Below are 57,671 nucleotides of genomic sequence, written 5' to 3'. Positions count from 1 at the left end.
TCTGTTCAGTATCGACGGCTCGGATCAACAAGCGGTAATCGCACTTAATAAGCAGAACGGCAAAGTGGCCTGGCAAACGCCGCGCGAGGTGCCTGACTTGCCCAAGTACTTTTCTTTTAGTACGCCGCTGCTGATCGAAGTGAACGGCAAGACGCAGCTCATCTCAGCCGGCAGCGGTGTGGTTATGGCACTAAAACCGAGCGATGGTTCTGAGATTTGGCGAGTCGACTATGGTCGCGGGTATTCGGTCGTCCCGCGTCCGGTCTACGCAAATGGAATGGTCTATGTATGCACTGGCTACGATCGATCGACGCTGCTGGCGATTCGCCCAGATGGGCGTGGAAATGTGACCGATTCAAAAGTCGCGTTTTCGGCAGATCGAAACGTTCCTTACAATCCGTCACTGTTGGCGGTCGATAACGTTGTTTACATGGTATCCGACAACGGAATTCTTACTTGCCTCGACGGCGCGAATGGCGATGTCATTTGGAGAAATCGAGTCGGCGGAAACTTTTCGGCCTCGCCGCTCTTTGCGAATGGTCACATTTATCTGCTCGATGAATCAGGAAAAGCGACCGTCGTCAAACATGCTGAATCGTACGAGCTGGTTGCTGAAAACGACCTGAAAGAACGCACGCTCGCCAGCTTGGGCGTGGATCAGAACGCTCTGATTCTTCGTACCGAGCAAGCGATCTATCGAATCGAGTCGGGGAAGTAGTCGTCGGTTCAAACCCGAACGGGCCCAGCACCACTAGATGTGTTTTATGGTCCCGGTGCTGTCGGCGAATGAATCGGCTTGAACGCCGAGACGCTGCAGCATCGTGACAAACAAGTTCGAAAGGGGAATATCTTCTCCTTTGGCTTTGTCTTGCCAAGGCTCGCGTTTTCCAAGCCATGGACCTCCTTGAAAATCCATGCCGGCATGATTGATGTATTGGCCATGTTGGAAGCCCATCTGCTTGCCACCTGCCAGAATCAACGGATAGTTCCTCGATAGGTGAAACGCACTAGACGCAGAGCCAAGCAGAAGCAACGTGTTGTCGAGCATGGTTCCTGTGCCGCCCGGTTCAGGCGTCGCTTTCAGCTTGCCGACGAATCGTCCGAATTCTTCGTTGAGAAATTGACAATAGATGCCAAAATTCTTCCAGCCGTCCGGATTCTTGGTCTCATGTGATAGCTGATGGGCCAGGTTGAAGCCGACGGCGCGGGCCAGATGATCGCTTCTTCCGACGCCGTTTTCTCGGCCGATCTGATAGGTGGCAACACGCGTCGAATCAGTTTTGAATGCCAGGTAGATCAACTCGAACATCGTTTGCAAATATTCACGCGGTTCGTCCGTGGTCAGTTCAAGATTGAGCTGATCGCCATCTACCGTCGGCAACGGAACGTTTAGCCACTGCTTCGCTTTATCGACTTTAATTTCAGCTTGACGCACCGAGTCCAAATATTCGTCGAGGCTGCGCTGGTCGTGGGAAGATAGGTTCTTGCGCAACGACTTTGCATCGGCCAGCATTTCGTCTAAGGCACTTTTGCTCAAAGCCAAGCGTCTGGCAGAGTCGCCGTTTCGCTTCACGAACAACATGTCGAAGATTTGCTTGGGACGGTGCTCCGCTGGGATTGCACGACCATTTTGGTCAAAGGAGATCGTGTGGGTGCCTCGTGCGGTGCCAGTTCCGCCATCGGTGGACATGACCAGCGAGGCGATCCGTGTTTGGTCTCCCACATGTTTGACATATTCCTGATCTAACGAAATGGTATTGGAATATTCCGTGTCCCCACCGCCTGTCGCTGCGGCAGTCAGAAACTGATCGGCATTGTTGTGCCCATGGACGTTTCGAGAACGAGGATGCGAGAAGCCAGAGAGAATCGTTAGCTCCGACTTCAACGACTCAAGCGGCTGCATGCATTTCGTAAAAGTAAATTCGTTGCCTGATCCGTGGGGAAACCAGGCCCACTCTTGAAACGAAGGATCTTCAGGAAGGGGCATCGGTACCCCGTCGGGAAAGTAGAAGCAGCCGAGACGTTTTGGGTTATTCGCTGGCGATTCGCCCGTCGCTTGCGACGGAAAAAGTGAACCAAACAAAGGCAATGCCAAAGCAGCTCCACTTCCTCGCAGGAATCGTCTTCGATCGAGTTGGTTCATACGGAAATACATGGGTATCTACTTTCGGTAGTTTGTTGGCGTTCCGCGGTGTCAGGCTTTTCGCTTGGCGATTATTCGGACTGAAACAAATCACTTTGGACGATGGAGTGAATCAGCGTTCGCAAGCCGTCTCCTTCTTGGCGAACATTGGCCGTTATCATTTCGATGTCGGCCCGATCCTCGAATCCGAGGGGGCGTCCCAACGCATAGGTAGTCAGTTTGTGAACCATGGCATGGACGAATTGGTCTTGTCGATTTTCAAGCAGGAAGCGTTTGAGGCCGTCAATGCCGTCGAGCGTTTCACCGTTGAATAGCTCGCTGGATGCATCGACATCTTTACCGCGAATCTTTTCCCGCCACTTTCCCAAGGCATCGAAATTCTCGAAGGCGATACCCCACGGATCGATTTTCACATGGCACGACTTACACGCGGCATGATTTCTATGATCTTCGATACGTTCCTTGAGAGTCATCTTGGCGATTTCTGGATCGGCTAAATCAATTTGTGGAACCGCCGGAGGTGGAGGTGGTGGCGGGTCGGCAAGCAAACATTCAAGCAGCCAAATGGCTCGTTTCAAAGGATGAGAGTCTGGCCAGTCGGAATTCATGGCCATCACGCCCGGCTGGGTTAACAGCCCTCCACGCGGCAACGCAGGGTCAAACTGCACCCGACGAAAATGGTTTCCCGTGACCCCGCCGATACCGTAATGCTTGGCGAGTCGTTCGTTGACCATGGTGTAGTCCGAATGCAGGAAATCTAAAACACTCGCATTTTGCTGCAATACCTCGCCAAACAATGCGACCGGTTCGTGCTGCATTGCCTCTTTCAAGAGAGGATCGAAACTGGGAACGTTCCTTGCAAAGTTCACAAACTCGAGAAGTTCCAGATTTAGCCACTGATGCACGAAGTTCTGCGAAAGCCGTTTGCTGCGAGGATCGTTAAGCATGCGTTCGACTTGCTCGGCCAGGACGTCTGCGTTGGATAGCTCGCCGCTCTCGGCCAAACGAAGCAATGGTTCGTCAGGAACGCTGCTCCAGAGAAATAACGAAAGTCGAGTCGCCAGGCGATAAGCGTCTGTCTTGTTGGTAGCCAACGCTTCCTCTTTCGCTTCTGTCTTGCCGGAAGGATTGGGGTTGGGGAAATTGGCGACGTATAAAAACTGAGGCGAGGAAAGTACCGTAGCGAGAACTTCCAGAATCGCCTCTTCAAACGTCTCGCACTCAGGTCGCATATGGGTATAGAGCGTTAGCTTTCGGTCGATTTCCTCGTCGGTGGGAGGCCGCCGCCAGGCACGCGTCATGAATCGCGTCAGAAGCTCTTTCGCATAGGCCGATTCATCGTGCGACGATTCGTGGTCGAAGAAGATGCTCTTGTGAGATTTCGGAGGCCATTGATCGTACACGGGCGCTTCGACTTGAACGAAGTCGATCTGGACATCGTTGGTCGAAGCCGCGCTGTTGGCGATACGGATGTATTCGGAAGGGCTCGGGATCGCGCCCATTGAAGACGTCTTGCGAACCGAATTCCGCGGATAGATCTCGCTGAGTGGAACGTCCCACTGGACGATCTGCGGATTGTCTGGGCCAGCGGTGATTGGGACATCTTCGTCGCTGACGCGAAGAAGAGCTCGTCCTTCATTGCTTGCTTGCCAACCGAACAGCAGCTGAAGGCTTGGATAGGTGGGACTGTCGGTGTTGACGCGAGATGCCCTGACGGTGACACGCATTGTCCCTTCGTCTGGCAAGCGGTTGCCTAGTTCGACGATCAGATTTTGACGACGCGCGACCGGTAAAACGGCAACGGTCTCTTGTTGGGAAGGGAATTCCGGTTTGGCCTGACTGGGGGCAAAGGCGTAGCGTGCGCCTGGATAGGCCCATTCCGCTCTGGCCGTGCGGCCGGTGCCCAGGTTCTTGTAGTAAGCGGTTCCATGGGGCTGATGGAACGTATCATGCAATTTGGCCAGTTCCTTTTCCAGTTCTTCTGGCGAATCGGAAAGCTCTTTCTTTGCTTTGGCGATTTGTTGATCTTGCTTGGCCCACTCTCTTTGAGCCGCCGCTTCCATCGAGATTCCCCAGTACAACGTCTCGGGGCGCTTTCCAGAGACAGTCGCCCGATCCAATGCCTCTCGGGCCAGGCGGTGATATGTTTCAAACTGCGAGACCGAAAGATGGAGTAGCTCAGAGCTATTTTGAAATCCTTCTTCCGACTGCGGTTCTGGGGGCAAGTCTTTGGCAAAGTCCCAAGGCAGCCCCAGCAGATCTTGCAGGGCGTAGTTGTATTCGTAACGCGTCAACCGACGAAACGCTGAGTGTGAGCCTGATTGCCGGCGTAAGATCGAAGCCGCCTCCAACTCATGGGAAAGCCAATTGACGACCGTCTGTCGATCTTCGTCCCCCATCTCTACTTGATCAGGCGGAGGCATTTCGCCTTTGGTTACGACAGAAAAGACTTCTTCCCACCAATCAGTATCTTCGCCCCGCAATAGATCGGGATCCAAACGCGAAAGCTGGAAATTGCCTTCCTCGGAATCAGGGCCATGACAGTCCACGCAATACTGTTCCAGCAGCGGTTTCACTTTCTCCTGGAAGTCGGCCAGATTGGCTTCTGGTGGTTTATCCCCTTGGGCATGCGGCTGAATCTTCTGACCGACGTCTTTGAACCGTGAACGTTCCAGCCCGGTGCGTTTGAGTTCCAAGAGGCTCGGCGGATGGTCTTCCGACGAAAGCGAACCCTGCTGAGCGGGGCCAGACGAAGCGGCATTCGTTTCGGCCGAAACTTGGCGGAGTGGCAATGGCAATGTGACCATCAAGCACAGTACAAGTATCCAGAGCCGTAAACGACACGATAAACAGGACATAGAACAACAGGCCATTGGAATCAGCGAGACCCTGGCACATCTCTAAAGAGGGCCGAGGGCGAAAGGTAGGCATGGAGTCAGGTGGGGCGGGGATGGACCATCCAGGATAACATATTTAGTTCCTTGACAATCGATTTCCTGCTAAATTCCCAAAACGATCGCCGTGACCGGTCCCCTAAACCAGCCCTGTTTGGGTAAGTGTGGCGGAGTTGGGTACTTAGAGGGAATCGAAAAAAGAATCTCCCATTCGTGCCAGGGCGGTTTTTAACTGCCCTTAGCGAGTGCATTTTTCGCCATCTTAGGTGAGCAACATCCTTTTGCTGGACAAGTGCTCTACGAGACTGAAACATTGCGATTCCCGAGAAAATCGTCAGGGAAAACGATATGGACTGCTTTATCACCGCCACAGGATCGTTTCTGCCAGGCGACCCGATTCCTAACGAACGAATCAACGACTTCTTGGGGCATCTTGACGGAGAAGCAGACGTCGCCACAAGCGTCCTGCGAATGAATGGGATCGTGTCGCGCCATTACGCGTTGAATGAGCAGCAGCAAGCGACCCACGACGTTTATGATTTGGCGACACAATCGGTCACCCGATGTCTAGCGACCCGATCTGCGCGGGTTCCCCCTTCATTTCTTTCCGTCGGGACGACCTATGCACCGTTTTCCGGGCCCGGTGCCGCGTCCATCGTTCATAGTCGCCTGCAGCAACATGGACTGATAAATCATCCTCTGGAAATCAGCTCTCACGGTGGTATCTGCACATCGGCGGCCGCCGCACTTGTTGCCGCCGTGCGTGCCGTTAAGCAAGGAGAGCATCAAGCCGCCATCGCCGTTGGGGCCGAGCATGCTTCCGAGATCTTGAAATCGTCGGCGATCTGCCCAATCGATGATCGCAAGGATCACGCCGATATCCGAAACAGCCAGTGGTTCATGTCGGTGTTTCTCAGATACATGCTTTCTGACGGGGCCGGAACGTTTCTACTGGAAGATCAGCCACGCGAGGAAGGGTTGTCGTTCCGAGTCGATTGGACGCACTCATTATCGTTTGCCCATGAAGCTCCCCTTTGCATGAAACTCGACAATTCGAATCGGTTGTTAAGCCAGGATGTCAATATTTTGACGCGGCATCTGTACAAGTTCGCCGAACGGTTTGTCGAGTCCGCGTTACAACGGAACAACGAGACGTTGGATTCCTACCGCATGGCGCTTCCGCATATGTCTTCCTATTTCTTTCGGAGGAAGATGGAGAAGATCATGCAGAAGTGTTCCTCGGATCCAAACAAGGCGCTCCCCTATTGGACGAATCTGGCAACGGCCGGAAATACCGGAGCGGCAAGCATCTACGTGATGCTGGATGAATTTATTCGTGAGCACGCCATTCAATCAGGAGACCGGTTGCTTCTGTTCATCCCCGAGTCAGGGCAGTTCAACTTTGTCTTGGTCAGCTTAACGGCCGTGAAACGATAATGGACGCAGCAGCGACGAAGCAATCCGGCGCAAAACGATTGGCGATCATTGGTTGCGGCAGCAGTGGATTGATCATGCTGAAGTATGCTCTCGACGAGCTTACCGGCAGGGAGATCGTCTGCTTCGAAAAGTCGGATCGAATCACTGGGGTGTGGGGGAATCCGTACGATGGTTTTGTATCGACGTCGACCAAGTTCACGACGCAGTTTTGTTGTTTCCCAGAACGAGATGCTTGCGTCGACGAAGATGGTGGAGAAAGCCGAGTCGAGTTCTTCCGCAATGGAGAATACGGAGAGTACCTAAACCGCTTCGCGGATGCATTTGGCCTGCGTGACCATATCAAGATGGGACATCTGGTGACCAAAATGCAGCGTGACGAACACAATAGCGGTTGGCAAATATCCTTCCGACGCACGGCAGCCACCACCGAAAACGAAACTGAGGTCGAGCACTTTGACGCCGTCGTAATTTGTACCGGACTTACAGCGAAATCGAAGGAACTCAACGCCCCGGTCCCGATACTATCTCCCCAAGAGCTGAATGGCTGCGATGGAGTATCGACCATTCGTAACGAACGCATCGTGGTCTTTGGTGGCGGCGAATCGGCGGTCGACTACGCAGCCCGGCTCTCTCGCGATGAGCTACAGAACGAGGTATTCCTTTCGCTGCGAACTGGGATTCGGGTCAGTCCTCGATACCATCCGATCCGCGGGGTGCCCTCCGACTTTCTGCGAAATCGACTGATGTTGTCGGTGCATCCTGTCTTGCGAAACTGGATTGGGCAGCGATTTGTGGAAGCACGCATGCTGCATCAGGAACGATTCGAGCGTTGGTTTCCGGCGAAGCATTCGCAAGCGTCGAATATCGAGGATTCGATTCAATCGTTGCGTAAACAATGGGCTCATCGTCTTACGAAGGGGGCCAAAGACGAGCTGTTCAATATGTTCCACAACAAAAGCGACGACTTCTTGGAAGGAGTTGCCCGGGGGCGTATTCGCATTGTCGGCGAGCCCACAGACAACACGATGACTCGCTTTTACGAGTTTGACTCAGCGAAAGACGTGGACGTCTCTCCTACCAAAGTGATTCCGGCCGTCGGTTATCATTCGACGCTTTCCGAAGTCACCGGCGGGCAATGCTCGCTTAAAGATTTCTACTTGGGTTTTATTCATACGCAGTACCCCGATCTTTTCCTGGTTGGATTTGCTCGACCGGTGATTGGCAATATTCCCTCGATCAGCGAGATTCAGGCCATTTTCATTGCACGACTTCTCAGTGGACGTGTTGCGAGACCGAACGACATTGAGAATCGGCATTCGGCTGTCCAAAAGGAAAATGCCCAGCGGTTTGCCAAAGTAGATTTGGAAACGATTTACCCGGTCGAGATGTTTCCGTATTGCGACTACCTGGCGAAGGAAATGGAAATTTACCCGTCAATTAAACGAGTCGGATCGCTGCGGGACTGGTGGAAGATGCAATTGATGCCGGCAACGACAGGCCACTATCTGTTGGATGAATCCCATTCCGATCAACGTGAAGTCTTTTGCAAAGCACCAGTCTATATGCCAACGCTATTGATCGTTTTGTTGGTGCTTCTCAAGCCGGTCGACTGGACGTTTCGGGGAATGCGTCGGTTATGGCGTCCCGGTCGCTCGCATTTACCTTCGTAGGTATCGCCGATGAATCCGAGTTCACCCGAAAATCCAGCTTCCTCTTTCACCGGCAAGTTAGCACGCCCGCGATACATGTATCGGCAATGGCGGCTCGCTGGAAATCGAGCGATGTTCTTCGATCGATTAGTGAACGAATTTGGCGACTTTGTCCATTATCGGGGATTGTTTAGTTTTTATCTCGTAAACCATCCAGCGTTAGTCAAACAGGTTCTGCAAGAGACGAATAAGTCGTTCGACAAGAACAGTGTGATTTACGATCGTTTCCGTAACGCGTTTGGCAATGGTTTAGTCGTTGCAGAGGGAGAGCGATGGCAGCGGCAACGAAAACGGATGCAACCGCTGTTCGGACATCAGGCCGTTCAGCGGTATTTCGACTTGATGGTTGACTCTGCTGAGCAGATGGAGCAGCGTTGGAATTCGTTTTGCGATCGGAAGGAAGTGTTTGATGTGGCCGAGCAGATGAATCATGTCACGCTTCAGATTGCCGGTCGGGCCTTGTTTCATGATTCGTTTGATCAAGTCGCCGATAAAATCAGTCACTGGACCCACGTCATCAATACGTACAGCGCGAAACCTCCATTGCCGATCGTGCGTAGTTTTTGGTTTCCGTCACGAATCAATCGTGAGCTCAAAGCCTGCCTGGGCGAGTTCCACACGTTCCTAAGAGAAATGATCGAGCAGCGTCGAACGCAAAATGGCGACTCCGATTTAATTGGACGACTACTTGCCGCTCGGGATGAAGAAACTGGCCAGTCGATGTCAGACCAAGAGATCGCGGAAGAGGCCCTTGGAATGATCATTGGTGGGCATGAAACGTCATCGGCGGCGCTGACGTGGGCCTGGTACGAGCTCGATCGGCACCCCGATGTTCGTGCGAAACTGCATGCCGAGTTAGACGCTGTCCTTGGGTCTGGCCCGTTAAAGCTGGAGCATCTGCCGAAATTGGTGTACACGCGGATGATTATCGAGGAAACGATTCGCTTGCACCCTCCGTTTTGGTTCGAGAATCGAAACGCGGTCGAAGATGTTGAACTGGGTGGCGAGAAGATTCCGCAAGGTTCGGTTGTTGTATTCAGCCGATATTCGCTGCATCGCCACGCGCAGTTTTGGAAGAATGCCCAGCAGTTTGATCCGCAGCGTTTTCTTCCAGATCACGAGGAGAACAAACGTTCGTCGTATGCCTACGTTCCCTTTGGTGGCGGACCGAGAGTTTGTATCGGAGTTCATCTAGCAATGATGGAGTTGGTAGTCGTGTTGGCCCTGCTCGCTAGACGATTTAACGGTATCTTGGACAAATCCAACCGACATGAAATGGCCGCGAATTTAACGATGACGCCCAAACATGGGGTCTTGGTTCGACTGGAAAGACGATAAGGCACGCACCATGAATCAGTTTCCCTACATCACAGACTATGTGAACGGTGTCTTCGCGCGGGAAAGGAATCGCTGGGATTTCCATCTATTGCGACCGGTGATCGTGTTTAGCTATTTTTTTCAGCGAACGATAAGCTTTCCGTTGAAGTTTGTCTTTCATCGATTCCCCCTTGGCTTCGAGGCCTATTTGATCGATTGGGTTATGACATGGGGACTCAAATATGTAGCGACGTACGACGCGGCCGAGCTGTTGATGCGGCACGTACAGATCGAACCGCTTTTGTATCGCCACATTCTTGGTTCGCAGGCAGCGGCCGCGGAGAACTCTCATCAGCGGCTAAATGGCATTGACGGTGACTATCGCCTGGAAAATACCGACGTTGCGCTGAAGAATCGGATGACGATGGGACATGACTTATTGTCGTACGAGATTGTCGATCGTTTTGATCGCAAGCAGTTTCTAAAGCACTTGAATCAGATTCGTGCCTCGAAACCGGAAGATCACGAGCAGTTAAGCAAAGCAGTACTGGAAGAAAACAAAAAGCATTCTTTTCAGCTCTTGGGGCCTACGAACATTGTGTTGCTGATCGTGACGACGATCACCTTATTCGGTGACTTGAAAACGACCATTACGGCGCTCAATTCCTTCGGATCGGACTCGCTTTTGCTGTGGTGTATGAAGCAGCTCTATGCGGAAGACCCTCAAGCCCAGATTGACCTCGACTTTTTTATGCAAGAGGTAAGTAATCGAGGACACTACAACAATAGTGCGTTTTTTTCGAACCCGAGCCAGTATCTTTATTATCACATTGTCTTCGATGAGGTCTGCTACGACATGCTGATGAATCGCCCGCCGATTCCAACACCAGAACCCGAGGCAGATCTCGCGTAGACGAAAAGCAAAAGCCGGATGAATTCAGCCCATGGTTGCCGATTCCGGCGTCATTCGTCCATTGTCGAAGCTGCTTCAGCCTGGTCTTCCTCTTGTACGTAGTTCCAGGGCAACAGCAACATGCCTGGCAGGCGATCGACACGGTTTTCGTCCCGCTCTTCCGGTACGCCGATCGTCATTTGAAGGTGCCCTTTCTGCGGTTGATCTCGATAGGTTCCCAGCAGAAAATCCCACCATGGCAAGTTGAAGCCGAAGTTGCTGTTGGTTTCACGGCGAATCACCGAATGGTGAACGCGATGCATGTCGGGTGTGACGATAAACCATCGCAAGACTTGATCGATCGGCTTGGCAATGGCGACATTGCTGTGATTGAACATGGACGATGCGTTCAGCAGGACTTCAAACAAAACGACCGCAATTGCCGGAGCCCCGAGCAGGACGACAACACCACACTTGATGATCGCGGAAAGTGCGATTTCTAGCGTATGGAAACGGAGTCCAGTCGTGACGTCGAAGTCGAGATCGGCGTGATGGACTTTATGCAATCGCCACAATGCCGGCACTGCGTGAAACATGACATGCTGCAAGTAGATCGCGAAGTCGAAGGCCAGGATTGCCAAAATTACTTCCATCCATACGGGCCAATCCAAGAGATAAAGGATTCCCCATTGCCGCGATTCGGCAAACATGGCGGTCGCAACGGCAGTGATCGGTACCAGCAGTCGAACCGCAATCGTGTTAACGACAATCAATCCCAAGTTACTTAGCCAACGTGGAGACTTTCGGACCGAAAGCGTCCGCCGCGGAGAAAGTACTTCCCAGAGGGTCATCGCCAGCAAGACTCCCAGGAAGAACGAGAGTCGCACGATCATTTCGACGTTGGGTGACATTCAGGAATTCATTCCCGCAAACAATGACGGTCAGTTGGTCGCCGGTTGGCGACGATACCACGCAGCAAGTCGTTCCGGAGATACCCCAAGCCGCCACGCCAGGATGATCAGTTGATTCAAGCAGGTCGTCTGGACAATTCCCCGTCGCTGCCACCTTCGCGCGGAAACGGTCATCGGCAATCTAGACAGATCGATCTTTCCCTTTTTGCGAAGCCGCTGCACCAATTCAAAGTCTTCCATCAGCGGCCAATTGCGAAATCCTCCAAGCTCGTAGAATGTCTTAGCTTTAAGAAACAACCCTTGGTCTCCATAAGGACGCTGGAAAACACGGGATCGCAGGTTGGCCATATGAGATATCATTTTCAAACCCCAGCCATCGCCGTCAATTTTTAGACGAAACGCTCCGGCAATACGCGTATCGTCAATCGACTGACGAATGACTTCATCAAATCGGCTAGGCAACTGTGCGTCGGCGTGAAGAAACAAAAGCGTGTCGCCGCTGGCGTTGACGGCTCCGGTATTCATCTGAACACCCCGTCCTGCCCTGGAATTGACAACGAGGGCGAACTCTTGCCGAGCTTTCTCACAGGTATCATCGTTACTTCCACCATCGGAAACGATGATTTCCACGTTGTGCGGATCGACGCACCTATCTCGAATGGTACGAATCGTCGACGCGATTCGCTCTGATTCGTTCAGTGCCGGAATGATCACCGACAACCGACCTGGGACGATTTCTGGTAGAACGTTTGCAACCAATTCTGGCCAGGCCCGACATTGAATCAGGTCTTCCGGATAGTCGACATCGGGTAACGCGGGAAGCTGCTGGGTGGTTAGTTGCAGCTGTTTGGCAGCTTGGAGTGTGGCTGACAAAACGTCCGCACCACCCCAGGGAATTGCCTGGAAAAGTTCAGGCCGCGGGGCCTTCAAACCAAGCAGATAATATCCCCCATCCTCAGCAGGACCGATCACCATGTCTGCTTTTTCCAGCAGGGCATCCGCTTTAGCTAATGTCGCCGAATCGAGTCTTGGACAATCGGAACCAATCACGATCACGCGATCTGCGCCGGCTTGAAAGGCCGCCTCGAACGCAGATGTCAGCCGTTCGCCTAGACTCCCGCCAGTTTGCGGCAAATAAGTAATGCCATCCCCGAACATACGACGCATGAGGTCCTTGTCGCCGTCAGAAAAATGGACTTCCGGTATTGCTTGTGTATCGTGAGCAAACTTGCGAACGGCTTCGAGCGTATGCGACGTGAGGTTTTGCTGTAGCTTCGCGGCTTTCTCGGGACCAATAGCTGGAATGAGTCTTGTCTTTGTCGTTCCTGCAACCGGGTAACGGGTGAAGACCATGACGTGTGTCTTCATGATACGACCGCTCCCTGGCAGCTCGATCCATTACCGGCCGTGCACCCGAAACAGTGCCGACCGGTGGCGATGGTCCGTTCCGCGACATCTTTCCACGTTAGGTCTTCAATACGACGTGATTTTGACTGAACGGGTAGCTCCAGCATTTGATTGAAATCGCAATCAAATAGATTGCCTTGCCAATCAACGGAAAGCATCGTGCGGCACATCACATAGGAAACGGTTTGCGGATTGAAGCTCTCGACAAGCTTTTGCATGTACGATTCGTACTGTTCTGATTGGAGCAGGTCATCCAGGAATCGACTAATTGGCAGGTTCGTAATCGTGTGCAACTGATTGAAGACCACTCCATATCGAGCCGCAAGTTCTTTGCGATAGGCTGCTTCTAAATCGGCTTGCTTCGGTGGTAGCGATGGACCGACTGGGTTATAAACCAACGTCAAACTTAATCCGCTATCGAGGTGCCCATACCCAAGATCGTTTAGTCGTCGCAGGGCATCAATGGAACGCTGGAAGACACCATCCCCACGCTGGCTGTCACAGTTCTCTTCCAGATAGCATGGCAGCGACGCGACGACTTCGACGCGATGTTGAGCAAGGAATTCCGGCAGGTCCTGAAAACCGTTGGCCATTAAGATCGTCAGATTGCAACGATCGATCACGCGGCAATTCAGGGCATGGGCCTGTTGGACGAGCCAACGAAACTGCGGATTCATTTCCGGGGCCCCACCGGTGATGTCGAGCGTAGGTATGCGGAACGTTTTCACCGCGTCAATAACCGCCTCCGCCGTCTCTCGCGACATCGCCTCGCGCCGGTCAGGGCCAGCATCAACATGACAGTGGGTGCATGTCTGATTGCAAAGCTTGCCGACGTTAACCTGAAGCACTTCAATTCCTGATGCTTGCAGTTGGGGTAGCTGGCTGTCGGAAAGGTGTTCATCGAACTGAGGCAAGTTAGGAATCTGATTCCCCTGCAACACGTTACGCTGTGCTTCTGCTTTGGCTAATGTGCTTTGGCGTCGGAGCAAGGAGAGTTGCATGGCGATGTGTCTCGTGGAAATTTGAAATTCAATTTGGCCGAAATATTGATGATGGTTGCGATTTAACAGCAATCGTCGGCGCAGTCCGCGCGTGCTTCGGTCGTCGCGTCGTAGTCCATCCCTTTCGACTCGCGAGGATGGCGGCGAGCACTCGTTTTACAGGCAAACGGCTTCGCTTCTTCAACTGGGATCTCATTGATTGGTTCGATCGTATCGAATCGTCCCGCGTATGGTTCCGATTGCAGTAGGTGGAACGTTTTATCGCAAACCGCCATCCGCTCGCCGCGGAAATAGGTGTGGCCGTCATCATCGGTTACCTTCGAGAAAGGACCGCGGTAGACAACTGCCTGATTCCGCTCTAAGCAAGGGCCATCTTTTCCCTTGTAGGCCATGACCGTAATGGAACGAAACTCGATTCCCTCGACCGTTTGCCACGGTGTGGCTTCTCGCTTGACGATTTCAATGCCATGAAAGCCAGCCTGAAGGAAGGCTTTCAGAAACGTGTCTTCACGAAAAGCTCCACTGATGCAACCTGACCACAATGCTGGATCGCGTTGCAGCTCGTCCGGAACCGATTCGTCACTAACGATGTCGCTGATCGCTAGTCGTCCGCCAGGGCGAAGGACGCGGTACATCTCCGAAAACAGGGCGCGACGATCTGGCTGACGCACCAGGTTCAGCACGCAGTTGGAAAGAATGCAGTCGACCGAATTATCTTTGACGAGAGGATGTTCTTCGCGAATTTGTTCCGAGGCATTCCGCAGGGCATGGTAGGTATTTAGATCGGCGACAGGTTGATCGGCCAGAACTTTCTCTAGGCGATCTAAGTCGAGTCGCAGGTCCTGGATCATGCCATTACGAAACTCGATGTTACGATAACCAATCCGCTGGGAAACGGTCGGCGCATGCTTCCGAGCCAATGCCAGCATCTCGGGATTGCAATCTACCCCGATTACTTTGCCACTGGCACCTACCATCTGTGCCGCAATAAAACAAAGCTTGCCGCCGCCACTGCCAAGGTCAAGCACCGTGTCGCCGGGGCGAACGAACGGCGTTGGATCGCCACAACCATAGTCCCGTTCGATGACCTCCTCGGGAATGACCTCCAGCAACTTAGTGTCGTACTGCACTGGACAGCAAAGGGCGGCCTCTCTTTGCTGTGCCGCTCCGGCATATCGTTCCGAAACGGCTTGGTCACTGGGAATCGTATGGCTTGTCGACATGGCGGAATTTCAAAAATGTGCGAAATGTAAATGGCTAGTCGGGTGGCGAACGGATAGCAGTCAGCGAATCCACTTCAGCCAGCGATCAAACATGGACTTCACGAATGGCGTCAAGCGAGTGCGATTATACTGATCGCCTGCTTTGCGGATCGCTTCGGCTTGGGTCGGATAAGGGTGAATCGAACTGGCGATCTTGCCGAGACCAATTTTATGCGTCATTGCCAGCGTTATCTCGGAGATCATGTCGCCGGCGTTGGGGGCAACGATGGTCGCACCGAGAATCTTGTCGCTCCCCTTTTTCAGGTGGACTTTAACAAAGCCCTCGGTTTCGCTTTCCAAAATGGCCCGATCATTTTCTTCCATCGACTGTGTGATCGTATGAAGCGAGATGCCCTGCTGGTCGGCCTCCGCTTCCGTGATTCCCACGTGGGCGATTTCAGGTGAAGTATACGTGCACCAAGGAATGACGAGATCGGTCCATTTCTTCCTGCCGAAGAATAGCGTGTTCTGAATGACCGTTCGAGCCATGAAGTCAGCCGCATGGGTAAATTTCAGTGGCGAGCAAATATCTCCAGCCGCGAAAATTCTTCGATTGGTGGTTTGCAGTCGCTCGTTGACTTCGATTCCTCGATCGTTAAACACGACACCCACGGCATCTAAATTCAGCCCTTCCACGTTGGGCTGACGACCGGCGGCGATTAGAAGGTGATCGACCGATGTCTGATGGTCCTCTCCACCTTCATGCCATTGAATGGCTGTGCCATCCTGAGATGTGATTCGTAGTTGGGACGCATTGCTACGGATATCGACGCCATCGCGTCGCATGGCCTGTGCCACGACGTTGCTTGCGTCTACATCTTCGCGCGAAAGAATATGAGCCGAGCGATCGAAAAGGGTTACGTGCGATCCTAGATTCGCGAACGCTTGAGCCATCTCGCAGCCGATAGGGCCTGCACCGATAACACCTAGGCGGGCCGGCAAGTCGGTCAACGAAAATAGCGTCTCGTTGGTGAGATACGGAGCATCTTCCAAGCCAGGGATGGAAGGAGCAGCCGCACGAGCCCCTGTCGCAATCACGGCCCGCTTAAATTTGAGACGTTGCTCTCCAACTTCAATTGTATCGGAATCGAGGAACCGTGCGTCTCCAAGAAAGACGTCGACCCCAAGACTCCGAAAGCGACTTGCGGAATCGTTGACGCTGATCGACGCCCTTAGCTTACGCATTCGTTGCATAATCGCGGCGAAGTCGACGGCAATTTCTGCGTTGGATTTCACGCCGAAGTTTTCACTTCGCCGAATCGCAGCGGCGGATCGCGCGGCACTGATGATTGCCTTGGATGGGACGCAGCCGACGTTTAAGCAATCGCCTCCCATCAGGTCCCGTTCGATTAATGCAACTTTCGCCCCCAGGCCTGCTGCGCCCGCCGCGGTGACCAATCCAGCCGTTCCGGCACCGATGACCACCAAGTTGTAACGTCCCGAAGGAGTTGGATTCTTCCAATCGGTCGGATGCACATTATCGACAAGCTTCTGATTAGCTTCGTCCGCAGGACTGGTCTGAGGAAGCCGCTCGATTACCGGGTTTGGAAAGAAACTGGATGTCTCAGGTCCGACCATGAAGGTCTCCAACGGCACTATGCCTACGGAAGATAAGGGGCTAACCAAGTATCGAAATGATGCGAATTGATGGCAAGAACGACAAGGATTCCCGCCACCACGACCAATGCAAGGGTACGAACGACCTGGCTTGAAAAGGAAGCTTCCTGGGGTTCATCTTCCGGCGGGTCCTGTTCGACCTCATCTGACGCGGAAGATGTGGAAACCTCTTGCGTGATTTTGCTGCGGGCAAGTCGGGCAATGTAGACACTTACGACTAATGTCGCGATCAAACCAACCGCAAGCAAGATCCATTCGCCCACGGAACGTCCACGGTCCGATGTCAGTGCGGCTTGCGTGACATGACCTAGATAGACATACAGAAACGTGCCCGGTAACATCGCAAGCCAGCTGGCAATTGCAAAGGGCCAAAAGCGAATCCGTGTCAAACCGTACAGGTAATTCTGGACATTAAACGGGATCGCAGGAGAAAGTCGCAGCAGGGCAACCACTTTCCAGCCTCCTTCGCCGATCGCTCGGTCGATGGCATCAAAGCGTGGATAGCGTTTCGCCCAATTGGCGATCCTTTCACGAACGGCGTACCTGCCGATCAAAAAGCAAAGTGAAGCACCGACGGTCGCACCAATCGAAACAACGACCGTCCCAACGGTTAAACCATACAAGGCGCCTGCAACGAGGGTAAGTATCGTGCCTGGCACCATGAGAACTGTGGCTACGATGTAAGTAAGTGTCAGAACAACTGGGCCCCAGACACCCAACGAGACAATCCAGTCTTGAAGGCCAGAAAGCAACTCCTTCGTTGGCAATGCCCGAAAAATAACGACAATGCAGACGACTCCTACCGCGACAGCCACCCATTGAGCATAACGAAGCCACGTCACGGTGGTGCGATTGGAATTCCTCCGTTCAGCACTCGCGGCAGGCTCGCCATCGTCAGTCTGGGATTCGGGCATCGTGTTCATCGAGTTTTGAGAAGTCGATCCATCAAGTTGTAAGCAATCGCATCTTCAGACCACCGAGGGAGTACCGCAAACTAGGGCCTTATTCAACGGATCGTAAAGCTTAACGAACCGCATACCCCTTTGACGGTGAAATCTGTCACACAGTCATCCTGCGCTATCTTATAAAAATACCACCGAATGAGGGCAAAAAAGATGGCGGTCGCTTTCATTTCAAACGGAACGTTACCCCACCAACGCATTGCTTGAGGTGGAGACTTCTGATACTCTTTTTGAACGTTCGCGCGGCCAAATGTTGGTACCCTCTGCTAACGAATAGTTACCTGCGAATGGTCCATTCAGTTTCGGATTGCCTGGTGCATTGTGTCGCTGAATGCTAGTGAAAGCCTTCCCCACTACCAGGCTTTCGCTAAAGCCCCCATGACTCCTTCCAATTGCCCCTTCTCTCTCCAACCGTTTGCGGTTGCGCACATTCTGCTATGTTCGCGATAATCCTGGGAATGTTGATCGTCCTGTGCGGCGTCCTTTTTTTAAGGCTGCACGCGTTTCTCGCTCTGTTCTTCGGAGCGTTGGCGGTCGCGGCTGCAACGTCGTCGATTTCAATTTCTCAAAGCGTCTTGCATGATGCCACAGCAATAATCAGCGAATCGCGAGATGGTCAGCTTGCCCTGACCCAAATTGGCGAGGAGTTCCCTGCAAAGGCCGGAGACTTTGTCATCAAGCGTGCGAAAGGCGAAACCTCCGAGGTTCGGATCGATCGCTTTGAAACGAACGATGCGTCTACCACGGCCTATTTGCCCCCAGATGTTTCCAGTGAAACGTCATGGACAGATGGTGAACTGATCCCGCAAGCTGCCTATCAATCGGCGGAAAAGCTGGCCGACAGCAGCGCCATCAATCGAGTCACTAATGCGTTGGGGGGAACATTCACCAAAATTGGTATCTTGATTGCGATGGCCTCGATTATCGGTCAAGGTTTGATGACCAGTGGTGCTGCCGAGCGGATTGTTTGCTCGATTCGGTCGGCATTGGGCGAACGCTGGACGGCGCTGGCGTTCGTGATTAGCAGTTTCGTGCTCGCGATTCCGGTGTTCTTCGATACCGTTTTCTTTCTCATGTTGCCGTTAGCCCAGGCGATGGCCAAACGGACAGGCCGCGACTATTTGAAATACGTTCTTTCGATTGTCGTCGGCGGGACGTTGGCTCATTCGCTTGTTCCGCCCACCCCTGGCCCGCTGTTCGTCGCTGCGGAATTGAATGTCAACATCGGAGCGATGATTGTCGGTGGGGTCGGCGTTGGTATTTGGGGCGTGATCGCTGGCTATCTGTACATGATTTGGGCCAATCGAACCTGGCAGATCCCACTTCGTTTTGAGGCTATCGAGGCGTCGGAACAACCCACCGAAATTGACGAAAAACAATTGCCGGGCTTCTTTGTTTCGATCTTGCCGATCGTTGTACCCATTTTTTTACTAGCCATGAAAACAGTGAGCCAGTCGGTCGACGTCGCGTCGCTGAGTGGCCCAGCCGACTGGGCGATTGGTTTCCTGGGCGACAAAAACATCGCGATCTCGATCGGCGCGATCTTGGCACTTGCAACGGTGATTGGAAGGCCTGACATTTCGTGGAATGGATTGGGCAAAACGGTTCAGAAAGCCCTCAGCGAAGGGGGCGTGGTGGTCTTGATCACTTGTGCCGGCGGCGCCTTCGGAGAAATGATTCGCCAGACGAACATCGGTACCGTTATCGCTCAGTCGTTACCGGAGTCGGTCGGCGGCATCGGTTTGTTGGTGACCGCATTTCTCATCACGGCATCCATCCGCGTGATTCAAGGGTCCGCGACGGTGGCTATGATCACTGCGATTGGAATTGTGGTTCCTGTCGCAACGCAGATTGGATTGCCATTCCATCCGGTCTACCTGGCTCTGGCCATTGGCTGTGGATCGAAGCCGTTGCCCTGGATGAATGACAGCGGATTCTGGGTCATCAGCCGAATGAGCGGGTTTACGGAAAAAGAGACGCTGAAAACGTTTACCGTTCTGTTGACGATCATGGGGGTGGTGTCGTTCCTGGCAACCCTGGTTTTTGCTATGTTCTTTCCATTCGCTTAACACCGCACTGGTCGATTCAATCGGTCGATTCCGCTTCCTTTCACTCAGTTTGCCATGTCGTCTCCATCCAACGAAGATCCGAAATATCACAGTGGTCGCTGGTTCGATCCCGACACGTTGCGCGGCTTTGGCCATCGTTCTCGTCTGAAGGGAATGGGTTATGACGACGCCGATTTTCGAGGGAAACCGGTCGTTGCCATTCTCAATACGTGGAGCGATCTGAACACGTGCCATTCGCACTTCCCTGAACGGGTTAAAGAAGTAAAACGTGGCATCTGGCAAATGGGCGGTTTTCCGGTCGAAGTCCCGGTAATGTCGCTCGGCGAAATGATGATGAAGCCGACGACGATGCTTTATCGCAATATGCTGGCAATGGAGACCGAAGAAGTCCTGCGATGCCATCCGATCGATGCCGCTGTGTTGATGGGGGGCTGCGATAAGACCGTGCCTGCGATGATCATGGGGGCGATCTCGGCGGACCGGCCGGTTATCTTTCTGCCCGCTGGTCCTATGCTGAAAGCGCGTTGGAAAGACCAGACGCTCGGCAGCGGTAGCGACGCATGGAAATACTGGGACGAACGTCGCGCTGGTAATCTTTGCGACGAAGCATGGGGAGAAATCGAAAACTGTATCGCGCGTTCGGCAGGAACATGCATGACCATGGGGACCGCTTCGACCATGGCATCGATTGCCGAGTCGATGGGACTGACACTACCAGGCGCGTCGTCGGTTCCAGCCGTTATCTCGGAGCACTCGCGATTGGCTGTCGCCTCTGGTCGCCGAGCTGTCGAATTGGCCCAAGAAGAACTTCGTCCGTCTGACGTGTTGACAGATAAGTCCTTTGATAACGCCATTGTTACCAGCATGGCGATCGGCGGGTCGACCAATGCGATCGTTCATATTATCGCGATGGCTCGCCGAGCAGGAATCGAACTGACGTTGGAACGCTTTGACGAGCTTTCCCGAACGACTCCAGTTCTCGCCAATGTCCGACCGGCCGGCAAGTTTCTGATGGAAGACTTCTTCGACGCCGGCGGCTTGCCTGCTTTGCTGAATCAATTGGGATCACACATCGACGGCAGCTGTAAGACCGTCAACGGTTTTTCGCTGGGCGAGAATATCGAGAAAGCCGAAGTCATCGACGACGACATCATTCGTTCGATCGACAATGCGGTCTCTCCGACCGGCGGTACGTTCGTGCTGCGAGGGAATCTTTCGCCGTCTGGTTGTATCATTAAGCCGACGGCTGCATCGCCTCGGCTGCTCAACCATCGTGGGCCTGCGGTCGTGTTCGACACCTACGAAGATTTAAAAGCCAAACTCAACGATCCTGCGACAGGCATCACTGCCGACTCGGTTTTGATCTTAAGAAACGCCGGGCCGCATGGTGGTCCTGGGTTTCCGGAGTGGGGCATGTTGCCGATTCCGGATCATCTTCTGAAGCAAGGGGTACGCGATCTCGTGCGGATCTCGGATGCTCGGATGAGCGGAACGAGTTACGGAACGTGCGTGCTTCATGTTGCCCCCGAAGCCGCCGTCGGTGGTCCTTTAGCACTCGTGAAAAATGGCGATACGATCGAGCTTAGCATTGATCGGCGTGAACTGAACTTGCTTGTCGACGACGATGAACTCGATCGGCGGCGTGCCGAATGGACGCCTCCCCCGGCAAAATACAAACGTGGTTACGGAGCCATGTTTCTTAAACACGTTACCCAGGCGGATGCAGGATGCGATTTCGATTTCCTACATCACGGCGAAGAGACCGCTGATCCGCCCATTCATTAAGATTCAACCTTCGAGGAATGCCATCAGGATATGGATACAAAACCACTGACTGCAGAAACGATCGCTCAATCGGTTTGGGCTGTCCCTTCGTTGGCTCGCTCTGACAATGGTCAGCTGAACCAGCAGGAAAATGAGAAGATTATCCGCCACATCGAACAAGGCGGAATTTCGACATTGCTGTATGGTGGCAACGCGATCTTCTATCATTTGACGCTCAAGGAGTATCGCGAAGCCCTTCAGCTGATCAGCGAAACGGCCGCCGAGCAAACCCTTGTGATTCCGGCGATTGGTCCTGCGTACGGAACGATGCTCGATCAGATCGACATCCTCAACGATTTCGCATTTCCCACGGCAATGGTCCTTCCTCAACGCGACGTGTTGACATCGGCCGGGTTGGCAACAGGGATCCGAAACGTTGTTGAAAAGTTTGGCAAGCCGATTGTTCTGTACCTGAAATACGGCGGAGTGATGACAGTCGAGGATGCCACGGCATTGGTTAACGACGGGTGCGTGTCGGCCATCAAGTACGCTGTCGTCCGAGACGATTACACGAAAGACGATTACCTTCGCGGTCTGGTCAACAACATTGACCCGACGCTGATTTTAAGTGGTTTGGGCGATCAGCCGGCGATCGTTCACATGCAAGACTTTGGCCTGGGTGGCTTCACGACCGGATGTGGGTGTGTTTACCCTGAGCTTTCGACTGCCCTGCTGAAGGCGATTCAAGCGAAGCAGTGGGACGAAGCAGAATCGATCCGTGAAAAGTTCCTTCCGTTGGAACAGCTACGAGATGATTTGGGCCCGATCACTATTTTGCATCGTGCGACGGAACTGGCCGGAATCGCCCAGACGGGTCCGATCACGCCGCTTCTTTCCGAGCCAGAAGCATCCATTCAAACACAGATTTCCGCGGCAATTGAGAAAATCAATTCCAACCTCTAATGGTTTTGAATGTTGACGTGTCATAACAGAGGCGTCGACAAACCTTGAGCAAGAAACAGGAAAGGCCTGGCCCCGATCGATTCGGAACCAGGCCTTTATTTTGGGAACCGGCGATTAGTCGCGAGCCCAGTCATGGTCGCCGGTGATCAGTTCGTCTTCGCCATCTTCACCACGAAGGAAGTCACGAACTTCGTCGTCGGTGATTTCTCCTAACGCGACCACAGCAGGCAAGTCGGCCCAATCGCCGTACAAACTGTCGAGAGCTGCAAGGTCATTCTCAACTTCGGTAGCGCCGCCGACGAGAATGTCAACTCCGTCGTTGCCAAACAGCTTGTCGCGTCCGAGGCCACCTACGAGAAGATCCCCAGCACTTCCACCGAGAATCCAGTCGTTCCCATCGCCACCGAAGACAATCTGCGGTACCGAGACGTCATTCCACCAGCGAAGTGCTTCGCCGTTGTAGTAGTCGTTGCCGTCACGAAGCAGTGTCACGACCCCTTTGACTTCCGATCGTGCGAAACTTTCGAGGGTGAGGTGAGGCCAGCCGAAGCCAGAGTTGCCTAGCGACGCTAAGACGCTGATCGTTTCGTTTTCGGGGGAACTACTCGACGTTGCAAAGAGCGTCACGTAGTCGCGTCCGTCGGTGCCGATGATGTACAGCGTGCCATCGACAAGACCGATTCCTTCGACGGCGGTTTGCGTCGATTGGCTGACCGCACCGCCATCGTCATCGGTAACGGAAACGGTGACCGTAAAGATACCACCTTGGCTGTACTGATGGCTGGCATCAAACGTCTGATTGATCGGATCGAAGGCGACTGGTTCGGGGTCGCTGCCATCGCCCCAGTCGACAAGCACTTCATGATTGTCGAGCGTTCCTACATCCGTGAAGCTTCCGCTGATGGAAACAATCCCATCGACCGAACTTTCGGCGACGACGGAGTTGGATGCCGAGAACGAAGTGATTTCTGGAGCGACATTATTCACCGTGACGGACGTGTCCGCGGTGCCTGACCCGCCATCATCGTCAGTGGCAGTGACTGTGATCGAGTAAATATCGCTCGAAGTTGCTGTCGGATCATCGTCGAGGTATTGGTATTCCGCGGAGAAGGAACGCGTCACCGGATCAACAGCGACCGTGCTGCTGGAACCGTCACCCCATTGAATTTCGACAGTGTGAGTGTCGAGCGTGCCCACATCCTCAACCGAACCAGTGATCGTCGCGATTCCGTTTTCGTCGATCACTGGAGCGTTCAGCCCAACGACCGTTGGTGCGACGTTCAGCACCGTCACGGTTGTGCTCGCCGAACCAACTCCGCCATCGTCGTCGGTGGCGGTTACGGTGATCGCGTAACTATCGCTTGCCGTAGCGGTAGGATCGTCATCCAGGTACTGATGGTCAGCGGTAAACGTTCGTGTTACTGGATCAACAGCGACCGTGCTGCTGGAACCGTCACCCCATTGAATCTCGACGGTGTGAGTGTCGAGCGTACCCACATCCTCAACCGAACCAGTGATCGTCGCGATTCCGTTTTCGTCGATCACTGGAGCGTTTAGGCCAACGACCGTTGGTGCGACGTTCAGCACCGTCACGGTTGTGCTCGCCGAACCAACTCCGCCATCGTCGTCGGTGGCGGTTACGGTGATCGCGTAGCTATCGCTTGCCGTAGCTGTCGGATCATCGTCGAGGTACTGATGGTCAGCGGAGAAGGTACGCGTCACCGGATCAACAGCGACCGTACTGCTGGAACCATCGCCCCACTGGACAACGACCGAGTGGGTATCCAGGGAGCCAACGTCGTCCACGGTGCCCGTGATGGTGGCGGTTCCGTTTTCGTTGATGACCGGGGCATTCAAATTAACAACCGTCGGGGCGATATTCATAACCGTTACCGACGTGCTTGCCGAAGCCACACCGCCGTCATCATCGGTTGCTGTCGCTGTGATGTTGTAGACATCACTGGCCGTAGCCGTTGGGTCGTCATCAAGGTATTGGTGACTGGCAGTAAACGTCCGAGTTCCCAGGTTGACCGATACGTTGCTACTAGTGCCATCTCCCCATTCGACGAGAACCGAATGCGTGTCGAGCGATCCGACATCCTCGACGGTGCCGGTAACCGTGGCGAAACCGTTTTCATCGATGACAGGAGCATTCAAGTTCACCACCGTAGGGGCGACGTTGTTCACTTGAATTTCAAGGTCCCGATAGATCTTCAGGCTGACTTCGTCCAAGTTGATGTTGAAGAAGAAGAATTGATCTTGTTCAACAAAACGAATCGCAACTTGTTGTCCCGCGAGTGGCTGTAAGATGGAAGTGAGATCGAAGGAACGCAAGTTGGGCGAAACTTGTTGGGTTGGATCGCCGGGCTGCGTCGCAAAGATTTCATGTAGGACGTTGCCAGACGAATCCACCAACTCAACGCGGAACTCTTGGGCACCGTCTACGAATGAAGAATGATGGTTCCGAATGCGATCCTGCCAATTCAATTCAGCCGCGACGAAATCAGCGGGGACGGTGAATGCCTCGGAGATCATACGCGTTCCGCCACCGCTTTGAGTGACGACGGCGTCATAACTACCGGCGATAGGATCGGTTGCGTTGCCAGGCCCCGGCGGTACAAACGACCCGTCGTTGATCACCCAACCACTTCCTGAGGGCTGTTGGATGGTCCAACCGGTGAAGTCACCTGTTTCAAAACCACCGTTAACGATCAATTCTTCGTCGGCCCCGCCAGCAATCGTGTATTCCGCCCCAAGATCATCTCGAAGCGTGATCGAAGGGGTATACGTATCGCTGGAAGTTCCGCTCGGAGAGTCATCCGCATAGCGATGATCGATGCTGAACGAAGTCGTTCCAGCGGCGAAACTGTAAGTTTGCAGCCGTGAACCATCACCCCAGTCGACTGTCAGCGTAAACGCATTGAGTACGCCGGTATCAACCACATCGCCGGTCAGGCTGACGATGTCTCCTTCGTTAATCTCCGAAGGAAGGCTGAGGTTCTGAATCCGTGGAGCTGCATCGACACGTACGTTGCCGAAGTTGACATCTGTTGTGATTTCGTCTGGCAGAACTGTCACAAAGTTTCCGTCTTGCGATTCAACGAAATCAAGCGACTCGGCCGTGAAACCGCGCGAAAGCGTGAGTTCTGGTGTTAACTGACCGGTTTGTAAGTCGACAGAAAAAATCTGGTTATTCGGACCGGCAAAGTCTTGTTTGACGAGAAACTTGCCATTGGCAAAGTCCGCGTTGACGACACTAATCGCGGGCGTGTTGGTCAGAAACTGACTTTGTCCCGTGACAATGTCGAAAGCGTAAATCTGCCGGCGGGAAAAGGAGTAAGCCAGCACACGATTTTCGACATCATCGAAAGCAATTCCTGAAATACCAGGCGGATTCTCAGTGCTATCGTTGGAAACACGAGTTGCCAGTCCGGTCGTGCGGTCGAATGTGACCAGGCCACCACCGCCGATACCATAGATCGTATCGGTAGCGGCATCGTAGGTCAGTCCATACGCCAAGCTCAGCCCAGCAGGACCGATGTAGGTCGCATTGCCGGTCAGCGGATCGAGGCGATAGAAATCGCTCGAGCCCTGTTCGCCGGAAATGGCATACAGTTCGCCAGAGTTGGTTGCCACCATTCCGTTCAAACCACGCGTAAGGTTCGTCGAGCCGATCGTCGTTACTTCGCCAGTCGAAGCGTCGATCCGCAACAACTCACGTGGGCCCCGGTTGATGGCGTAATAAAACTCATCCGACTGCGGCTGCGTCTGAACATAACCTTCCGGAACAACTTCTCGGACAATGTAATTCCCTGCTGGCAGATCGTCGAAGAGATACTCGCCGTTCTCGTCAGTGACCGTGGACAGCTCGCCATCGTCCAGCGTTCGGTTGCCGTTGGCATCAATGTAAATGGTGACACCTGCCATCGGCGGTTCGCCGGTATCCCAGACGCCATCGCCATTCAGGTCCTCGAACTTCGTACCGCTTAGGCTGCCAAAGTTAGGTTGATTGCCAAAGTTGTAGCCAGCGTAAGTTTCGCCGTTGGCAACGGTCACGTAGTGTCCACCGACTCCGTCCACGAATTCAAGCGATTCTGCAATGAATCCTTCTGATGTGGTCAAGTAGTTAGACAATCCCCCGGTTGTAAGATCCACCGCCAGGATCTGGTTGTTGCTACCGTTGAAGTCGCGTTTGATGACGAATTGTCCGTCGACAAAACCGGCATTCACACCCATGCTGGCCGCCGTATCTACGACGAAGCTTGCCGTTCCGTCGCTGATATCGTAGGCCCAGATTTCACCGGTGTGGAAGCTATAGGCAAGCACGCGATTCTGGACGTTATCGAAGGCGATGCCAGAAACGCCGGAGGGGACAAATGTGCCGGGAGCAGAAATCCTTGTTGCTTCCCCAGTCGTACGATCAAACGTGACCAGGCCGCCAGAGATGCCATAGATCTGATCGTTCGTCGAGTCGTATGCCAAGCCAAAGGCGAGGCCTGTTCCCGCTTGACCGATGAGAGTGGCCTGACCGGTCAATGGATCGATGCTGTAAAATGAATCGTCGGTTCCAACGCCCGAGATCGCAAACAGTTCGCCATCATTCGTACGAATCATGCCATTCAGATTTCGCCCGGCGTTATGGGAGCCAATGACCGTGACTTGACCGGTCGCAGCGTCGATCTTTCTCAGTTCTCCACTGCGAGAAATGGCATAGTAAAACGATTCGGTACTCGGATGCGTTTGAACATATCCAGGCGAGACAACTTCACGAACGAAGTAGGTCCCCCCAGGCAAATCGTTAAACGCATAGTCGCCATTGGCGTCGGTCACCGTCGAAATTTCGTCGGCGTCGAGCACCTGATTTCCATTGGCATCAAGGTAGATGGTGACCCCGGCCAGTCCGACCTCATCAGTATCGCGGATACCATCGCCGTCGAGGTCCTCAAACTTGGTTCCGCGAATTTCTGCTCCCAACGGTTTATTGGCGAAATCGATGTTGGCATAACTCTCAGCTTCTGCACCAACGACGAAGCGATATTGGCTCGGATCGTTCATCCAATCGAGCGTTTCAAAGGAACCACCATCCGAAAGAACAAGAGCTTGCGATCGATCGCCGGTGACAGGATCGATGACGTACAACGCCTCGCGCGGATCAACATCCCCAGGATCCGCGGTTGTGCCGACACCACTAAAGAAGTATCCCGTCGCTGTGTACGTGACACCCCAAGTGTGAATGTCTGATAGATCAGAAATCAGATTCGACGTTCCATCCAGGTTGAATGCGTAAAAACGGTCGTTGTTGTTCTCGAAGACGATCACCTGACGCGTGTTGGGATCGAACGTCAGATCGCTTACACCTGCCATATTGGATCGACCAGGCCCAATCGGCGTTGCCGTGCCGTTGGTTCGATCGATCTCCAGCAGGTAATCGTTGACCGTATCGCCATTAATCTGGCCGAGACCGTAGATCGTATCGGTAGCGGCATCGTAGGTCAGTCCCCAAACCATATCCATTCCGGTGTAGCCGACCAACGTCAGCGTGCCGTCGGTTGGATCAAGCTGATAGATCGCATCCGGATTGAAACCATTCAGGCCGTAATATTCGCCTGAATTTGTGCGGATCAAGCCATGTAGCCGAGCTGTCAGTGGCGAGCCAATTCGAGTCACTTCACCGGTCAAAGCGTCGACCTCGGTGAACGTCATTTGCCCGCCGGAATCGATGACGTAGGACGCTCCGAAGAAGGTGCCAGGATCATTTCCTTGCGTCGTCGATCGATAACCGGTTGGCAATACTTCGCGAACGGTGTAAATGCCTGCATCCAAACCAGAAAACGCATAAGATCCATCCTCGGCAGTTACGGTCGAGACTTCGCCTGCATCTAGTTCGCCGTTATTGTTCGCGTCAAGGTAAATCGTAACGCCTGCTTGCGGAGCTTCATCTTCATCGCGAACACCGTCGCCATCAAGATCAACGAACTTAATCCCGCTGATTTCCGACTTTTCTGGTTGATTGGCGAAGTCAACATTGGCAACATGTTGGTTTGTGCTCAACTGAAAACGGTACTGGCTTGGGTCGTTGTCCCAATAAAGCGATTCGTACGAACCACCATCGGAAAGCTCAAGAGCGAGCGTGTATTGTCCGGTCAACGGATCGACGCGGTAGAACGCGTCCCGAGCATCAATATCATTAGGGTCCGATGTAGATCCAATACCACTAAAGATATATCCGTGGGATGTATACGTTAGTCCCCAAGTACCAAATCCAGATACATCTGAAATTTGCGTCGCGTTGCCATCCAAATCGAATGCGACGAACTCGGTGTCGCTGTTGTCCAGGGCAATTACCTGACGTGTGATCGGGTTAAACGTCAAAGCAGCAACGGCGTTCAGGCCAGCGCGACCAGGTCCGATAGGGGTTACCGCGCCGGTCGTACGATCGATTTCCAATAGGTACTTGTTGGGATCACCGGCATTCAGCTGGCCAAGGCCGTAAAGAGTATCGGTTTCAGCGTCGTACGCCAAACCAAAGACCATTTCGACACCCGTGTTGCCGATAAGCGTCAGTTGGCCGTTCGAGGGATCAACTTGGTAGATGCGATCCGGGTTCCACCCATTTAGGCCAAAGACTTCACCACTGGTTGTGCGGACCAAGCCATGCAGTCGGGCCGTTAGCGGCGAGCCGATGCGATTGACTTCTCCGGTCAAACCATCGACTTCGGTGTACGTCATCTGGCCGCCACCGTTGATGATGTAGGACGCGCCGTAGAATGTCCCGGGATCGTTTCCTTGCGTGGTAGATTGGTACCCGGCGACAGGAACCTCGCGAACCGTGTAAGCCCCTGCTTCAAGACCGGTGAACGCGTACGAACCGTCAAAACTGGTGACCGTGGAAACTTCCCCTGCGTCGAGTTGCCCGTTTTGGTTCTGGTCGAGATAAATCGTCACGCCGGCAAGGCCATCTTCTCCAGCATCTTGCACGCCGTTACCGTTCCAGTCTTTGAACTTGACTCCTTGAATCGCCGCTCCGTCCGATCGGTTGCCGAAGTTCAAACCATCGACATCGTTGATTCCGTCAATGAAAAGGTGATAGCCGCCGTCCGATGCCGTACCGCCTGCCATCGCCCCAGATTCAACGGGACCTAGGTAGCTACGGATGAAGCTACCATCCCTGGCAAAAACATCGGTCGTTCGCGTACCGACGGTCATATGAATCTCGCCATCGACGACCGCCAATCCACTAACGGGGTTTGTGTTCTCGGAAGGCGTAAATGGCGTGGTTTCAACGACTTGGCCTGTCGAGGCATCAATGAACACAAACTGATTTTGCGAGGTCGTCAGGACCAGTAGGTTTTCGTTGGCGTAGACAGCCAGGCCGCGTTCCACCGGCAAACCGCTGTAGGAGTAGGCCGCCGTTTGCTGCTGAGTTGCCGCATCGAACACCACGATGCTTGGCGCTGTTGTCGTTGTGGTCGAATCCAGGAAGTAGACGTTTCCACCGGATGCCGCAAGTCCACCGATATTCCGATTGGCAAACTGCGATGCGAGGTTCGTCGAATTGATTACCGATCCGGTATCGGGATCTAGCTCGAAGAGTGTCTTGCCGTTGTTTTCGTAGAAGAACAAAGAGCTTCCATCGAACGCCAGGCCTTGGAAGGCGTAGTTGGCCGACGTTGTGGGAAGTGGAAACGAGTTGAGGACGTCGCCGGTGCTAGGGTCAAGTTCATCAACCCGTGGGGTGCCAAAATAGGTCGTTGCAAACAAACGCGACTCTGTCGTGCTTGGCGAAGTTTGCGAATAACCCTTGGGGACCAATTGTCGAACGGTGATGTTTCCCGCTCCCAGTTCGTCGAATTGATACGCTCCGTTAGAGTCAGTGACCGTGACCGTTTCGCCAAAGTCATAGTTTTGGTTGTTGTTGGTGTCCAAATAAACGGTGACGCTTTCGATGCCATTTTCGCCGCTGTCAAAGACACCGTTCAAATTGACGTCATCAAAGACAAAGCCGCTGACAGCCGTCAGCATTTGGCGGCTTTCGAGTTGTTCGTTACTGGGGCGATATGAAGAGCGAGCCGAAGATTTCCCGCGACGGGAGATCATCGAGGTGGCTTTTTGGTTGCGAGCGCGCAGTCGTTTCTTGAGATTCTTGAGCAAGTCCATTAGGAATCCGCCTGAGCTGTTGATGGGGGGTATCGAATAGCCATCAAGTGATGGTGATGAGTAGTTTCAAGATTTTGTGTACTCGCGTCAACAAAAACTAAAGGTATTTTGTGTAAATAAAATCTTGTCGCGGTTATTGCAGCGAGTACAGCAATGTGGTAGCCGGGCTTATATGCGGCATAGCAGGCGTCTGCTACTAGATATACCGTTCATTTGGGACGATGGCGCGACGCACAAAACGAAGAAGATGTGCGCGAAATAGGCAGAAAAGAGAGCCGTTGATCGAAGATTATTTTACTTCTCGAACGACGCGAAAACCGATGTAGCTGAACGCGTCATGGGCTTCAGCGAAAGCGCGGACAGACGACCGACATTGAAGCGGTGCGACGTACCAGGACCCTCCCCGCAAAGAACGCCAATTGCCATGATCGTGCTTGGGCGTATCGTCTGGTCCTTGAGGATCGACAATCGGTTTTGGTTGATTTCGTGAGCCCTGTTTGCGTGCTTCGGCCAGCATGTCGTCGTAATACCGATCCGAGTACTTATCGTGGCACCACTCCCAGACATTGCCATGCGTATCGTGCAGTCCCCAATCGTTCGCACGGAATTGGCCGACCGGCGCTGTGAACGCATATCCATCGCCATCTTTCTCGTCGAGGGCAGCTGTTCGTTGTCGGATGACATCGTCTGGGTGAATCGCATGCAGAGAAGCATCGGCGACGTTTCCTACCGCATAAACGCTGTCAGGTTGTTCGCCACTGAAATAAGAGCTGCGTGTCCCTGCGCGGCAGGCGTATTCCCATTCCGCTTCGGTCGGAAGGCGATAAGTGGCCCCTTCTTTTTGGCTGAGCCACTGGCAGAATGCATTCGCATCGTGCCATGAGATGCATGTCACGGGGTGGTCGTCGGTCTGAGAGAAGCCTGGTTCACGCCACGACGCATCTTTCACCAGCGCGAATCGATCGAGTCGCTCCTCGGCATCGGGCTGAAAGATCGATGCCTGGCCAGCTTTCTCGGCGTCGGTCTTATAGCCGGTCGCTTCGGCGAACGCACGAAACTGACCGACGGTGACTTCAGTAGTGCCAATGAAAAAGTCATGAGACAGTTTCACCGGAAACGCTGGCTTCTCGACGTAGTCGTGGATCTCGCGCTGGTAAGCACTCTGTTTATGCTCGAGCTTTAAACGATGCTCGTCGAGCATGCCCATCTCGAACTCGCCGGCAGTCAGCTTCACGACGGGCATGCCGATCGAATTTGTCGTGCTGTTGGGCGCTTGGGCGACGACGATGGAAGTTGCCCAACTAATTAGAAGTAGCGTTGTGATCGCAACTCGCATTTAACCCACCATTGGCTGCAAAATGCCATCGCTATCTTGGAACGTTCCTTCCACTGGAACACCAACACGGTCGAGCATCGTTTGCCAAATCGAAGCGAGCGGAACGCTGCTTTCCAGCTTTAAATGCCCATGATGCTTAACGCCCAGGCCAAGTCCGCCGCTGACGATCGTGGGCAGGTTGTCTTTACTATGCTCGAAGCCCATGCCACTGGAAAGCCCAAGAATCGTCCGATCTAACAGCGTACCGTCTCCTTCGGGAGTCGATTGCAGTCGATCGAGGAAGTAGGACCAGTGGTCCATATAAATCGTATCGACGCGTGCGAGCTCTTCCAGGCTTTGCGGGTCGTTTCCATGGTGCGACAGGGCGTGGTATCCCTTGGAAACATTGAACTCAGGATAAACGCCTCCAGCCAGTTCTTTGCGGACGACGTACGAAATGACCCTGGTCGAATCGGTTTGAAAAGCCAATGCAATCAAGTCGTACATCAGTTTGGCGTAGTCGTCGTACAAGTAGTCGCCGTTCCCTTCCGGGCCGGCCATCTTCTTTTCGTAGGTGCCGTGCAGATCGTCTGTCTCGATGGCCGGCTTGGGGGTGTCGGCCCATTCGACGCGTCGTGCGAGTGACTTCTCAAGTTCACGAACCGAAGTATAGTACTGCTCCAATTGTTGGCGGTCGGCCTGACCGAGCTTGTTGGAAAGCTGCTTGGCGTCGTCTCGAACGAGATCCAGAATCGATCGTCGACGGCGAAATTCGTTCTTTTCGTCCGCTTTTTGCTCTGCCGTGTCAGGGCGGAATAGCCGATCGAAAAGCACTTTCGGGTCGTTCTCGGCGGCTAGGGGGACCCCTTGTTCGTTCCAGGAAATTGTCGCGAGGGCCTGACTACCGTAGTTGGTTCCACGATCGACCGAAAGCTGAAGCGACGAGAAACGCGTGTCCGAACTTATCGTGTTCGCGGCGATTTGATCAGGGCTTTGCTGTTGTCGTTCTCCTTTGGCGATCGACGTGCTGAACGGATAGGCACCGTCGTGACCACCCCCGTCGGAGAGATACGTTCCATTGATCGCGGTGAAGCGTCCACGGTGTTTATCCAGCGGTTTCAAGATGCGCGACGCCTGGTAGTCAAGGCCTGTTTGGTCTGGCCAAAACTGACGCATGTTCATCCCGGTACCGAAGTAGAACATCCCCATCCGCGCAGGGGCATCAGGCGACGGTGCCGCGAGCACGCTGGAAGGCATCATCGCTTCCAAGTACGGCAACGCCATCGCGACGCCGGTACCACGCAGAAACGTGCGTCGGGAAATCCAAGGCTTTTTAGATTGGGACATCAGCTTCATCCTTGCCGGAATTCGTTTTACTTTTGCAGGAACGCTTCGCTTTGTACCACGCCATGAATCAGCGTTGGTAGCGTGTAATTGTTTTCAGCCATCTGCTGCGCGAGTCGGTCGATCAATCCACGATCGGCTGGTTCGACAGGACGACCCAGGGCATACGTCAGCATCTTTTCGGAAAGTCCGCGTGCGAATCGATCCTTCTGCGTCAGAAGCAATTGCTTGAACTGAGCAAACGTCTCGAACGAATCGCCGTTGGGAAGTGTGCCTGAGGGATCAATCTCGGGACCCTTGTTGCGAAAGTCTTCGCCATCTTGCTGGGTTCGCCATTCACCGATGACGTTGAAGTTTTCCAGCGCCAAGCCGTAGCAATCAATCGTTCGATGGCAGGCCGCACACGAGGCGATTTGCTGGTGTTGAATCAAGCGATCACGAACGGTCAGCTTTTCCCCTTCGATGTTCGGCTCGACTTCGCCAGCATTCGGTGGCGGTGGGTTCGGTGGATCGTTGAACAACACCTCGCGAACGTAAACACCGCGATTCACCGGCTTAGTGCGGTTGCCGTCCGATCCCCGCATCGCAACACCGGCCATTGCCAGCAGCCCTCCGCGGGGTGATTCCTTAGGCAATGTGACCCGTTGAAATGCTTCCCCTTCAATGCCGTTCAAGTCGTAAAACTTGGCTAAGCGTTCGTTGACCATCGTCCAGTCGGCATCGAAAAACGCCAGCGTCGATTCCTCCGTTCGTAGCACTTCGCGGAAGAACGCAATCACTTCGCCTACCATCGCTTCGCCGAGTTGATCGTCATACTTTTTATAGAGCCGAGCATCTGGCATGAAGTTGCGGAACTCCCCGGTTTTTAGCCACTGCCCCCCAAATCCTTGGACAAAGCCTTCGCTCTTTTCGTCGGCCAGCATGCGATCGACCTGGGCAGCTAAGATCGACGGATCGCGAAGCTTTCCTGACTCGGCTAAGTCGAACAGCGTTTCGTCCGGCATGCTCGACCAGAGGAAATAGCTCAACCGCGAGGCCAATTCCCAGTCGTTTAGCGGACGTCGATCTTCCGCGGAAGCAGGCTCGACAATGTACAAAAACTTGGGCGAACAAAGCACCGAGATCAGCCCGGTCCGTACGGCATCGTTAAAGTTTTCGCCGGCGGCAAGCTCGGCCTGGCAAAGCGTTACCACTTTGTCGACTTCATCCGTCGTCACTGGGCGACGAAACGCACGGGGCAAGAACTGCTGGAAGATCTCGCGCAAGTAGGCCGTGTCTTCCGCTGCGTCGCTGCCACGAACGAAAAGAGACTCGTGGCTTTTGGGAGGCCATTGATCGTAGAGAGGGCCTTCGCACTCCAGCCAATCGACGACCAGTTTGCGAAGTTTTGTCGTATCGGCTGCTTCGGGATTCGGTTTACCCCACGTCAGGTTTTCCATTTGCTGCCGCGACTGGAGACGCATGACACGCTCGTAGTCTTTGGCCTGGCCAGCTTTCTCTTGCTCGCGGCGAATGTCATTGCCGATGTGGCTGGTGATCTGAAAACCAGTTTGATTAACAATTGAAACGTTGTACTCGCCACACTTGGGATCACGCGGGACAACAATTTCGTAAACCTTGGGCGAGTCCGTTACTTCCGTTTCGAGAAGCAGTTGTTGATCGTCGCTGGGGTGTCCTTGCCGAACACGCATGATGACCGGATCGCCGTCGGCGCCGCGAACGCCCCAGGCGCGAACACGAATGCGATACATTCCTTTGACCGGAATTTCGTCGCGGGTACCGGGGTATTTCATGACGCCAAACGAGCGTGTCGATCCTTGCATTAGGACGATTGCTTTCTCTTCGCATTCGATACCAGGCGTTGCGCAAAGGTAATCGATCGCGCGGTTCTCGGCGATGTCCTCCATTTCCAGCCGCATCGTTTCGGTAGGAAATGGTGGCGGGCCATCCACAATCGCCATGTCCGCTATTTGCTGAGCGACCTCGAAATACTTGTCCAGCAACGAAGGATCGAGCATCAGCGCGAGCGAAACTTTGTCGAACCCTTCGGCCGTTCCGTCCGGCGGCAATGTGTTTTCAGGGCTTTCGCCAGGCAGGAACTTGAGGTGCAAGAGATCGCGGACCGTGTTGGTGTATTCCGCACGGTTCATGCGACGCAAGATCACACGTCCCTGATTGCCGAGGCTGCTTCGTTCGGCATGTCGCAGTTGACCGGCAATCCAATCGGTGACGTTTACCACCTCGTGGGCGTGCGGCGTAGTAGAACCTTCCGGCGGCATCTCGCCCAGGTTCATCTTGTCCATCACTTCTATCCACGTGCTCGCGGTCGTCGCCTTGGTGAAATCAAGCGTCAGCGTATCGAGCCGCAAGTCGGCCTCTTGCGTTTCCGCTCCGTGGCAGTCGTAGCAGTGAGTCTTCAGAAAAGGACGAATCTTGCTCTCAAAGGAAGCGGTGCTTTCCGGTCGGGCATCGGTTTCCGCGCCCAGCACTGGGTAGGCGGCGATCAGCGCAAGGAAAATTCCGCTAAGAAGGCAAGAGCGCGAAATGGGGGCAAGACAAATCTTCATCCCGAATGATCTGACCGGAAAGGCGTGTTGGATAAGGACAGGACGTCGGCAGGAGTCCCTGGAGGGTGAAAAGAGCCCGCTGCCTATCAATAGATGGCACGAACTGCTTCCATCGTTTCATTGAATTCGGCCGAAGTCCAGTCGAATTCTCGATTTACGTTTCTCAAGGGACGTTTCGTCGCCCTAATTTCTTCCAACGAATCGCGACGGCGAAGCTCTATCCAATCGATATAACGGTGGCAGTTTCAGAACCTGACATAAAAAGTATGTGAAAAGGGGGCTCAGAAGCGATGCGATGACTCTCAAATCGACCGCGGTTGTCAGCAGAATCCGCGAAAGGCCTGCTCAAAAAATGTGAGAATTCGCGCATAATGATAATTAGCGACGTAAGAATTCGGACTATCTTGGTAGTGGACTATCCTCGGATTGTTCCCGTCGCGTATTCAGCTCGCCGCGAAATTTCCTGCTTGAGATGTGTTGATGAAGCGTTTGTTTGCTCTTTCCGCCGTTCTGCTTGCCACTTTTTGTCTCACCTCGCTCGCTCAAGACTTCCAGCCCTCGTCGCGTCACGAGGAAGGGTTGCATCGCAATCCGCTGAAAGTCTTCGCATTGACCGGCGGCAACGTGATTACCAAGCCAGGGGAAAAACCTCAGGCCGCAACCATTTTGGTTCGCGACAGCAAGATCGAAGCGATTGGACCGAAAGTCGAGATTCCGGCCGACGCCCAAGTCATCGATTTGGAGGGGAAGTTTATCTACCCCGGTTTCATCGACAGTTACGGCGAAGCCTCGTTCGACGAGTCAGACAATCGTCCGCCGACGGCTTACTGGAACGCCAACGTTCGGTCTGACTTTCTCGTCAGCTCGGCAGTTACCTCCAGCAATCTTGCCGCTGGCGATCTTCGCAAGCAAGGATTCGTCGCTCGCCTGATTGCCCCGCAAGGCGGTATCATCCGTGGCCAAGCGGCGATCTATTCGCTAAGCGATGGCCGCCCGAGCGATCGCCTGCTGCGGGATGCGTGTGCGTTGACCGGCGAACTGACCTTGGAACGCCGCCGGGGTCGGGGCAATTACCCGAACTCGCCGATGGGAGCGGTCGCGTTGGCTCGCCAGGCGTTTTATGACGCGCAGTGGTATCGCGATGCCCATCAAGCTTCCGCTAAAAATCCGAAGCTGGAGCTACCAGAAAGCAATGTCACACTCGCCGCGATGGCGCCCTACGTGCAAGCGAAGTTGCCGGTCATGTTGGAAACGGCCAACGATCAGTTCCTGCTTCGTGCGGATGACTTCGCCAACGAGTTCGAGCTCGATTTGATTGTTATCGGTAGCGGTCGCGAGTATCGTCAGCTCGACAAAGTCGCGCAGACGAAGCGGACGATGATCATTCCTCTGAACTTTGCCAAAGCGCCAAACGTCGCGACGCCGGAAGCGGCCGACAATGCCACGCTTCAATCGCTGATGCATTGGGATCACGCTCCGGAGAATCTGGCACGATTGATCGACAAGAAGGTCGAAATTCTGCTGACGACACACCGACTGGAATCCCCTTCCCTGTTCCTGAAGAACCTGCGACTTGCCGTGGAGCGCGGACTGAGTGAAACCGACGCGTTGGCCGCGATGACGACCGTGCCGGCAAAACGGCTCGGCATCGACAAGCAGCTTGGTTCGCTGGAAACCGGCAAATTGGCCAGCTTTGTCGTGATGTCGAAACCATTGTTCGAGGAAAAGTCGGAAGTGGTCGAGACCTGGGTTCATGGCGATCGCTACGAACATGAAGAAGAGAAGCCTGAAGGCTTGGCCGGCGACTGGAAGCTTGCCATTCAAGGTCAGCCAGAGAAAGCGGATGCCGTTCTGCTGATGAACGTCACCGGCGACAAGAACCTGAAAGGAACCGTTCGCCCAGCAGAAACGACACCGAAATTCAAAGACAAAGTCGAACTCAAGTCGCTCAAGCACGAAGAGGGCCAACTCACCGGGCAGTTCATCGCTGACAGCTTCGGTAGCAAAGGAGTTGCCACGCTGGCGGTTCTCTTCCAGAAGGATGTCGAGCAACGCCAAGGAACATTGCGCTGGCCCGACGGAACGGTCTCGACCGTCGTCATGACACCATCCGGCATGGATAAGGACAAAGAAGAAGAGGACAAAAAGTCAGAGTCCGACGACAAGGATGAAGCGAAAGAGACAGACAAGAAAGACGAAGACAAGAAACAGGAAGACGCCAAAAAGCGAACCCAAATGGCCAGCTTCCCCGTCAATTACCCGCTGGGCGCTTATGGCCGAGAAAAACCGGTCGAGCAGCCGGCGCTGGTCGCTTTCACCGGGGCAACCATCTGGACGTGCGGTCCTGAAGGCAAAATCGAGAACGGGACGCTACTCGTTCGCGAGGGCAAGATCGTGAAAGTGGGCAAAGGGATCAAAGTTCCCCAGGATGCCGTCGTGGTCGACGTGAAGGGGAAACACATCACCCCGGGTCTGATCGATTGCCACTCGCATATGGCCACCGATGGCGGAATCAACGAAAGCGGTCAGGCGATCACCGCTGAAGTCCGCATTCAAGACTTCATCGACGCCAACGACATCAGCATTTACTGGCAGCTTGCCGGTGGGCTGACAACGGCCAACATCTTGCATGGTTCGGCCAATCCAATCGGAGGGCAGAATCAGGTCATCAAACTCCGCTGGGGTGGTAGTTACGACGATCTCAAGTTCCGCGGTGCTCCGCTAGGCATCAAGTTTGCCCTGGGCGAAAACGTCAAGCAAAGCAACTGGGGCGATAACTACACCACGCGTTATCCCCAAACGCGAATGGGGGTCGAGCAAGTCTTCCAGGACGAATTCCGTGAAGCCCTCGACTATCAGGCCGCTCATCAGCGTTACGCCAAGAACCAAACCGGTTTGCCCCCGCGACGCGACCTCGAGTTGGACGCTGTCGTCGAAATCCTTAATCGCAAGCGTTGGATTCACTGTCACAGTTATCGTCAGGACGAAATCCTCGCCCTGTTGCGAGTCCTCGAAGAACATGGCATCACCATCGGTTCGTTGCAGCATATTCTCGAAGGCTACAAAGTGGCCGATGCGATGCAGAAGCATGGCGCGACCGCGTCGACGTTTTCCGATTGGTGGGCGTACAAAGTCGAAGTTCAAGACGCCATTCCGTACAACGGGGCGATCATGTACGAGCAAGGGATCAACGTTTCGTTCAACTCCGACGACGGCGAACTGGGCCGACATATGAACCAGGAAGCCGCCAAAGCGGTCAAATATGGAAACGTGCCGCCCGAAGAAGCGTTGAAGTTTGTCACGCTGAATCCAGCCATTCAGCTTCGGATTGATAAGCAGGTCGGCTCGCTCGAACCTGGCAAGCATGCCGACATCGCCATTTGGTCGGCGCCGCCGCTGTCGAATTTCGCCGTCTGCGAACAAACCTGGATCGATGGTCGCAAGTACTTCGATCGCAGCGAAGAGCAGACACTTCGCGACAAGTTCGCCAACATGAAGAACACATTGATCCAAAAGATTCTCGACACGCGTGCCCCCATGACGGCCGAAGGGGAAACGCTGGAAGATGGATCGCAGTTGTGGCCACGCCATGACGAATTCTGTGGCTCACACGGAGAACACGACCACGATCATGGACACGAGCATTAACGCTGCCTCGGCAATATCGGCTCGCTTCCCTTCGTTCGTGTTTCTCTTAAAAAGTTGATAGGCATTACCATGCAAAAGCTACTCAAAACTTTCGTTTTCGTCGCTGTGACGGCTTCCGCCTCGGTGACGATCGCCTCCGATCAAATCCCTGGCGCCATGCCCAAAACCCCTGTCGCAATCGTCAACGCGACCATCCATCCCATCTCCGGCCCTGTGGTTGAGAAGGGGACACTTCTGTTCGCAGACGGCAAGATCACCGCAGTCGGCACCGATGTCAAGCTTCCGAAGAACACCCAAAAGATCGACGGTAAAGGAAAGCATGTCTACCCTGGCATGTTCGAGCCTTACTCGCGTGTCGGTTTGACCGAAATTTCTTCGGTGCGTGCCAGTAATGATTACCGCGAGTCAGGCTCGTTGAACCCAAACGTTCGGGCCCACGTCAGCGTCGATCCCGATGGCGAAACCATTCCGGTGACTCGCTCCAATGGCGTGCTGCTGAACATGACTGCTCCGACCGGCGGTTTGATCTCCGGACAAAGTGCGGTAATGCAGCTTGATGGTTGGACGTACGAAGACATGACGCTGCTTCCCGAAGCGGCGATGATTGTTGCGCTGCACGACGCCCACGATGCCGAGCATTTGGAAGCATTGTTCGACGAGGCACGACAATATGTCAAAGCGAAAGAAGAAAAAGTCGCGGTGCGGCAGGACGTGCGTCTCGATTCGCTAGCCAAACTGGTAAGCGGCGAACAGCCGATGATTATTTCGGCGAACCGCTCCAGCGAAATCAACCGAGCCGTGGCGTTTGCCAACGATCAGCAGTTGAAGCTGATCATCCTGGGTGGCTACGATGCCGTCGAGTGTCGCGAACTGCTCAAGAAGTACGACGTTCCTGTGATCATCTCCGCCATCCATCGCGAGCCGCGTCGCCGGGATGAACCATACGACACCGCCTATACGTTGGCCAAACGTTTGCAGGATGCGGGGGTTCGCTTTTGTATCTCTGGCTACGAGCGATCCAATTCCTGGAACGTTCGCAATTTGCCATACCATGCTGCGACCGCGGCCGCGTTTGGTTTAAGCCGCGACGATGCGATGCGGGCCATCACCCTTTCGCCTGCCGAAATTCTGGGCGTTGCCTATCGTGTCGGCAGCTTGGAAGCTGGAAAAGACGCCACGCTATTTATCTGCGATGGAGATCCTCTGGAAGCTCCGACGCAAATCGAGTCGGCTTGGATCGCTGGAAAGCCGGTCGATCTGACCAACAAGCAAACGATGCTCAATGACAAGTATCGCCAGAAGTATCAGCAAGCCGCGCAATAACGGCAGCTGCCAAAGCCAGGGCGACCGATCGTAGCGGTCGTTCCGGTTCGCATGAAGCCTGCGCGAAGCAACGCTCGAATTCCGACAAACGTGCTGGCAATCTCTCGCCTGAATCCCCATGATAGAGCCATTCCCCACGAACTTCCTCGTTCGTCGGGGTGTCCATACGGGACGAACGGAAAACTAGGACGGAACCGTGATAGCTGCGTTCCTCTAGCGATCCGTCGTTCGTAAAGCCAAGGGACCGATCAGGAACATTCGTGCGAGATGAGGTCGTGCCGTACGTTCAATTTCTGGAAACGCTTCTCAGCGAAGGTCGTGCGGTAGTACCTCCGCTCGAGCCACTGACTGCCGCCCAGCGTGAAGCGGGCGCACAACTGCTCGCGCGAGTCGAACCACTTCGCCGCGCCGAGTGTCCCAGTCCCGTGCCTGCGTTTCATCTGTCGGCCGCCGCTTGGGCCGCCGAGCAGTTTTGCCTGGCATGCCAGTTCGCGATCTTTCGCGACGTGGGTGAAGAAGAAATCGGCAAAGCGTTCGCTGCGTCGTTCCCGGACGGCATTACGGCCGAAACCTATTACTCGGTCGATCTTGTCTTTCGCTTTTTGCCTGACCTGGCTCGGTTTGTTTCAGCTGCTTCGAAGGAAGACCCTTTGGCGAACGTCCTGCGGCATTGGGCTCGGCAGTGGCCGTTGTCGTCGGTCGGCATGTGCGACGTCGAGTTGCCTGACGTACAGCTGCTGATCGACCATCCCGGACTGATGACGATGTATATCGATCGCATTGTTGCTACCGGCGATAAGTCGCGGCTTGAAGACCAACAAGTTCGCGAACATGTCCTTGCCGCTGCCGGCATGTATCCCGAATTGGCCCCCAAGCTGCCTCTCAAGAATTTGCTGACTGAGAACGGAGAAAAAGTGTGAGCGTGGTTCCTTCGACCGATGAAACGGCCCAAATCCTGCAATTGGGCGAGAAGCTTTCGCAAAGCGTGTTAGAACCGATGAAAGAGGCATTCGTTGGTAAGGACGAGATTATCGACCTGCTGGGGATTTGTCTCGTGGCGCGCGAAAACCTGTTTATCCTCGGCCCGCCTGGGACGGCGAAGAGCGCGCTCGTGCAGCAATTAGCGCGGCGGATCGAAGGCAAAGTGTTCGACTATCTGCTGACGCGTTTCTCGGAACCGAACGAGATCTTCGGACCATTCGACATTCGCAAACTGCGCGACGGCGAGTTAGTCACCAACACCGAAGGGATGCTTCCTGAAGCGACGTTTGTCTTCCTGGACGAACTGCTCAACGCCAACAGTGCGATTCTCAATAGCTTGCTTCTGGTGCTCAACGAACGCATCTTTCGTCGTGGACGCGAGACACGCCACTTGCCGACGCTGATGGTAGTTGGGGCCAGCAATTGTTTGCCGCAAGACGAAGCCCTTGCCGCGTTGTTCGACCGATTTCTGCTTCGCGTTCGGAGCGATAACGTTCATCGCGAAGAGTTGGCATCGGTCCTCAGTGCCGGTTGGAAGCTGGACGCCCAGCAAGGGGAATTGAACGCCGAGATTAGCGTCGACGATATCCGCCGGTTGAATTCTCTGCTGCGTCATGTCGATCTTTCGACGGTGCAGTCAACGTATGTTGAACTGGTGCATCGATTGCGGCATGTCGGCGTGGAAGTCTCGGACCGACGTGCGGTGAAGCTCCAGCGAATCTTGGCTGCAAGTGCGCTGTTGTGTGGTCGGTTGGATGTCAATCGAACCGACCTGTGGGTGCTTCGGCATATCTGGGACACCGAGGAACAGCAAGACGTGCTGTCGGCGATCATTGACGACGTGCTTCGCGAGGCGACGCCTGAAGAAGTCGCCACAAGCCATCCACGCAGTCAGGATAACGACGCGCCCGACGCAGAACGTTTAGCGGCCGAACTCGAGCGGATCGAAGCCCGGATCGAACAGGGAGATCTTCCCCGCACCGATGTGGCCTACGTTCGTGATCAACTCGGTTTGCTGGCCGCGCGATGCCAATGGGTTCGGGAAGCTCAGCAGCGAACCTATTTGGAAGAAACAGTCAACAAGTTGCTTGCACGCGTTGGAGGGGAAGCGTGACCACGCTGGTTTGGACGCTTAAATCGGACGATGCCCAACTGCTTGGCAGTCTTCGGACCGAACCGAACTTGGAGGTTTGCGAGAGCGCCCAAGGCGTTTGGGTTCGCTGCAAAACCCCGAGCGAAGAATTGCAGTTGCGATTCATGCATCTGCCGGCCGTTCAAAGCGTGGTGACCAATGATGGTCAGTTGATCGAACGCGGCACTCGGGTACCGTGGGGCTACATGCTTGAAGGCCCCTGGCTGCCGATCGCCCATTGGTTGAGCGTCAACGTGCCGATCGCCGCATTTGGTGGAACTGCTCCTCTGCCCTTGCCGCTGCAATTGACGCCCGACGAAAGTTACCGCACTGCTGCGCTGCTGAGATCCCACCGCGACGCATGGATTTCCTATGCGTTGTCGGCCCCGCAGATGCGGCTCGATCGATTGGCTTTCGCGGCGGCCGACGACGATACGGTACTGATCCGTGGTAAACCGCTTCCACCGATCGCCGGGACACGGTTTGTGGTGCAAGGGCACGTTGCAGTGGAAGCTGGTTGGACCTGGTCGCCGAGCGTTTCGGTCGAAGTGGTCGAGAAAGTGCTGAACGTTACCGAACGCCAGTTGGCGATCCTGTCTCCTAACTCGGAGTGGATCGTGGTTGCGGCCGACGACTTTGTGCAAGCCACGCGGTCCGCGGTGCGTGCCACTTGGGAGGACTGCCCCGATGCCGTCTGACGTCAGCAAAATCCAGCGTTACCTTCTGCCGGCCGAACGTTCGTTCTGGAAATGGTCGTACGATGGAGAAGTGATCTGCTGGAAAGACGGAACCACGATCGTCTTCCGAGCCGAACTCGTACAAATTCTCCAGCGGCTCGCACCGATGGGGCTTCCCTCGTTGTCCAGCTTATTGCTCGTTCTCTCGGCGCTCCGTGACGAGTGGAACGGATCGATTGCTGACGTCGTGGAAAGTATCGTTGTCTTCGATTCGCAGGACGATACCGCGTCGATCGTCGAAGAGATCCTTGTCGGTTCCCACGGGCTCGGTAAGCTTTCGTCGCTGCCCAAACGCCTGCGCGGCTCGACCGAAGAGCGTGCGATGATCTGCCAGGTCGTCTTCGAACGCGTTCGCAGCGTCGTCGGCCCGGCTGAAGCTTCCGAAGTGGTCGAGCACCTCGAACATTCGATGGACGAAGTGCTTTCGTCGTTCGAGATCAATCAAAATACCTACAAGCCACGGCCGCTGATGACGCTGGCCGATCTGCGGCAATTGGAACGCGGTCTGCAAGCGATCGACGCTGATACGATCGACCTGCGGCTGCGAACGTCGCTCGATGTCGTTCCGCAACCGGCCGAAGAGATCGAGCTTCCCCAGTCGCAGCAAATGCGCGGTTTGCTCGACGAGTTGCAGCACGATCAAACGCTGGAAGGGGTCGCCAAACTGGCTCGGCAGTTGATGGCGGCTCTTTCGCTGCCGAGGAAGATCTCCGATCCCGACGACGTCCCAACCGGCGGGATCTCGGATATTTCGAATCGTGGGTCGCTCGATCGGTTGATGCTGACCGAACTGGCCCACGACGACCTCACGCTCGCGGTTCGTATCAGCTCGAACGAGGCGTTGTACCTCCGTCGCGAATCGCCGCCGCAAGATACCTGGCGAGAGTTCACATTGCTGCTCGACGCCGGCATCCGGATGTGGGGCTTGCCGCGTGTTTATGCGACAGCGGTAGCCATGGCGCTGGTCGCCAACGCCGATCAGCACACCACCGTGCGTTCGTTTCGGGCGAAGCAGAAGGAGCTTGCAGCGGTCGATCTTTTGTCTCGCGAAGGAATCGTGACGCATCTTGAAGCCTTGCAAGCCGAAGCCCATCCCGGCGACGCGCTGGCGGCGTTTGCTGAAACGACATCCGACTTGGACGAAAGCAATCCGGTGCTGCTCACCACGCAAGAGGTCGTCGACGATCGGGCGTTTCAAGAGGCCCTCGCTGCGCAGTCATTCCGCACGCTGTATCTCGTCGTCGTGCAGCGCGATGGCTCGTTGCGGCTGGAGCAACGCAGCAGCCAAGGCCGAAAAATCTTGCGGCAATTGCAGCTCGATCTCGACGTGCTTACTCCGCACAAACCGGCCCAGTTGCCACCTCCAGTCGAAAAGCAATGGGCCAACGATCTACCGGCGATCTTCGCGATGCCGCAGTTTCCGCTGCTTTGTTCGGTGAACGTGCCGAACAACCAGTTGATTCACCTCAACAAAGAGGACGGCGTGATCGGGCTCACCAAAGATCGCCGTTTAATTCATTGGCATAAGCCGATGCAGATTGGCGCCAAGCAGCTTGCCGACGATCTGCCTGCCTCCAATTTGCAGTGGTGCTTTCACGACAAAGTCGAAGGCCTTGTCTACATTGTTTTGGTTAACACCGGGACGAAGGATCAGTACCTGCTCACGGTTAATCTTCATCATGGGACGAAGTCGATTGAGCCGTTTCCGAGCGACCATTTCATTCTGCCACTCGGACTGCGTGGTGGGGTGCTGCTGGCGCAAGAAGGAAATTTGATCCTTGCGTATGATCTTGAAACTTGTGACGTGATCGATCGCTTGAGCTACCCGACCGAATTCAAACATAGCGGCGGACGTTTCTTCCGTAATCCTCGCACCGATCAATGGTGTGCCGCGTCGTACGATGGTCGAACAATTCGGTTTGAAAATGTCTTCACCGAATCGTCTGACGAAACGCCTTGGCTGACGAGCATGATCGAATGCGACGGAGTGGAAGGGCCGATTGGCATCACGCATCGCGGCGAAATTTGCTTTACCGAAAGTGGCGAGCTGTGGGATGCCGGACTGCCCCGTCTGGGAAGCAGCCGGGCATTTGTCATCGCTCAGCATGGCAGCCGCATTTGCATTGGTTCGTCGGGACTCGGCAGCTACTTAGTCGACCTGCAATCACGCACCGCAACCGCTTTGAAGCAAAAGCAGGCATTGACTCAGTTGTTTGCCGCGACATCTCGTTTCATCACGCCGACCAACGTGCGGCATCGCTTTACGAAGATTTTGCTGCTTGAAAGCGAAGATGGCGTCGGCCGTTTGGCGCTGACAACGCGTCGCGGACAATTGATGGTGATCGACTGCGACGACTTTTACTTGAAACTGCGTTTCCCAAGAGAAATGCCTAACATCGTCGAACTTTCTAGTCGTAGTTTCTCGCCGCTCGACATTCCGGAAATCGGGTACGAACTAAGCCGTGCCGCGTGGCCCAATGGTAGCGAGGCGTTTCTCGACAGCCGGGGCATGCTGCATCTGCGTTCGGCTAACGGTCGAGTACCGGAAGTAACCATCGTGCTGACCGACGGCCATCTGGCCGGTTGGACTTCCGAAGGTCGCGTGTTTGGCCAACAATATTTTACCGGCAATCAGGCCCATCGGCTCGAGAAGCAAGTCTTCGAGCAAGTGATCCTTGGTTTCGTACGGGAGCTTCTGTGATGCAAGCCACCCTGCAAATTCAGTTCACCCCCAAACGGCAGCGCGGCACATCGTGCTGGTACGTCAACAGCGGCAATACGTCGGATTGGATTCGCGCCGTCGTTGAAGGCTACGCCGCCAAGCATCACGATTCGCTTCGGCTATTACCGCTGCCGACTGCCGCGGACGATCGTAGCCCAATTGGTGCTATCTTGTTGTCGAAGCAAACTCCTAGCCACGCTCCGACAAGCGCCTGTTTGCCCTACGGAGAAGCAGCATCGCGCGTGCTGTTGCCGATCGAAGCGAAGTTTGATCCGGCCATCACTGCGGCAGAACTTGAAGCAGAATTGTCTGCCGAGCAAACCTACGTCTGGCATCCTGTCGTCGGGCTGATTGCCTTCGAAGCGGCCGATCAACTGACGCTGGCCCATTTGTTAACGGCTGCGCCACTGACAACAGCCAGGTTCGATCGGGGTGAGCCTGGGACGCGGCTGCCGAACACGTTGGCATCCATCGTACCCGCTATTCCGCCGGACATGAAGTTGGTGATGGAAGATGGTCGCGATGGGATCGGCACGAAAGGAAAAGATCTCGATCAATTGCCCAAGCCGGAAGGAGAACCGCAGCCAGGGATGGGCAATTCGCTCGGTCGCATGGGGCTGTCGGTGTTCGACGCAGGGCTGAATCTGGCTTCTGCCGCGGGACCGTTTGTCGAGCGAATGTTTGGCCCTACGGGGACTGGCGCCGGAAGTGGAAGTGGCGAGAACTGGCTTTCGCAATGGAAGCAGTGGACCCAGCAACGATTGGATCAGTTGAATCAGGCCACGTTGTCGCAGCGCGATAAAGAGATCAATCGCCTGATGAACTTGTTAGAGCAAAACCCCGACGAAGGTTTGAAGTGGGCGCTGCCGATCGGTGGCGATGCCCACCGCGGGTTGGCTTCTCCTTCGAGTCATTTAAGTCAGCGCAATCCCTATTTCAGCCTCGGCGGGATCGGAGCCGGCGGGCCTGCCGATCATTGGGATTTGTCGTACCAGCGACAGCAGGAACTGCAGCGCAAATACCGTGAGCTGGCCAACCGCGAGATCGGACTGGGGCGGTATCGCCGAGCGGCGTACATTTATGCCGAGCTGTTGGCCGACATCGAAGCGGCTGCGAACGTCTTGAAGCAGGGTCAGCACTGGCGGGAAGCGGCAGTGCTTTACCAAGAGCGGCTCAAGCGTCCGTTGGATGCGGCCGAGTGTCTGGAACAGGGTGGGCTGTGCAGCGAGGCGATTGAGTTATACCTCGAACACAAGCGTTACCTGAAAGCAGGCGACTTGTACGTTCAGCTTCAACAGCAAGACGAAGCCGACAAGTGCTTCGAACTTGCTGTGAGCGAATGTCGTTCACGTCGCGATGCGCTGGGGGCGGCAAAGATTTTGGAAGAGAAGCTGGCCAGCGTACCTCGGGCCATCGATGCCCTGGACGATGGCTGGCCGCACAGCGATCAAGCAAGCCAATGCCTCGAGCAATTGTTCTTGCTCTTTAAGCGGCACAGCATGCATGATTCGGCAAAGAAGAAGATTTCCGAATTACGCACCCACTACGCCCCGCCACAGCGGCAAGCTTCGCTTGTTGATGTTTTGGCCGACAACGCCACGAAGTATACCGACCGAGAAGTACAAAATCTGGCGGCTGACGCGTGTCGTGTCGTCGCGGCGAAAAACCTGAGCACGTCGCGGATTGTCGATCGCCATCGCATTTTGCAGGCCATCAAACGGCTTGAGCCAGACGACCGTCTTCTGGCGAGAGATTGCCTACGCTTCGCCAAGCAGGAAACGCCGCTGCGCAAGATCGCGCCGACGACCAACCTTACCATTGATCCGCAGTTGGACCGCACGATCAAGATCCGCGAAACCACGGCCCAGTGGAGACCAGCTGCCACGGTGACATCGGTGAACGTGATCTTTCATATGATGTACCTTCCCCAAGAGCGGAAAGCACGGATTTACCGGATCGCGTGGCAGGATGGTTCGCAGGATTTTCTGGAGTTCCAGACTGGTCCATATAGCAACGGCAAGACGCCAAACGTTATCGCCGACCCGAACCGTCCGAACGATTTGTTTCTGTGGAGAGAGAGTTCAACGAAACTTCCACTTCCGGTGGAGAGCTTTGCTCCGACCGACGAGATTCCTTTCGAGACAAGAATTGTAGATACCGGTCATGCCGTGATGGGCACTGCCATCGCCCCGCATGGTGAGATCTGGCGTCTGCTCCACAATGAAGGGGACGTCGATCTGGATGGGTACACCCGGAACGGCAACTTGGTCGGTTCAATGCTTGTGGGAAGCTATGCCGATGAGTTCGAGCCCTGGCTGCCGGAAGATGGAAGTTCGATTCCGATGTGGGCAAGTTCCAAGCATATCTATATTGGTTTAGGAACGTTGCTGCGAATCAACGAACAGGGAGATTCATGGCGTGAAGTGGAGTTTGATAGCAACATCATTCGCCTGACGGGTTCGTTTCCCAATACACGTTCGCGCTTGCTGATTTCCTTAGAGCAAGGCGCCATGATCTCCTGGGACGATAACTTCGATGGTCGAGAAGTGGCGTTTGCTCGAGAAATGGAGCGACCATTTCTGGCGTTCACGCGGAGTGGTCACGTCGTCGCGGCGTCGGGAAAGAAGTGCCAGATCCTCGCAACGCGAAATGACAAGATTGAACTGATCGGCGAGATCGATCTGCCGTCGGAGGCCTACGGGCTGGTGACAGGGAACGCGCCGGAAGAATTTGGCATCGTTCAGGAGTATGGCAGCATCGCCATTTATTCCTGGAAGAAACATTCGCACTAAGGGCAGCGAATTTCACCTTTGCGTAGGGAGCTTGAGGCTCCCTTGTTTCGCGAAAAGCAGGCTGAGTGCACCATTTTAAAAGAGTCTGCGCACAGTTTGCAAGAAGTATTAGCGAACTGTTACGGTTCGATCCGCTTACGAGTCGAAAAGAAGGTGAAAACTGCGCGATAAACGGGCGGAAATAAGGGAAGAATACGCGACCGTTCAGGGTGATCGGACGTTTTCACAACGACGCTTGGACAGTCTGCTACAATGTGCAATGTGTCTACCTGAACGGAAGTTGAGTCCCGCTTTCGGAGGACGCGTAACCTGTGCCCGCAAAAGGGTTTGCATTTCGATCTGGCCTAAATGTCATTCCTGGGATAGGATGAACGGTCCCCCCTCGAATCCTTCCCCGCTGAAATGCTTTCCCACCAATGCGCTTCCTTGCTCAAAAGTCGTGTTTGTACGCAGCTATTTCGCTTGCGGTCATCTCCGTAACGTGCATGCCTGACAATGGTTACGGCGAAGAGCTCTCCCCCGAGATGAACAAGTGGGGCCAGCGTTACGCAAAGGATATCCTGCCGATCATCGAGTCGAAATGCCTCGATTGTCACCAGGGTGCCGAGTCGGAAGGCGAGTTCGACTTGGGCGGCTTCATGACCGCCGACACCGCCGCCAAGGGGGGCGACGTATGGGAACGCGTGGCCCGACGGATCCGCCAGAACGAAATGCCCCCCGAAGGCAGCCCCGGTCTGAACGATCAGCAAAAGGGAGCGTTCTACGGCTGGTTGGACTCGCGACCTGATCAGAAGCTGTGCAACCAGTTGGCCTCCGACGAAACGCAGGCATGGTACCGCGGCCATGTGATGAGCCGCCGGCTGACGCGAACCGAATACCGCAACGCGGTGCGTGACCTGGTCGGGCTGGAGCTCAAGCCGGAAGAGCTTCCTCCATCCGATGGAGCGGGAGGTGAAGGATTCGACACCGTCGGCGACGCATTGTTTACTTCGCCGATTCACTTGGAAGCCTATCTTGGCGCGGCCGATCGAATGATCGAAACGGCGTTGCCAGAGACCGCCGACGGGGCGTCGGATGCCGTGCGTCGTGCACGCGAACAGATTTTGATTGTCGATGCCAAGTCACCGGAGGATCGGGACGCGGCTCGAAAAGTGATCGCGGCGTTCGCCAAAAGAGCATGGCGTCGCCCGATACATACAGAAGAACTCGATCGGCTGATGATGATTTACGACGCGGCACTCGCGCGGAAGGCCTCGTTCGTCGCGGCCGTTCGGCAGCCGCTGAAGGCAGTGTTGGTTTCGCCCCACTTTCTGTTCGTCGTCGAATCCGAACCGGACGCTGGCGGGGTTCAGCGGATCACGCCGCATCAATTGGCAACGCGGATGGCTCTGTTCATCTGGTCGTCGATCCCGGACGAGCGGCTGATGCAGTTGGCAGACGAAGGCGCGTTGTACGACGAAGCAGTCGTACGGGATGAAGTACGCCGCATGCTCGCCGATCCAAAGGCGAACGCACTGGGCGAGAACTTCGGCCTGCAATGGCTCGGACTACGAGACTTCGGCAAGGGAACCCGTCCCGACGCCGAGGTGTTCCCGCAGTTCAGCGAGGAACTTGCCGCCGACATGCGAGAGGAAGCAGTACGAACGGTTGCTGGCGTTTTCCGCGACGATGCCCCGCTGACCAACTTGATCGATGCCGACTACCTTTACGCGAACGGCCGTTTAGCACAGTTTTATGGCCTGGAATTATCGCCTGATGCGGACTGGCAGCAAGTGAAACTGGCCGACCGGCAACGCGGTGGGGTGATGACGATGGCCAGCGTTTTAACTTCGTCGTCCTACCCACGCCGAACAAGTCCGGTCCTTCGCGGCCGTTGGATTTTGGAAGAGGTATTGGGATCGCGCGTTCCGCCACCGCCGCCCAATGTACCAGCGTTGGAGGAATCGCACGAAGAAGGCAAATCGCTTACGCTTCGCGAACAGTTAGAGATTCACCGGAAAAAAGCAGAGTGTGCGAGTTGCCACAATCGGATGGATCCGCTCGGATTCGGTTTGGAGAACTTCGACGGCATCGGTCGTTGGCGAGACACCGACAACGGTCAACCGATCGATTCGGAAGGGAAGCTTCCGTCCGGCGATACGTTCAACGGACCAGAGCAACTGAAGACCGTCCTGATGAAACGTCGCGGCGAGTTTCAAAAGCATTTCGTCCGCAAGCTGGTCGGTTTCGCGTATGGGCGAGAGCTGAATAAGTTCGATGCCTGCGTGGTCGACGATTGTTTGAAACGGCTGAAAGAACAAGACGGCAAAGCAGCCGTGCTGATTGAAGAGATCGTTGTTTCGTATCCGTTTCAGCATCGATACTTCAAAGCGAACAAATAAAACACCTTCCTGCTTTGGACAGGGAATTGCGATATGAAAAAGAAAATGCCTCTCTCGCGTCGTCGGTTTTTGCAAGGCTGTGGCGTGGCGTTAAGCTTGCCGTGGATGCCGTCTTTGGCTCCGCGAATGGCTCGGGCTGCCGAGGCTGGAAAACCACCAGTTCGTTCGGCGTTTCTCTACTTCCCCAATGGCGTGTGGGAGAAGGATTGGGTACCCGAGAAAACTGGGAGCGATTACGATCTGACCTCTTCGCTGGAGCCGATCGCCGATGTTCGCGACGACGTTTTGGTGTTGACGGGGCTGGACAAAAAACACAGCCATGGTGGTGATGGTCACTACGCGAAGACCGCCAATTTCTTGACGGGCATGCCGGTGACGAAGACGACCGGAAAGGATATCAGCAGTGGTGGTATTTCGGTTGATCAGCTGATGGCTCAACACGTTGGTGGGAATACGCCGCTTCCTTCGTTGGAACTAGGCACCGAGCCGGTCATTAGTGGAATCGATAGTAACGTCGGTTACACGCGTTTGTATGGTTCCCATATTTCGTGGCAGTCGCCAACTCGTCCGGTCGCAAAGGAAATCAATCCGCGTTTGGTTTACGAACGCTTGTTTGGTAAAGCGATGTCGCCCGATTCGGAAAAGGCGGAGTCGTACCAGAACTTATTAGACTTTGTGCTGGAAGATGCCCGGCGTTTGCGTCCGAAGCTGGGGCGTGACGATCAGTTCAAGATGGACGAATACCTCGATTCGGTGCGTGCCGTCGAGAAGCGAATCGAGTACGCGACCAAAGGCGAAAACGGCGATTGGCAGCCGGACGTGGACGAACATGTACTGGCGGCTTCCAAGCCTGGGGTGCCAGGCGACTTCCGCGATCACATTTCGATTATGCTCGACTTGATCGTGTTGGCGTTTCAAACCGATTCAACACGCATCGCAACCATGATGTTTGCTAACGACGTCTCGGGAAGAAACTTCTCGTTCCTCGATGGCGTCCAAGGTGGCCATCATCAGCTTTCGCATCATGAAAACAAAAAGGAAAAGATCGAGCAGTACCAACGCATCAACCGTTGGCACGTCGATCAATTTGCCCAGATGCTTCGCAAGATGCAAAGTATTCAGGAAGGCGAAAGCACGCTGCTCGATAACTGCATGGTGCTCTTTGGTTCCAGCATGTCGGACGGCAATCGCCACGATCCTGACAACTTGCCCATTCTGCTGGGTGGTCGCGGCGGCAACACGCTGAATAGTGGCCGGCATTTGGCCGCCGAAGGCATGGTGCCGCTATGCAATGTTTACCACGCGATGCTCGAGCGAATGGGAGTCGAGGTCGAAGCGTTCGGCGATAGTACCGGACCGCTGAAAGACCTGGCCTAGCGAACGCGAAGCCTTTATTGGGGCTTCAGCAATTTCGTCAGTGCGTCGATGAGTACCTGTTCCGATCGGGCCGAAACACGCGACGCTGGGCGACTCGTTTCGTATCCCCCTTCGCTGTAGGCGACTTCCGTTCCGATATACCCTGGCGCGTAATCGCCGTAGGCGGCCATCGCCACGAAAAGATCAGGACGCATTTCCTGGGCAGCCAGTTGATACTCGACGAACAACTCGCCAGGCATGTGAACGACTCGGGCGTTCCCCAGGGTTAAGCATTCGATGTCGATTCCGTCGCCGGCATCGTGACGTCGTTTCCAAGCCAGTTCGCGTGCCGCCTGAAAATGGGTCAGTCGATCAAGTTCCTTGTTTTGCAGTTCGGCGATAGCGTCTGATTCATTGATGTACGGCGAAAGTGGTAGCAGGACTTCGACCGATTCCATGCTTACGTCGCTCGCTTGAATCGGTGACTTTTCCGTTGCCTCAAAAGCCTTTCGCATGCCGTCTTCAACCTTCGTGGCCAGCACGGCGCGGTTTTCCTTGGCACCGTCGTTCCACTTGCCAGCGCCGATGTTGCCTCCGGCTCCATTGAAATGGATGTGGAACGTGCCGGTTTGTTCTTCACGTGCATTGCGAGCCATGCCAGGGAAGTCAGGGTTGGCCATTCCGGTGCGGTAATAACTTTGCGGGTGAGTCGCGTAATAGGTCATCACGATCAGCGGCTTGTCTTCGTTCCAGAAGCTGATGGCTTTGCATAACGGATCGATCAAGCCGACTGGCTTCCCACGAATTTCAGGATTCTTCGTGGCGGTGTAGCGGACGTACTTCACTTTGCCATCCGGTCCAAGAATGCGGCGGTTCGACGCGACTTCGTGGACTTCCGCTTTGCCCACACCAACATGCGTTACCGGTTGCAGCGAAGCGATCGCGGACTTGGCGGCTTCGGCGGCACGTTGCTGCACTTGAGCAATAAATTCGAGGTCGAACATGTCATAGTCGAGGTCGAATTCGTCAAAGACGGCCTGGGTAGTGGCATCGCAGCGTGGAGCGTCATGCTGATGAATCGCGTGGATGAGTACGTTCTCAGGCTTCGCTCCAATCGCTTCGGCAATTGCCTTCTTGAAGTGCTTTTGAGAATCGCTTGAAACGCCCAGCCAATCGATCGAACACAGCACGTATGTTTCATTCGCTTGAAGGATGACACCTTTCATGGAAAGGGGCGACTGGATTCCCTTGGTCGGATCGTACGCCAACGGGCTGCCGACCGGAGGAGACGCATCGATCGCGAAGGAGGCTACCTTCAATGAATCGGCGGATGCCGCATTCAAGGAAATGCCCAAGAAGCTAAACGCGATCGTGAAAAGGGTGAACCGAAGTAGCAATTTGGTATGCATCATATCGTTGACTCGAAAGGGACTGAGAGGCTTGAAAGGGGCGGGATGAGGGGCTATTCCGATTGGGTGAGAAACGCGAGCAGATCAGCCATGGCCTGATGATCGATCACTTTTTCGAGGCCCTCCGGCATCAGCGAAGTGCCGGTGCTGCGAAGTTGATCGATGTCGATCCGCAGAATGGTTTCGGCTTTGTTGTCTCCTTGGACCAGCGTGATGGCGGTCGATGTTTCATTCGTGATGATGCCAGAAATGTTCCGCCCGTCGGTGGTCAAACAGAGGTAATTCATGTACTGCGGATTGACTTCGGCGTTGGGCTGAAGCACGTTCACGAGGATCGCTTCGGCACCGCGGTTTTTCATAGCAGCCAGATTCGGCCCGATCGGATGTCCTTGCCCCTGGTACTGATGACACGCAGTGCAGTGCTTCGTGAATACTGCTTGACCCCGCTCGACATTCCCCTTCAGTGAAAGGGCCGCGCGGTAGTCGCTGACGATCTTTGCACGGTCGGAATTGGTTTGTCCCTTTAGAATGTCGGCGAGCTTTCCATTCTGTTCATCGTTTAAAATTGATTTCAAGCTTGCCAGTTGCGTCAAGTTGACATCGGACGAGGCGATACGTCTGTCGGCAATGGCATCGATTAGCTGGCCTGCCCAAGCGGAACGAGACGTAAGGACTTGAGCCGCCTGAGTTCTTAGCCCAGGCCCCAAGCTGGGCCATCGATCGAGCAGCAGCTTTGCGACTTCGGGTGAATTGGTCCGCTGCATGGCTTGCAGGGCGGCCGTTTGAATGGAAAGGGGCTGCGTTGGTTGAAGTAGCTCATCGAACAGATCGGCATCGAAGTCTGCAAAGCGAAGCACTTCGATCGCACGGATACGATCTTCGGTGGTTGCTTTTTCATTCAGTGAAGTTTGGTGGGCATCGCGAATCATTTCGGCGATCACCATTTGCGATCCGCCGGAGGTTGCCTTGGCAAGCTGCTGAGCAAGCGGGCTGCCGGGGGAGGCATTCAGTTGTTTGACGATGGAAGTAAACCGTTTGGGCTGTTGGGTACGTAGCTGCGGAAGTAGAGCCACCAGCACAGCGATGTCATCTTGCCGCTGCTGTTTGCCAATCTGCCGGGTAACATCGTTTAGCAACGCGTCGGATTCGGGTGGCTGCTGCAGGTACTGAGCAAGGAACTCCCCTGCCCCTGTGGCAAGCGAACTTTGGATGGCCGCACGGAAATCTCGATCGTCTGCATCCGACTTGGCGATCTGAGTCAGGACTGCCGCTTTTTCCTGTGTCGGAAGGTATCCTGCGGAAAAGGCGACCTGAAATCTCACCTTCGGATTGGTATCGGTGGCCAGCTTTTCCAGCTTGTCACGGAGCGATTTAGACGCAGCCAGATGCGATTCGCTGAGACGTACCGCATGCTGACGAACGCGCGGATGCTTATCGTCCATGGCTGCGAGAAGCTGGGTTGGTGTCAGTTGATTCAAGCCATCGAGAGCATACAGGGCGAGCAGTTTCGCCTCGGCGGTAACGTCCTTTTCAAGCAAATCGATCAGCGCTGGCGCTGCGGTCACGTCTTGGCGCTCATAGATCAGCCGAGCGGCCGTTTCGCGTTGCCACGAATTAGGATGGTTCAATAGGCCGACCAATTCCGTGGAAGATAACCCCGATAGCTTTGTCGTCGGTCGACGTTGAAAGTCATCTCCCACGATACGGTAGATCCGTCCCCGGTCACGTCCACTGGTCAAATCAAGATGCTTTTTGATCATCTCTGGAAGTGATTTGGGGTGCTCGATCACTTCGCGATACATGTCGGCAACATACAGCGAACCATCTGGAGCGTTGGCGTACTGCACCGGGCGAAACCAGATGTCGCTGGAGGAAACGAATTCTGAATTTTCGTCGACACGAACGCCTTGATAGACAATTCCGGTATCGACGAGTTGTTTTCGGTGAATCAGGTTGCTACCGACATCGCCCACAATCGCCATGCCTTGGTACGCTTCCGGCCAGCCATCGCCTCGGAAAAGCGTTACGCCGGTCGCTCCTGTGAAATAACCGGCCGGACGCCCTCCTCCTTCGACCACGCCAGGGACAATTTTATTGGCACGAAGTCTGGTCCGAATCACGCGCCAGGCCTCGACAGGGCTTGTGCGATAAACTTCCGCTTGGGGGCCGTCGGTCGCAATGCTGCGGCGAACCGGAGGAGCGGCCAAGTAAGGATTCCGAGCCAGGTAGCGGTCTTCGAGCACCACTTGTTGCAGGTGATCGCTATTGCTGCACGTGAACTTTTCGCCCCAGCTGTTCATGCTCATCCCGTGCTGACCGCCGCCACTGATCGGGGTAAGGTCCATCGCCAGCGGATCGATCGCGAAGTCGCGACCCCGCAGCGAAACCGGCTCGCCAACAGGATTGCCGTCGACGACTTTTTGAAGGTTCGCACCGCTGGAACTTGTCACGCCATGAATGCGGTTATCGAGTCCCCACTTGAACGTATTCATCAGCCCTTGAACGTTCGACTTGCCGAACCCGGTGAAGACCACTTGCCGCTCGTCCGCTTGGCCATCGTTGTCGTTGTCTTTGAGCCAAATGATGTCAGGCGCCGCACCGACGAGCACGCCTCCGCGTGTACAGCAGATGGCAGTCGGCCATGAGAAATCCTCGGCGAAGATCGTACTCTTCTCGTACGTGCCGTCATCGTTGGTGTCTTCCAGAAGGCGAACGCGGCCTAGTACGTCGCCGTCGTCTTCGGAGTAGCCTCGCATCTCAATGACAAACAAACGGCCGTCGGCGTCAAATGCCATCGCCACAGGGTCGACCACATTGGGCTCGGACGCGGCGAGCTCGATGCGGAAGCCGTCGGCGACTTGAAACGCTTCCATCGCTTCTTCTGGCGACCGAGGTGCGATCGGTTTCAGTTGATCGCGGTAATCATGCTCTTCCGCAAAAGAGCGATTCGCGGGACTACTTAACAAAAGAAAGCTGAGCAGCAGAACGGCACACAGAGAGATATAACGAGGTATCATCATGGCCAAAAAAATTTGAGATAGCAGGTAGGATGTGATCGGCGGGGCGAGCTAATGGGTACAGTCCGCAGAAATGGAACAAGCGAACCGATCCTGCGAGTTTAAGGCTTCTTCTCGCCGTTGTGAATGCAAATCTTGAACTTTTTCCAGACCAATTGCCGAAGCTAAGGCAGTCCGATCGTGACGGCGCGGGATGGCCGTTGGAGGGATCGGACTTGCTCGATACTACGGAGATTCGCTTCCTCAAGTAACGTTACCGCAAAGGTCGAACCGCTCGAATGACCAGCTTTTTGCTTCATCCCGCATCGCTCCTGTGGATCCTCCACTGGTCGCTGGTCCTCGGGCTCTCCGTTCGCGTCATTATGAAACGCCCCTCGACTGGGGTCGCAATGGCGTGGATTCTGTTGATTGCCCTCGCTCCCTTTTTTGGAGCGTTAGTCTA

32 protein-coding genes (2 of these 32 cut by a window edge) are annotated in these 57,671 nt (G+C 54.7%); 18 read left to right on the top strand and 14 right to left on the bottom strand.

Annotation, left to right across the window (positions count from 1 at the left end; translation table 11 throughout):
- A protein-coding gene (locus LA756_RS04940; RefSeq protein WP_224438766.1) for a PQQ-binding-like beta-propeller repeat protein crosses the window boundary here: on the top strand, positions 1-718 show its 3' portion. Its footprint begins 626 nt before the window's first position; 718 of the gene's 1,344 nt are visible here — the last part of the coding sequence; its start codon lies beyond the left edge, outside the window; the stop codon is at positions 716-718.
- A 33-nt stretch (positions 719-751) separates the two neighbouring features.
- Here LA756_RS04940 and LA756_RS04935 read toward each other — a convergent pair whose 3' ends face one another.
- Both LA756_RS04935 and LA756_RS04930 read right to left on the bottom strand, forming a co-directional pair.
- Positions 752-2,155, bottom strand: coding sequence for a DUF1552 domain-containing protein (locus tag LA756_RS04935; protein ID WP_224438765.1), 1,404 nt, complete (start codon positions 2,153-2,155; stop codon positions 752-754).
- Between the two features lie 59 nt (positions 2,156-2,214).
- A complete protein-coding gene (locus LA756_RS04930; protein WP_224438764.1) occupies positions 2,215-4,950 on the bottom strand; it encodes a DUF1592 domain-containing protein in 2,736 nt (911 codons plus the stop codon).
- 435 nt (positions 4,951-5,385) lie between these two features.
- On the opposite strand from LA756_RS04930, the gene LA756_RS04925 reads away from it, so the two are divergent.
- From LA756_RS04925 to LA756_RS04910, 4 genes are read left to right on the top strand one after another with little or no spacing between them, the layout of a single operon-like run.
- Positions 5,386-6,474 (top strand): 3-oxoacyl-[acyl-carrier-protein] synthase III C-terminal domain-containing protein, encoded by a 1,089-nt coding sequence (locus LA756_RS04925; RefSeq protein WP_224438763.1) that lies wholly within the window; start codon positions 5,386-5,388, stop codon positions 6,472-6,474.
- On the top strand, positions 6,474-8,144 hold the full coding sequence (locus LA756_RS04920) for a hypothetical protein (protein WP_224438762.1): 1,671 nt from the start codon (positions 6,474-6,476) through the stop codon (positions 8,142-8,144). The genes LA756_RS04925 and LA756_RS04920 overlap by 1 nt, the downstream gene beginning before the upstream one ends.
- A gap of 9 nt (positions 8,145-8,153) precedes the next feature.
- On the top strand, positions 8,154-9,521 hold the full coding sequence (locus LA756_RS04915; protein WP_224438761.1) for a cytochrome P450: 1,368 nt from the start codon (positions 8,154-8,156) through the stop codon (positions 9,519-9,521).
- A gap of 10 nt (positions 9,522-9,531) precedes the next feature.
- Positions 9,532-10,413: a hypothetical protein gene (locus tag LA756_RS04910; protein ID WP_224438760.1), complete on the top strand. Its 882-nt coding sequence runs from the start codon at positions 9,532-9,534 to the stop codon at positions 10,411-10,413.
- 50 nt (positions 10,414-10,463) lie between these two features.
- Here the strand turns inward: LA756_RS04910 and LA756_RS04905 are convergent, their stop codons facing one another.
- The 6 genes from LA756_RS04905 to LA756_RS04880 all read right to left on the bottom strand — a co-directional run bounded on the left by LA756_RS04905 (position 10,464) and on the right by LA756_RS04880 (position 17,504).
- On the bottom strand, positions 10,464-11,303 hold the full coding sequence (locus LA756_RS04905) for a sterol desaturase family protein (RefSeq protein WP_224438759.1): 840 nt from the start codon (positions 11,301-11,303) through the stop codon (positions 10,464-10,466).
- Between the two features lie 30 nt (positions 11,304-11,333).
- Positions 11,334-12,671 (bottom strand): TIGR04283 family arsenosugar biosynthesis glycosyltransferase, encoded by a 1,338-nt coding sequence (locus tag LA756_RS04900; RefSeq protein ID WP_224438758.1) that lies wholly within the window; start codon positions 12,669-12,671, stop codon positions 11,334-11,336.
- A complete protein-coding gene (gene arsS, locus LA756_RS04895) occupies positions 12,668-13,711 on the bottom strand; it encodes an arsenosugar biosynthesis radical SAM (seleno)protein ArsS (RefSeq protein ID WP_224438757.1) in 1,044 nt (347 codons plus the stop codon). Before arsS ends, LA756_RS04900 begins: the two co-directional genes overlap by 4 nt.
- Positions 13,712-13,773: 62 nt before the next feature.
- Complete coding sequence (locus tag LA756_RS04890; RefSeq protein WP_224438756.1) at positions 13,774-14,934, bottom strand: methyltransferase domain-containing protein; 1,161 nt, start codon at positions 14,932-14,934, stop codon at positions 13,774-13,776.
- A 60-nt stretch (positions 14,935-14,994) separates the two neighbouring features.
- The gene (locus LA756_RS04885; RefSeq protein ID WP_224438755.1) at positions 14,995-16,551 is read right to left on the bottom strand and encodes a mercuric reductase; all 1,557 of its coding nucleotides are present in this window, start codon (positions 16,549-16,551) and stop codon (positions 14,995-14,997) included.
- Between the two features lie 23 nt (positions 16,552-16,574).
- A complete protein-coding gene (locus tag LA756_RS04880; protein WP_224438754.1) occupies positions 16,575-17,504 on the bottom strand; it encodes a TVP38/TMEM64 family protein in 930 nt (309 codons plus the stop codon).
- 506 nt (positions 17,505-18,010) lie between these two features.
- On the opposite strand from LA756_RS04880, the gene LA756_RS04875 reads away from it, so the two are divergent.
- From LA756_RS04875 to LA756_RS04865, 3 genes are read left to right on the top strand one after another with little or no spacing between them, the layout of a single operon-like run.
- The gene (locus tag LA756_RS04875; protein ID WP_224438753.1) at positions 18,011-19,621 is read left to right on the top strand and encodes a GntP family permease; all 1,611 of its coding nucleotides are present in this window, start codon (positions 18,011-18,013) and stop codon (positions 19,619-19,621) included.
- Positions 19,622-19,675: 54 nt separating this feature from the next.
- Positions 19,676-21,406, top strand: a complete 1,731-nt coding sequence (gene araD, locus LA756_RS04870; protein WP_224438752.1) for an L-arabinonate dehydratase — start codon at positions 19,676-19,678, stop codon at positions 21,404-21,406.
- Positions 21,407-21,436: 30 nt separating this feature from the next.
- Complete coding sequence (locus tag LA756_RS04865) at positions 21,437-22,348, top strand: dihydrodipicolinate synthase family protein (RefSeq protein ID WP_224438751.1); 912 nt, start codon at positions 21,437-21,439, stop codon at positions 22,346-22,348.
- 114 nt (positions 22,349-22,462) lie between these two features.
- Here LA756_RS04865 and LA756_RS04860 read toward each other — a convergent pair whose 3' ends face one another.
- The 4 genes from LA756_RS04860 to LA756_RS04845 all read right to left on the bottom strand — a co-directional run bounded on the left by LA756_RS04860 (position 22,463) and on the right by LA756_RS04845 (position 35,731).
- Positions 22,463-30,445, bottom strand: coding sequence for an SdrD B-like domain-containing protein (locus LA756_RS04860; protein ID WP_224438750.1), 7,983 nt, complete (start codon positions 30,443-30,445; stop codon positions 22,463-22,465).
- A 349-nt stretch (positions 30,446-30,794) separates the two neighbouring features.
- Entirely contained in the window at positions 30,795-31,841 is a 1,047-nt protein-coding gene (locus LA756_RS04855; protein WP_224438749.1) for a formylglycine-generating enzyme family protein, read from the bottom strand.
- The gene (locus tag LA756_RS04850) at positions 31,842-33,167 is read right to left on the bottom strand and encodes a DUF1552 domain-containing protein (RefSeq protein WP_224438748.1); all 1,326 of its coding nucleotides are present in this window, start codon (positions 33,165-33,167) and stop codon (positions 31,842-31,844) included.
- A gap of 26 nt (positions 33,168-33,193) precedes the next feature.
- Positions 33,194-35,731 carry a DUF1592 domain-containing protein gene (locus LA756_RS04845; RefSeq protein WP_224438747.1) on the bottom strand — a complete coding sequence of 846 codons (2,538 nt, stop codon included), beginning with the start codon at positions 35,729-35,731 and terminating at the stop codon, positions 33,194-33,196.
- 480 nt (positions 35,732-36,211) lie between these two features.
- Between LA756_RS04845 and LA756_RS04840 the strand changes: the two genes are divergently transcribed.
- The 9 genes from LA756_RS04840 to LA756_RS04800 all read left to right on the top strand — a co-directional run bounded on the left by LA756_RS04840 (position 36,212) and on the right by LA756_RS04800 (position 52,824).
- Complete coding sequence (locus LA756_RS04840; protein ID WP_224438746.1) at positions 36,212-39,379, top strand: amidohydrolase family protein; 3,168 nt, start codon at positions 36,212-36,214, stop codon at positions 39,377-39,379.
- Between the two features lie 69 nt (positions 39,380-39,448).
- Positions 39,449-40,702, top strand: coding sequence for an amidohydrolase family protein (locus LA756_RS04835; RefSeq protein WP_224438745.1), 1,254 nt, complete (start codon positions 39,449-39,451; stop codon positions 40,700-40,702).
- Positions 40,703-40,962: 260 nt separating this feature from the next.
- Positions 40,963-41,622 (top strand): hypothetical protein, encoded by a 660-nt coding sequence (locus LA756_RS04830; protein ID WP_224438744.1) that lies wholly within the window; start codon positions 40,963-40,965, stop codon positions 41,620-41,622.
- Positions 41,619-42,797, top strand: a complete 1,179-nt coding sequence (locus LA756_RS04825; RefSeq protein WP_224438743.1) for an AAA family ATPase — start codon at positions 41,619-41,621, stop codon at positions 42,795-42,797. The genes LA756_RS04830 and LA756_RS04825 overlap by 4 nt, the downstream gene beginning before the upstream one ends.
- Entirely contained in the window at positions 42,794-43,513 is a 720-nt protein-coding gene (locus LA756_RS04820; RefSeq protein ID WP_224438742.1) for a hypothetical protein, read from the top strand. The genes LA756_RS04825 and LA756_RS04820 overlap by 4 nt, the downstream gene beginning before the upstream one ends.
- Complete coding sequence (locus LA756_RS04815) at positions 43,503-46,253, top strand: hypothetical protein (RefSeq protein ID WP_224438741.1); 2,751 nt, start codon at positions 43,503-43,505, stop codon at positions 46,251-46,253. The genes LA756_RS04820 and LA756_RS04815 overlap by 11 nt, the downstream gene beginning before the upstream one ends.
- Positions 46,253-49,066: a hypothetical protein gene (locus tag LA756_RS04810; RefSeq protein ID WP_224438740.1), complete on the top strand. Its 2,814-nt coding sequence runs from the start codon at positions 46,253-46,255 to the stop codon at positions 49,064-49,066. Before LA756_RS04815 ends, LA756_RS04810 begins: the two co-directional genes overlap by 1 nt.
- A 485-nt stretch (positions 49,067-49,551) precedes the next feature.
- Positions 49,552-51,447 (top strand): DUF1592 domain-containing protein, encoded by a 1,896-nt coding sequence (locus LA756_RS04805; protein WP_224438739.1) that lies wholly within the window; start codon positions 49,552-49,554, stop codon positions 51,445-51,447.
- Positions 51,448-51,480: 33 nt separating this feature from the next.
- On the top strand, positions 51,481-52,824 hold the full coding sequence (locus LA756_RS04800; protein ID WP_224438738.1) for a DUF1552 domain-containing protein: 1,344 nt from the start codon (positions 51,481-51,483) through the stop codon (positions 52,822-52,824).
- Positions 52,825-52,838: 14 nt separating this feature from the next.
- Here the strand turns inward: LA756_RS04800 and LA756_RS04795 are convergent, their stop codons facing one another.
- Positions 52,839-54,215, bottom strand: a complete 1,377-nt coding sequence (locus LA756_RS04795) for a hypothetical protein (protein ID WP_224438737.1) — start codon at positions 54,213-54,215, stop codon at positions 52,839-52,841.
- A gap of 50 nt (positions 54,216-54,265) precedes the next feature.
- Positions 54,266-57,232, bottom strand: coding sequence for a PVC-type heme-binding CxxCH protein (locus tag LA756_RS04790; RefSeq protein WP_224438736.1), 2,967 nt, complete (start codon positions 57,230-57,232; stop codon positions 54,266-54,268).
- Between the two features lie 275 nt (positions 57,233-57,507).
- Between LA756_RS04790 and cls the strand changes: the two genes are divergently transcribed.
- Positions 57,508-57,671, top strand: the 5' portion of a protein-coding gene (gene cls, locus LA756_RS04785) for a cardiolipin synthase (protein WP_224438735.1). Its footprint extends 1,303 nt past the window's final position; 164 of the gene's 1,467 nt are visible here — the first part of the coding sequence; its start codon is at positions 57,508-57,510; its stop codon lies off the right edge, out of view.

It is taken from the genome of Bremerella sp. TYQ1 (genome assembly GCF_020150455.1).
GTDB classification, from domain to species: domain Bacteria; phylum Planctomycetota; class Planctomycetia; order Pirellulales; family Pirellulaceae; genus Bremerella; species Bremerella volcania_A.
This window is presented reverse-complemented; position numbering and strand designations above follow the sequence as displayed.

What these genes read in the sequence shown, in the direction of transcription:
- LA756_RS04865 (WP_224438751.1), top strand. Translation starts at nt 21,437, where the DNA reads ATGGATACAAAACCACTGACTGCAGAAACGATCGCTCAATCGGTTTGG.
- LA756_RS04910 (WP_224438760.1), top strand. Translation starts at nt 9,532, where the DNA reads ATGAATCAGTTTCCCTACATCACAGACTATGTGAACGGTGTCTTCGCG.
- LA756_RS04855 (WP_224438749.1), bottom strand. Translation starts at nt 31,841, where the DNA reads ATGCGAGTTGCGATCACAACGCTACTTCTAATTAGTTGGGCAACTTCC.
- LA756_RS04880 (WP_224438754.1), bottom strand. Translation starts at nt 17,504, where the DNA reads ATGCCCGAATCCCAGACTGACGATGGCGAGCCTGCCGCGAGTGCTGAA.
- LA756_RS04845 (WP_224438747.1), bottom strand. Translation starts at nt 35,731, where the DNA reads ATGAAGATTTGTCTTGCCCCCATTTCGCGCTCTTGCCTTCTTAGCGGA.
- LA756_RS04810 (WP_224438740.1), top strand. Translation starts at nt 46,253, where the DNA reads ATGCAAGCCACCCTGCAAATTCAGTTCACCCCCAAACGGCAGCGCGGC.
- LA756_RS04920 (WP_224438762.1), top strand. Translation starts at nt 6,474, where the DNA reads ATGGACGCAGCAGCGACGAAGCAATCCGGCGCAAAACGATTGGCGATC.
- LA756_RS04885 (WP_224438755.1), bottom strand. Translation starts at nt 16,551, where the DNA reads ATGGTCGGACCTGAGACATCCAGTTTCTTTCCAAACCCGGTAATCGAG.
- LA756_RS04915 (WP_224438761.1), top strand. Translation starts at nt 8,154, where the DNA reads ATGAATCCGAGTTCACCCGAAAATCCAGCTTCCTCTTTCACCGGCAAG.
- LA756_RS04925 (WP_224438763.1), top strand. Translation starts at nt 5,386, where the DNA reads ATGGACTGCTTTATCACCGCCACAGGATCGTTTCTGCCAGGCGACCCG.
- LA756_RS04935 (WP_224438765.1), bottom strand. Translation starts at nt 2,155, where the DNA reads ATGTATTTCCGTATGAACCAACTCGATCGAAGACGATTCCTGCGAGGA.
- LA756_RS04860 (WP_224438750.1), bottom strand. Translation starts at nt 30,445, where the DNA reads ATGATCTCCCGTCGCGGGAAATCTTCGGCTCGCTCTTCATATCGCCCC.
- LA756_RS04800 (WP_224438738.1), top strand. Translation starts at nt 51,481, where the DNA reads ATGAAAAAGAAAATGCCTCTCTCGCGTCGTCGGTTTTTGCAAGGCTGT.
- LA756_RS04890 (WP_224438756.1), bottom strand. Translation starts at nt 14,934, where the DNA reads ATGTCGACAAGCCATACGATTCCCAGTGACCAAGCCGTTTCGGAACGA.
- LA756_RS04900 (WP_224438758.1), bottom strand. Translation starts at nt 12,671, where the DNA reads ATGAAGACACACGTCATGGTCTTCACCCGTTACCCGGTTGCAGGAACG.
- LA756_RS04875 (WP_224438753.1), top strand. Translation starts at nt 18,011, where the DNA reads ATGTTGATCGTCCTGTGCGGCGTCCTTTTTTTAAGGCTGCACGCGTTT.
- LA756_RS04805 (WP_224438739.1), top strand. Translation starts at nt 49,552, where the DNA reads ATGCCTGACAATGGTTACGGCGAAGAGCTCTCCCCCGAGATGAACAAG.
- LA756_RS04795 (WP_224438737.1), bottom strand. Translation starts at nt 54,215, where the DNA reads ATGATGCATACCAAATTGCTACTTCGGTTCACCCTTTTCACGATCGCG.
- LA756_RS04815 (WP_224438741.1), top strand. Translation starts at nt 43,503, where the DNA reads ATGCCGTCTGACGTCAGCAAAATCCAGCGTTACCTTCTGCCGGCCGAA.
- LA756_RS04840 (WP_224438746.1), top strand. Translation starts at nt 36,212, where the DNA reads ATGAAGCGTTTGTTTGCTCTTTCCGCCGTTCTGCTTGCCACTTTTTGT.
- arsS (WP_224438757.1), bottom strand. Translation starts at nt 13,711, where the DNA reads ATGCAACTCTCCTTGCTCCGACGCCAAAGCACATTAGCCAAAGCAGAA.
- LA756_RS04850 (WP_224438748.1), bottom strand. Translation starts at nt 33,167, where the DNA reads ATGTCCCAATCTAAAAAGCCTTGGATTTCCCGACGCACGTTTCTGCGT.
- LA756_RS04930 (WP_224438764.1), bottom strand. Translation starts at nt 4,950, where the DNA reads ATGGTCACATTGCCATTGCCACTCCGCCAAGTTTCGGCCGAAACGAAT.
- LA756_RS04905 (WP_224438759.1), bottom strand. Translation starts at nt 11,303, where the DNA reads ATGTCACCCAACGTCGAAATGATCGTGCGACTCTCGTTCTTCCTGGGA.
- LA756_RS04790 (WP_224438736.1), bottom strand. Translation starts at nt 57,232, where the DNA reads ATGATGATACCTCGTTATATCTCTCTGTGTGCCGTTCTGCTGCTCAGC.
- LA756_RS04835 (WP_224438745.1), top strand. Translation starts at nt 39,449, where the DNA reads ATGCAAAAGCTACTCAAAACTTTCGTTTTCGTCGCTGTGACGGCTTCC.
- araD (WP_224438752.1), top strand. Translation starts at nt 19,676, where the DNA reads ATGTCGTCTCCATCCAACGAAGATCCGAAATATCACAGTGGTCGCTGG.